Origin of the sequence: Bacillus sp. FSL R10-2780 (genome assembly GCF_038006125.1) — a bacterium.
GTDB lineage: Bacteria > Bacillota > Bacilli > Bacillales > Bacillaceae_G > Bacillus_A > Bacillus_A cereus_U.
The window spans coordinates 2940284-2997954 of the sequence record NZ_JBBOUQ010000001.1; the positions used below are offsets into that span (position 1 = coordinate 2940284).

The following is a 57671-nucleotide window of genomic DNA, read 5'->3' on the forward strand; positions in this document are numbered from 1 at the left end:
TCTTCAATTAAATCTTCACCATCTTCAATACCGACTGAAATACGAATTAATGTATCTGTAATTCCTAACTCTTTGCGGCGATCTGCTGGGATTGATGCATGTGTCATTTGAGATGGGATAGAGATTAAACTTTCTACTGCTCCTAAGCTTTCAGCAAGTGTAAAGTATTGTAACTTCTCAAGTGCTCTATTTAATGTTTCCTCACTATCTACATCGAATGAGATGATTGCACCAAATCCATTCGCCTGTTCTGTTGCTAATTCGTGATTTTGATGTGATTCAAGACCTGGATAATATACTTTATTTACTTTTGGATGGTTATTTAAAAACTCAGCAATGGCGCGTGAATTCGTTTCATGTTCTTCCATACGAATTCCTAATGTTTTTAAACCGCGAAGTAGTAAGAAGCTATCTTGTGGGCCAAGAATACCTCCTGTTGAGTTTTGTACAAAGTGAAGGTCTTCTGCTAATTGCGGGCTATTTACAACTACTAGGCCTGCAACTACGTCACTATGTCCTCCTAAATATTTCGTTGCACTATGAAGTACAATGTCTGCTCCTAAAGAGATTGGCGACTGCCAATATGGCGTCATGAATGTGTTATCAATAATTGTTAATACATCTTTCTCTTTAGCAAGAGTAGATATTTTCTTAATATCAGTAATTTTTAGTAATGGGTTCGTTGGTGTTTCCACATAAATCGCTTTCGTATTTGGACGAATCGCTTCTACAACTTCCTCTAGGTTTGTTGTATCTACAAATGTATGCTCAATACCGAAGCGGTTTAATACTTTCGTAATAACACGGTACGTTCCGCCATAAACATCATCTGTTAAAATGACATGATCACCTTTTGAGAACAACATAATTGTCGCTGTAATAGCAGCCATTCCTGAACCAAATGCAAATCCAGCATGACCATTTTCTAATACGGCAATCATTTCTTCTAAAGCTGCACGTGTTGGGTTACCTGTACGTGAATATTCATATCCTTGATGCTTACCAACTGCTTCTTGTTTGTACGTACTCGTTTGATAGATCGGTACGTTTACAGATCCAGTTGAAGGTTCTCCTATGCGAATACCATGAATTAACTTTGTCTTTGCTCTCATTTTTTATTCCCATCCTTTGTATATGTCTTTACTTAAATAGCGCTCACTACTATCAGGAAAAATCGTTACAATATTTGTACCTGGTGCTGCTTTCTCTGCCTCAAGTAAGCTTGCATGAAATGCTGCTCCTGAAGAGCTTCCAACGAGAAGGCCTTCCTTTTGTGCCAATTCTTTTACACGTAAAAATGCATTTCGATCAGAAATCGTATGAATTTCATCAAAATAAGATGTTTTTAAAAATGGTGGAATGAATTCAAGACCAATACCTTCTGTTTCATGTGAACCAGCTTTGCCGCCATTTAAAATAGATCCTTCTGGTTCTACAATAACCGTTTTAATATCAATATTTTTTTCTTTTAAATAAGACGCAGTTCCCATAAACGTACCGCCAGTTCCTGCACCCGCAACAAATATGTTAATCTCTCCATTCAGTGCGTCCCAAAGTTCAGGACCTAGTGTTTTGAAATAAGCACGAGGGTTTGCTTCATTAGCAAACTGACTTGGAGAGTATGAATTTGGTATTTCCTTTACTAATTCTTTTGCCTTTGCAATTGCGCCGGTCATTCCTTGCTCAGTCGGTGTATGCACGACCTTTGCACCTAGCGCTTTCATTAATTCTTGTTTTTCAATACTAAATTTCTCTGGTACACAAACAATGACGCGTAAATCATGTTCTAACGCTGCAAGTGCCAGTCCAATGCCGGTATTTCCAGCCGTCGGTTCAATAATTGTCCCGCCCTCTGCAACAAGCCCTTTTTCTAACGCATCTTCGATTAATTCTCTTCCTAAACGATCCTTAACGCTTCCGCCTGGGTTGTAAAATTCAAGCTTTGCAAATAAACGGACTCCTTTCGGAAGTGAAAAACGAGTAATTTCTACGATTGGTGTATGGCCAATCAACTCATGAACTCCACGATATACATTCATCGTGTTCTCCCCCTTATTTGCCAATAAAGAAAAGGCAACTGTATGTATTTTCTTTATATGAGACAGTTGCCTTTTTGTTACATTACTTTAACTCTTCTAGTACTTTTACGATAAAGTTTGTAGAATGAAGAGCTGCTTGATCTAAAAATTGATCAAATGAAACATTTGATTCTTTACCAGCAATATCAGAAAGTGCACGAATAATAACAAATGGAACTTCGTATTGGTGGCATACTTGCGCAACAGCTGCTGCTTCCATTTCTACTGCATAAAGATCTTCAAATTTATCACGAATTGCTGCAACACGGTTCGGATCACTCATAAATGAATCACCTGTTGCAATCATACCTTTTACAACTTGAATATTTTCTTCTGCCTGCATACATTTCTCAGCTAATGCAACTAATGCCTCATCAGCTTTAAATCCAGGTGGCATTCCTGGCACTTGACCATATTCGTAGTTAAATGCTGTTACATCTACGTCATGGTGACGAACTTCTGTTGAAATAACTACATCACCAACATTTAGAGAGTGATGGAATCCACCAGCTGAACCAGTATTAATTACTTTTTCAGGCTTATATTTTTCTAATAAAATTGTCGTTGACATCGCTGCATTTACTTTACCAATACCAGACTTTAGCAAGATTACTTCATGTCCTGCCAATAGCCCTTTCGTAAATTCAGAACCTGCAACAGTTTCTGTTTCTGCTTGTTCTAGTTTGTCACGTAAAATACGTACTTCTTCTTCCATTGCTCCAATTACAGCAATTCTCAATCTAATCCCTCTTTCTATTGCTTAGTTGCCTCCATTACCCAAACGAAATGATTTAATCTCGTAAACGTTACATGGAAACCATTGTTTTCAAAAATAGATTGCATGATCGGAATACGTGTATAGTATTCTGTTTGCAAATCGTTTGCTAACTGATGAAAACCTCTTTGTTTTGCTACTTCGACAGTTTTATCATATGCCTCCTGATCTGCAAATATCGTATCAGCAAACACTATTTTACCACCTTTGTTTAGCAATTGACTATACTTCGCAATTGCTACGTCTTTTTCTTCATCTGTTAAATGATGAAATGCGTAAGTGCTCACGATAGTATCGATTGAATTCGGGACTTCAAATGATAGAAAATCACCTTCTGTAATTGAACATTCTTTTGGTAATTTCTCTTTTGCAATTGTACGCATTTCGCGTGACGGTTCTATACCGTAAACTGTGCGACCAGCAAGTAATAATTTATTTGTTAAGTTGCCAGTACCAACACCAAATTCTAATACGTTGCCAAATGACTTGTTAACTACATCCTCTAAAATGTCCTCATAATGGGCGAAAACTTCTTTATATTGTATATCTTCGCCTTGTACAAATGAGTCGTACGTATGAGCCCATTCATCAAATAAACCATTAAATTCTGTTCCCATAAAAATTCCCCTTTTTCTTATCGGTTTTATCAGTATAATATGCCCTCTTTCTAAAAATGTCAATTGAAATGTACGTAGTATTTCCTTCTTTTCTTTGTTACACTATAGGTGATTACATAGGAGAGGAGTGGTCTTCGTGTCATTTACCTTTGAAATGTTAGAAGATAAAGTGGAGTTTTTTGAGGCTGCAAATTTAGTTTCTTTAGAGAAGAAAATTAGCGAACAAATTGATAATAATAAAGCACTTATGCTCGAAGTTCATCATATTTCTCACCAAATGGTTATGGACCCTGAAAGTAAAAGACCTTATTATAGCGCGGTTGTGCATTTTAAGTTAAAGAAATTACGTTAACTAAAAAAGAGAAGCTCCTAAGAGCTCCTCTTTTTTAGTTTAGAGTTTGAACGAGTACCGGTTTCCAGCCCTCATTTTCTACCCAATCAATATTTACATAATATTTTTTACCTGATTGCTTATCTTGGACATTACCGTATGCTTTATTCTTACCGTTATTTCCGATTCTATGAATAACTAATTGCTCTACTGGAACGTCAATTGCAGTGGAAATCGCTTGATTCATTTCATTCCAATCTGCTGTACCTTTTTTAAACGTCATCGCAGGTGTTCCACCTTGTTCTGTACCTACTGGCTTCCAAGAGGATTTCGTATACGCATCTGTTGCCTTTGGCTGTGTTTTTTCAGCTGGTTCTTTCTCGTTAGCTTTCGCTTCTTCTTCAGCTTTTTTCTTTTCTTCTTCAGCCTTTAGCTTCTCTTCTTCCTTCTTCTTAGCCTCTGCTTTCTCTTGCTCGTTCTTCTTCGTCTCTTCTTTACCTTTAGCTTTCTCAACTTTATTCTCTTTTGTTGTTTGCTGAGTTACTTTTTTATCACTAGAAGACGCTTGCTCTTTTGTACCAGGAACAAACAATTGATATGCTACAATAGCTACTGCTACTAATACAATAGCAATCGCAATATTTAAAACACCGTTTTGACGACGTTTTTGTTGTTTCTGTTGAAATCTAGATCCTCCTGCCATTCTTCAAACCTCCATGCAGTTTTTCATACTTGCTATTGTAACATTAAATCTAGAAAGGTTGAACATTTACAATAATATTTTCACGAAATGAAAACATTTCATAAATAATTGCAAGATTACTTTTCAATTTCTAATTGATGAATTGCTTCTACCATTTCTGCAAAAGCTGGTGTAACTACATTTACGTTATCTGTTTCTATATCAACTACAACTAAAGCATATCTTGGGTTTTCATATGGAAAATAACCTGCAAACCAGCGATTCACCTTCTCTCCTTTTCCTGTTTGTGCCGTCCCAGATTTTCCAGCGACAGTTAGTTGCAACGAACGGAATGCGGTTCCCGTTCCTTTCTCCATCGTTACAACGCCTCTTAACAACTGTTGTAATTTTTTCATCGTTTCATAAGAAAGCTGTTTCCCATTTAATTTATGATTTTCAAATATAAAAAAGTCGGTTCCATTTTTATACACTATTTTTTTCACAGCTTTCACTTCCATCTTCTCTCCACCTCTAGCAATTGTCGCCATCATATTCGCTATAGCTAGAGGTGACACACGTACATCTTTTTGTCCGACCATCGTTTGAGCAATCGCTTTTCTACTATCTTTATTTTCTTCGCTCCCCCAAATAACAGCACTCTTTTCTTCTGGCAATTGCTCAAATTCTGGTGTATGAAATACCGAACCTTTCCACCCTACCTTCTTACTTGCTCCTAAGGCCTCTAAATACGTTTCTAACACATCCCTATCCTTTTGCATTAGTTCATCACCTAATACGGCAAACGTTCGATTACAGCTTCTAGCAAAGCTTTCCTTAAAGTTTAATGACCCCATCATAACTTGTGGAAGATTTTCACCGTATAAATCCGTATTACAGTTAAATGTACGATTAAACCGCACCAAATTCTCATCAATTACTGCTGCTGCAACTACTGTTTTAAAAACAGACCCCGGAAAATGAGGAGTTAACATTTGATTTTCAAGTGTAGCTTTATATATCCTCCTATCATTCATCTGTAAAGAAGGCCTACTTACCATTGCTAAAACTTCACTATTCTTTATGTCTAGTAATACTAACCCACCTTTTTTTATTCCATTTTCATCTATAATCCTCTCTGCTCGTCGTTGCAACGTTTTATGTATTGTTGTTTGAATAGTAACTGGATAAAATGGATTTCCTGGTGAAGTGTATTTCGCCTGTTTCCCGAAAATCGGTTCTCCTTGTCGATCCACTTGATATAGTACTTTCGCTTCTCCATCAGTCAGTAAAAATTCATCAAATGATTGTTGCAATCCCGAAATACCAATTGGCGTTTGTTTCGAAGTTTTTTTCATTTCTCCATAACGCTTTTGAAATTCCTGTTCATTCTCTCCCACATCACCAATTAAATGATTTGCCTCTCCCGTTTGCTTCAGTCGAACTTCTGCTGCTACAATACCTAAAATATCTAATTGATTTACCTTCTCCATCTGCTCGAGCGTTAATTGAAATGGGATATTCCCCCTTCGTAATATAAATGCTTGATTCTTATTTTTCATTTGCAGTCTTATTTCTTGTCTCGACACACCAATGATATGCGCAATTTTCTCTAACATGTCATTTTTTATTTGTAAAAATGGAAAAACAATTAAGACTGGATATTTCTCTTCACCAATTTCCTTACCATTTCGATCTGTAAAATGCCCTCTTCCATTATCTACTGTAAGTGATTGTGTTCGTTGCGTAACACTTTTTTCAATCAAATTGATATTTCGATCAGTAAAGGATTCCGTATCAATAATCTGTACTTGGATTAAACGACAAAGTAATAAAAAAATCACACCCATAAAACAAATTAAAACAATTATAATTCTCCGTTTCATTTTCATAAAAAACACCTCGTCTATTGTAGTTTAGACGAGGTGTTTCACCTTTTATACAAATAAAAAATCACTCGTTTTCACACGAGTGATTTTTACGTTATTTTACAGAGATAATCTCTACTTGCATTTCTCCACCTGGTGTTTGGATTGCTACCTTCTCACCAATTTGCTTACCTAATAAGCTTTTTGCGATTGGAGAATCGTTAGAAATTCTTCCTTCAAATGGATCAGCTTCTGCGCTACCTACGATTGTGTACGCTTCTTCGTCTCCACCTGGTAACTCTTTAAATGTTACTGTTTTACCTAATGTTACAACTGTAGACTCTTCACCATTGTCTTCAATGATAACCGCATTACGGATCATATTTTCAAGTTGTGTAATGCGTCCTTCTACGAATGCTTGCTCATCTTTCGCTGCATCATACTCAGAGTTCTCAGAAAGATCTCCGAAGCTACGTGCGATCTTAATACGCTCTACAACTTCTTTACGTCTTACTGTTTTTAATTGTTCAACTTCGTTCTCTAGTTTTTGCTTACCCTCTTGCGTCATAGGGTATGTTTTTTCTGTTGCCATGTTTTCCACTCCTTTTATATACCAATCCCCTGAAAAAAAGAGGAGTTCCATATGAAAACTCCTCCGCTTATATATAGCGGAGGTTTCTAGCACACGTGCACTAGTGGAGTTGTCACATACAACCCCTTATTCTCCAATTCTTCCTTATATAAAGAAGGTATGTATGGAAAGTTGATATAAATATGCCCTCACCTATTGGTAGGTGAGGTTTCATGTTTCATTGTATTCGATAAGAAGGGAAAAAATCCCTTCCTAACGTATATCTTTTACTATGCTATTACAAATTTACTTTTTGTTCAAGAATTGTTGCAATTTTTGTAACCATAATATCAATTGCAACATGGTTTTGTCCACCTTCAGGGATAATAATATCCGCAAATTTCTTAGAAGGCTCAATAAATTGATTATGCATTGGTCGTACAACGTTTACGTATTGGTCAATAACTGAATCCATTGTACGACCGCGCTCTTCAATATCGCGCTGCATGCGGCGTAAAATACGAAGGTCCGCATCTGTATCAACGAACACCTTAATATCCATTAACTCACAAAGACGTGGGTCTTCTAAAATAAGAATTCCTTCTAAAATAATTACATCTTTCGGCTCAACTGGAATAATTTTTTCTGAACGCGTATGCAATGTATAGTCATATATAGGCTTTTCCACTTGCTCATATGCAAGCAACTGCTGCAAATGGTCAATTAACAAATCATTATCAAACGCTAACGGATGATCGTAATTTGTTTTTAAACGTTCTTCCATTGGTAAATGGCTTTGATCTTTGTAATAATAATCTTGCTCCAAGATTAAAATGGAATGACCTTTAAAATGGTCAAAAATCGCTTTCGTTACACTTGTTTTTCCTGATCCTGAACCACCAGCGATTCCAATTACAACAGGCTTATTCGTCCCCATTCGACTACCACTCTTTCTTATTGAAGTATGTTTTTGCGCATCATATTATTCACATACACTGGTTGATCCACTTTGAATTTCACGATTTGCAACGGATGTCTCGCTGCATCTAATTCGTTTCCATCCTCATCCCAAATTTTCTCCACCGTCTGCGTAAAGTTTTCTATTTCTGGCCCAAAGAACTCCACTTCATGTCCTGGTTTGAAGTGATTACGTTGCTCAAGCGTTACGATGCCCGTTTCTTCATTATAATCTAACACTAAACCAGCAAAATCATACGTTGTTTTCTTACTATGATTTCCAAACATTTGCTCTTGATGTCCTGGAACCCCTTCAAAGAATGCAGGAGCTGTATCACGATTTGCACATTTATCAAGTTCATCTAACCATTCTTGTTTAAACTCAAAGTTATCCGGATCCGCACAATACGCATCAATTACTTTACGATATACAGTTGCTACAGTCGCTACGTAATGGATAGATTTCATACGTCCTTCAACTTTTAAGCTATCAATTCCAATTTCAATCATTTTCGGAATGGATAAGATTAAATTTAAATCTTTTGGGCTCATCGCAAAGTGAGCATCTTCTTCCTGGAATAGAGGAAGCTCTTTTGCATCTTTATGTTGTGATACCGTTTGAACTAAATCATAATCCCAGCGGCAAGATTGACAACAACCACCACGGTTAGAGTCACGCGCTGTCATATGGTTACTTAATGTACATCTCCCTGAATACGCGATACACATTGCACCATGGACGAATGCTTCAATTTCAATATCAACTTTTTCTTTAATTTCTTTCATTTCTTCATAGCTTGCTTCACGAGCTAATACAAGACGATGTAAACCTTCTTCTTTCCAATACTGTGCTGCTTTCCAGTTGGATAGTGATTGTTGTGTACTTAAATGCACCTCAACAGAAGGCGCTACACGTTTACATGTCTCAATAATAAGCGGATCGGCAACGATAATTCCCGTTACGCCAGCTTTTTCAATCCCTTTTAAATATTCCTCTAGCCCATCCATATTTTCATTATGTGCAAAAATATTTGTTGTTACGTATATTTTTGCTCCATATTTCTTTGCAAATTCAACGCCTTCTGCCATGTCTTCCAGCGTAAAGTTACCTGCATTAGAACGAAGACCAAATTCTTGTCCACCTAAATATACAGCATCTGCCCCATAATGGATAGCTACTTTTAATTTTTCTAAGTTACCCGCAGGGATTAACAGTTCAGGTTTTTTCACAATAACGCGTTTGCCATCGATCACCCGTGAAATTTCTTGTACAGTCATTTCCTACACCCTCCTCGTTTAGTAAACCGTTTCTTTAAAGAAGAATCCTGTATCTAACGGACGATTTACCGGTTGTATTTCTTCTATCTCTTTCAATAAATCATCTTTCACGTCATAATACGCATCACGATCTTCTACACATAAATCAATCGCCTTACGATATTTCTTCGTTACTTCAATAATGTATTCAGAACTTTTTAGGACACCATCAATTTTTAAGCTATCGACTTCAGCATCGATTAGTTCCTCTAACTCATCGATGAAACAAATATCATTTGGACTCATAATGTGAGTACCGTTTTCATCTTCATAAATTGGATATTTGTTATTACGTTCTGGGTCGTATAAGAACATATTCTCTTCATACTTTTTCTTTTCGATGTCGAGATTACGCCCTTGATACTCAAAGTAGTTTCCTACTAGTGAACGCTTCGATTGGAACATGCAAGTCATACCGTGAATTTGTACTTCAAGTTCCACTTCAGCATTTTCTTTTAATTCAGCAATTTCATCTAAGCTAAGCTCACGAGCTAATACAGCGCGTTTCGCGCCTCTTTGCCCCCAATAGTTACAAGTAAACCAGTTTGTCGCTGTCGTTTCTGTATTCCAGTGCAGTTGCATGTTTGGTGCAACTTCACGAACAGCCATTAATACCGCTGGATCTCCGAAAACAATCGCATCTACATTTACCTCATTTAAAAAGGCAACGTAGTCCGTTAATTCTTCCACTTTATCATTATGGAACATCGCATTCATTGCAACGTATACTTTCACACCATTTTCATGTGCAATGTTTACAGCTTGTTTCACATCTTCACGTGAAAACTCTCCTGCCAAACGTAAACCAAACTTTTGTTCACCAACCATTACTGCATCTGCCCCTGCTTTCACAAGAGGTTCAATATCCGCCACCGCTCTAGGCGTTACTAACAATTCAGGTTTCTTCATACTTTTGTCACCCTCTCTTTTTACTTACAGCCACTCCATCGCCAATTGGGAAAATCGTTGTATCATATCCTTCATGGTTCATAAGCCATTCATTGTACGTCTTAATACGACGAATCAAACCACGCGTACGTCTATTTTCAATTTTCTCTTTTGTCGTCACAAGACCATGGTACATAACGTTATCTGAAATAATAACGCCACCAGGATTTAATAACGGTTCGTATAAGTCAAAAAAGCGACGATACTGCCCTTTCGCTGCATCAATAAAAATAACATCAAATGTTCCATGTTCTTTCACTTGTTCGCCCGTTTCTAAAGCATCACCGTAAATAACAGAAATACGGTCTGTTACTGAGGAACATTCTATATATTCAAGTGCCTTTTCATATCGTTCACGATTGCGCTCTACTGTCACAATGCGAGAGTTCGGAATAGCTTGCATCATACGAATACTAGAATAACCGATTGCTGTTCCAAGTTCTAAAATACTTTCCGGTCCAATTAAACGTAAAAATTGCAGCATAAATTCCATTCCAAGTCGATCCATAATCGGCACATGGTTTTCAGTTGCATACTCTTCCATTTCAAGAATTAATTTATCTTTTGGATCAATAAATGATAATAGGTACTCGTTAACTGCGTCCTCCATAATTGGTCCTCCTTATTTACATGGAGAAGTGCCTCTATGACGCGTCAACCTTTGTCTTTTCACACATAGAATGCAATAAAAATACAAGCCAGTTTCACCCTTAGCTTGTACGTCCCGTTTTGATATTAAAAACGATTCTTCTGCCAGTTTTTAACCCGATATATTTTACCACAAAAAAGAGGGATGTGCGACCTTTTTCGCTACCCCTCCCGATTTCATTGTTTTTTCGTAATGTATTTTTGCTTTAATGCATTATGTTCTTCTAATGTTTTCGCATAATACACTTCACCACTTGGTGCAGCTAAGAAATAATAATAATCTGTTTGCGCAGGATCTAACGCTGCTTCCACTGAATGTTTACCAGAGTTTGCAATCGGTCCAACTGGCAACCCTTTCACAACATACGTATTGTACGGTGAGTTTACTTTCAAGTCTTCGTATAATACACGTTGTTTATGCTTTCCAAGCGCGTATAGTACCGTCGGATCCGTTTGAAGCGGCATACCTTTCGCTAAACGATTATAGAAAACACTAGAGATTTTCTGGCGATCTGTAAAGCCAGTGGCCTCTTCTTCAATAAGTGAAGACAACGTGAGCAGTTGATGCACATCCCAGTTCTTCGCTTTCATTTTTGCCTCATTTTGAACAATGATTGCATTCGTTTTCTCAAGCATCGGAATTACGATTTCTTCTAATGTCGTATCTTTCTTATAGAACGAATACGTCGCAGGATATAAATAACCTTCTAATGGATATTTAATATTACTATCAAAAATTTTATCCGTTAATAGCTTCGGATACTTTTGCTGCATTTTTTGAATAAATGCTTTATCGTTTAATTGACGCACAACATCATCTTTATTCCACTTTAATTCTGTCGCAATCACTTCAGCAATTTCAGTTACTTGCGCTCCTTCTTTAATCGTCACTTTATAAAGAGCCGGACGATGTACGTTGCCAGATGACATTTGTTCAATGACATCGTTAGCATTCATCGAAGGATTTAATAAATATGTACCTGCTTGTAAGCTTTTCGACTTAACTTTCGTATAAAAACTAAAAACTGTACCGCTGTTCACAGCACCTTTTTCTTCTAAAATCTCACCGATTTTACTTGTAGATGACCCCTTTGGAATCTCTACTTCAATCTCTTTTTTATTTCCACTATCAACTGGTCCTAATGCAGATGAAATATACGCATAGACTGATCCACAAACTAAAAGCAGTGCGATAATCGAAAATAAAAAAATGCGTCTACGCTTCTTCTTCACTTGATTCTCTACCAAAATTCTTCCTCCTTAATTAATTGTAGACCATATACACTTCCTCTATACAATGCCCTACAAACATAAAGCAAAACCAATCATTTCTAAATAATTGGTGACAGCTACTCATTTAAAGCCTCATTTCATACAACCCGTCTTATTATACTATAAACAATTAAGTAGTTTCGACAAAAAATCTGTCATTTTGCATTTGAATACAAAAAAGGCGAACTGTGTACACAGTCCACCTTTTTATACATTACTACTCTTCGTCTTGCTCATCAGCAAGAGTGTTAAACATTTCTTGTACCATTTCCCACTCTTCTTCAGATTCAATTGAAAGTAATGTTCCGCCCTCTTCTTCACTTTGCTCGTATGCCATTGCATCGAAGATTTGGTCTCCATCTTCGTCTACTTCACCGATTGGCGAGAAGACTACGTAAGATTTTTTGCCGAATTTTTCAGCATCAAAAGTGAAAATAATTTCACATAAATGTTCGTTTCCTTTTTCGTCTACAATTGTAATTTGATTTTCTTCCATTTTGGTCACCTCTTATTTACTATCTAGAAATCCTTGTAAGATTACGACTGCAGCCATCTTATCGATTACTTGCTTTCGCTTCTTACGGCTCACATCAGCTGAAATGAGCAGACGTTCCGCTGCCATCGTCGACAAACGCTCGTCCCACATTACAACTTCTAATTGTAACAGATTTCGCAGGTTTTCTGCAAATTGTTGGCACGCTTCACCACGCGGGCCAATTGTACCATTCATATTTTTAGGTAAACCTACTACTATTTTGTCCACATTGTACTGTTTTACCAACTCAGAAATACGGTCAAAACCAAAGTTGCCTCGTTCTTCGTTAATCCTGATTGTTTCCAGTCCTTGTGCTGTCCAGCCCATTTCATCGCTCATTGCAACACCGACTGTTTTAGTACCAACATCTAAACCTAATATCCGCATAAACTACTCCTCACGATGATGTTTCAAGTAAGACTTCACAAGCTCTTCAATTAACTCATCACGTTCAAGCTTGCGAATAATGCTTCGTGCATCTTTATGGCGAGGTATGTATGCTGGATCTCCACTTAATAAATAACCGACGATTTGGTTAATCGGATTATAACCTTTTTCTTGAAGTGCATTATACACAGTTAAAAGTACATCATTCACATGGACACTCTGCTTTTCATCTTGAATGCTAAACTTCATTGTTTTATCAAAACCGTCCATTTCAAGCACCTCACTTGTAAGTAGTAAGTATAGGGAGAAGAACTTCTCCTCTCCCTACCATTGTACACTACTATCTCTTTATTTTGAAACAGATTTAACGTACTCTTGTACAAATGCTAAAGCTTCCTCAACTTGCGCTGGGTTTTTACCACCTGCTTGAGCCATGTCAGGACGGCCACCACCACCGCCTCCACAACGAGAAGCTACTTCTTTCACAAGTTTACCTGCATGGTAACCTTGACTAATTAAATCTTTCGTTACGCCAGCTAAAATATTTACTTTATCGTCATTTACAGACACTAATACAACAACTGCAGACTCTAATTTATTTTTAAGATCATCCATCATTGTACGTAAATTGTTCATATCTGCAACATTTACTTTCGCCGCTAATACGTTCACACCATCAACTGTCATTACTGAATCAGTTAAGTTTCCAGCTTCGATATTGCTTAATTTCGCAGCAAGAGATTCGTTTTCTTTTTGAAGTTGTTTTACTTCAGCAAATAAACCATCAACTCTTGTTAAAATATCTTTCGGATTTGTTTTCATTTTTCCTGCTGCTTCTTTTAATAAACCTACTTGATCGTTCATTAATTCGTATGCAGATTTCCCAGTTACCGCCTCAATACGACGTGTTCCTGCACCGATACCAGATTCAGCAACGATTTTGAAAATACCGATAGAAGCTGTGTTATCAACGTGACAACCACCGCAAAGCTCTAAGCTGTAATCGCCTACTTGTACAACGCGTACAACATCACCGTATTTTTCACCGAATAATGCCATTGCGCCCATTTCTTTCGCTTCTTCGATTGCTTTTTGAGAAATCGCAACATCAATACTTTGCCAAATTTTTTCGTTTACGATACGCTCAATTTTTTCTAATTCGTCAGCTTGCACTTGACCGAAGTGAGAGAAGTCAAAACGTAAACGTTCAGATGTTACAAGAGAACCCGCTTGGTTAACATGCGTTCCAAGTACATCTTTTAATGCTTGGTGCAGTAAGTGAGTTGCTGTATGGTTTTTCACAACGCTACTACGGTTTTTCGTATCGATAAGAGCTTTTACAGCCGCTTCTTTCGTTAATATACCTTCTTCAACAACAACTTTGTGTAAGTTTTGACCATTTGGTGCTTTTTGTACGTCTTTTACAAGAACTTTCACGCCGTCAGCAAGAAGATAACCACGGTCTGCAATTTGCCCACCGCTCTCAGCGTAGAATGGCGTTACATCAAGCATTAATTGTCCTTCTTCACCTGCTTGTAGGCTATCTGTGTACTCACCATTTTTTACAAGTGCAACAACGTTACTTTCTGTTGCAACTGTACCGTAACCAACGAATTCGCTCGCTACTTTAACTTCACCAAGTACACCGCCTTGAACTTGCATAGAATCAACGTCTTGACGAGCAGCACGTGCACGCTCACGTTGTTTCTCCATTTCATTCTCAAAGCCTGTTTGATCAACTGTCATACCAGCTTCTTCTGCATATTCTTCTGTTAATTCAATCGGGAAACCGTACGTGTCGTATAGACGGAAAGCATCTACGCCAGAAATAACAGTTATTTTTTCTTCTTTCGCTTTTGCAATTACGTCAGCTAAAATTGATTCACCATCATGAAGTGTTTCATGGAAACGCTCTTCTTCATTCTTCACAACTTTTGCGATGAAATCTTTCTTTTCAAGTACTTCTGGATAGAAGTCTTTCATTACTTCTCCAACAACCGGTACTAATTCAAACATGAATGGACGGTTGATATTTAATTTTTTCGAGTAACGAACAGCGCGGCGTAATAAACGACGTAATACATAACCACGGCCTTCGTTAGAAGGAAGTGCTCCATCACCAACCGCAAATGTTACTGTACGAATATGGTCAGCAATTACTTTAAATGCCATATCTTTTTCTAAGTCACCATTACGATACTTCTCGCCAGAAATTGATTCTGTCGCCCCAATCATCGGCATGAATAGGTCTGTATCAAAATTCGTAGGTACATCTTGAACGATAGATGTCATACGCTCTAGACCCATCCCTGTATCGATGTTTTTCTTAGGAAGCGGCGTATATGAACCGTCTGGATTATGGTTAAATTGAGAGAATACAAGGTTCCATACTTCTAAGTAACGCTCGTTTTCTCCGCCTGGATATAATTCTGGGTCACTAAAGTCATTACCGTAAGCTTCACCGCGGTCATAGAAAATCTCTGTATTCGGTCCACTTGGTCCTTCACCGATATCCCAGAAGTTTTCTTCTAAACGGATGATGCGTTCTTTTGGAACACCCATTTTCTCATTCCAAATTGTGAATGCTTCTTCATCTTCCGGATGAATTGTAACAGATAGTAATTCTTTATCGAATCCGATCCACTTGTCGCTCGTTAGAAATTCCCAAGCCCAAGTAATTGCTTCTTCTTTGAAGTAATCACCGATTGAGAAGTTCCCTAACATTTCAAAGAATGTATGGTGACGAGCTGTTTTCCCAACGTTTTCAATATCGTTTGTACGAATTGATTTTTGTGCATTTGTAATACGTGGGTTTTGCGGGATTACACGTCCGTCAAAATATTTCTTTAATGTCGCTACACCACTATTAATCCATAGAAGAGATGGATCCTCGTGCGGAACTAGTGATGCACTTGGTTCTACTGCATGTCCTTTTTCTTGGAAAAAGTCTAAAAACATTTGACGAATTTGTGCGCCTGTTAGTTGTTTCATTGTATTTTCCTCCTTAAATATAAAAAACTCCCGCCCCTAATAAAAGGGACGAGAGTTAACTCGCGATACCACCCTAATTATGAATTGATTATTATAACAATCAATTCATCACCTCATGGTGCCGTAACGTGGCAAGACGGCAGTGATTAGCTGCTCTCAGGATTAGCTTTCTGTTACCCTTCATTTAAAGCTTCTTTCAGCCATTGGAAGCTTCTCTCTATAAATGGACTGTAACATACTTGTTCCGTCATTGATTTAATGTATTATATGACTAAATATAATAGAATTCTCTTAAGTTTGTCAATGTAGATAATAATAATTATATTGTACTACACACATTTTCGTTAGCTACATAAGCATCTACTTTTCATTTTAAATATCTTCTCTTTTCCAAAGAGGCCTCACATGAACGACCACTGTCCGAATGACCGCTAAAATAGGAACCGATATTAGTAATCCTACAATCCCCGCAACTTCTCCCCCTACTAGTAACGCAAACATAATAATCACAGGATGCATACGAAGCGACTTACCGACGATGTAAGGCGATAAAATGTTACTTTCCAAAAATTGCAAAATAGCAATCGTAATCCCCGCCTTAATGAGTAAACTCGTTGATACCGTTGCCGCAATCATCAACGTCGGAATCGCCCCTAAAATAGGACCAAAGTACGGGATTATATCCGTTACCCCAATAATAATACCGAGTAATAACGGATATTTCATACCGATAAACCAAAAAGAAAGAACAGATACTCCCCCTAATACTAAGCAAACAAATAACTGTCCTCGAATATAACTTCCGAGTGACTTATCAATTTCTTTCGCAAGCATTTGACCCGTACTACGCCACTTACTCGGAACTAGTTTCCAAAAAATATGATAAAACTCACCGTAATCTTTTAATATGTAAAATACAATGAACGGAATTAAGAAAATAATGAGCAATGAATCCAGTACACCACGTGCTGTGCTCATAACTTTATTTAAAAGCGTTTGTATCTTCATTTCTACACCAACGAAAATTTGCTTTACCTTTTCATGAATAAATGATGGGAAATTCGCTGTTTGTTCTGTAACTCCATCCATCCAAGAATCGTACATTTTTGTAAACTGCGGAAATTGTTCATTAATTTCTTGTAACTGTTTAATAACAACTGGCGTTCCTTTATAAATCCCATAGCCAATTCCGCCAAAGAAAAGAATATAAATGAGCAAAATAGCAAGTGTGCGTGGCATTCCTTCCTTATGGATTTTTTCAATTAAAGGGTGTAATAAATAAGCAATAAAACAAGCAATAAGAAACGGTGTGATCGCCACTTTAAATACAAAAATAATCGGTGCCCATAGTGGCTTAATTTTTAAAAAGACGAGCAAACAAAGAAAAACGAGTAACAATAATCCTAAACGATATATCCAAATGATTTTAAGATTCTTCACACGAAAAACCTCCTCCACCTTTATTTTGAAAATAAATAGGTTAGGTTATGTGCAAAAGTTTTAAAATCTTTTTATACAGACCATACTGTTTTTTAAAGACGTACATATATTTAACATAATAAGGACAACCACCCATGAAAATACAAAATGTCAAAATATAATCAGGAGGGCTCATAATGATCTTATTTATGCTTGCATTATCCGCACTTTTTATGCTTCTTGAATGGATTTGTATCGGGTTTGGTATTTGGAAAGGCTTCTTTATTCGTTCCTCGCGAAAAGAAAGAGCGAAGCACTTATGGCATTATGGAATGCTTGGCGTTGGATGTTACGGTTTATCTTATCTCTTCTCTGAAATCGGACTTTTATATTTGCATACAAGCACATAAAAAAACTCCCTTATCATGAAGGGAGTTTTTACGCCTTATAAATAAGACTTAATCATCTTACGTGCTTTTTTCACATTGCGTTTTGAGAATACATCTTGTTTGCGAGCATATTGATATGCTGCAGCTCCAACACCTAATGCGATTAATGAATTGCGTAGATTCAAAGTAAATCCCCCTTTTCGTTATCCGATCGTTCTTTCATTATCATCAAATAAATCATCAAGAGAGCTTAATGAACCATCTTCCTCTACTTGATGTGTATGGATTTTCCCCTTTGAAACCGATAATTCGATGTAACAATTCCAGCAATAAAATTGGTTGACACCTATTTTTCCGATGTCTTTCCCTTTGCAATTTGGACAACTGAACATATGGCTTTCATCTCCTTACAGTCTCCCAGATTCTATTCGCCATTATGTCCAAACTGCATTCATTTATACATTGCTAAAGCCTTTCAACGTTATACGTTTGAAAGTTTCACTATATAATTTCACCTTGTTACATGAAATCATACGGTGAAATGTTTTCCACATCCATTTCTTCACCATTAACCGTCACCATTTGCACTTCGCCTTGTGATTCTTGCAATCGGCCAGCTAAAGTCGTTTGACGCATTGCATCATCAAGGCGATTCACACCGGATTGAAAAGCTGCTTCCTCCCCGCAAATAATAAGGAATTTCTTACTTCTTGTAATACCCGTGTAAATTAAATTACGACGTAACATACGGTTATAGCTTTTTACAATCGGCATAATAACAATCGGAAATTCACTACCTTGTGATTTATGAATCGAGCAGCAATATGCATGTGTAATTTGATTTAAATCTGGCTTTGTATACGTTACTTCAATCCCATCAAATGAAACGATAATCATATCTTGTTGCTCAACGTTTTCTTTCGCATAAAACACCGAAACGATTTCTCCGATATCACCATTAAATACTTGGCTTTCCGGCTGATTGACGAGTTGCAGTACTTTATCTCCTCTGCGGTATACAACGTCACCGTATGCAATTTCTTTACTTTTTTCCCTTTTCGGATTAAACACTTCTTGGAGAGCTTCATTTAACACATTAATACCTGCTGGTCCGCGGTACATAGGTGCCAACACTTGTACATCTCTTGCGCTAAATCCTTTTGTCTTGGCATTTTCACATACTTTTTTTACAACTTCAACGATTTGAGCGCCTGTACAAGAAATAAAGGAACGATCCTTTTTATTTTGTGCTAAATCTGGCGGAAGCGCACCACCTTTTATCGCATGGGCAAGCTGAATAACAGATGACCCTTCCGCTTGACGATAAATTTCTGTAAGCTTGACCGTTGGAACTGCACCTGCATTCAATAAGTCTTTTAGCACTTGTCCAGGTCCTACAGATGGCAACTGATCTTCATCACCTACAACGATAACTTGAATATTTGTCGGAAGCGACTTAAACAGCTGATTTGCAAGCCAAATGTCTACCATTGAAAACTCATCAATAATGAGTAACTTTCCTTGTACTGGATCGGTTTCATTACGCTGGAAAGATCCTTCTGGCGTCCAACCGAGTAGACGATGAATTGTGCACGCCGGAAGCCCCGTCGATTCACTCATTCGCTTCGCTGCTCTTCCAGTTGGAGCCGTTAATAAAATCGGAAATGGATTATCATCACTATATTCATTCGGATTTAATGATACTCCGTGAAGTGATGCATACATTTCAACAATCCCTTTAATAACTGTTGTTTTCCCTGTTCCTGGTCCACCTGTTAATAGCATCATCGGCTTATGAAGTGCAGTTTGAACTGCTTCTTGCTGAAGCGGCGCATACTGCACCTTTAGCTGTTCTTCAATTTCTCCTAATGTTTTTAACACTTCTGCTTCAGGGAATGCAGGGGTTTCTTCTTGATTCATAAGACGACGGATCGACTTTACAACGCCTTTCTCAGAATAGAATAAAGAAGCTAAATACACTCGCTCTTCTTCTATAATGACTTTCCCTTCGCCTTGCATCATTTCAACGCAGCCTACAATATCTTCCTCAGTCACTCTGCCTTCTTGATTATTTAAAAGTGACATCGTTTCTCTTACAAGCTGACCTTTTTCCATATACACGTGACCGAGTTGTAATGAAATATTCTCTAACGTATAAAAACACCCTGCACGTACACGGTCGTCGTGATTGCCCGTTATTCCGATTGCACGCCCTATATCATCTGCTCTTCCAAATCCAATTCCGTCCACTTCTTCAATAAGTTTATACGGATTATTACGAATCACTTCTAATGTCATCTCTTTATATTGCTGATAAATTTTAATAGAAAGTTTTGTTCCAAAACCGTAACCATTTAAAAAACTCATCACTTTCTCGAGCCCTTGATGCTCAATAATCGTCTCATATATTTCCTGCGCTTTTTGCTTGTTTACAACACCACTTAACGCATCCGGATCATCCATAATTTTAGAAATCGCATGCTCACCAAGATGGTCCACGATTTTTTCGGCTGTACGCTTTCCAATCCCTTTAAATAAATCGCTCGCTAAATATTGCACCATACCTGCTTTTGTTTGTGGCAGTTCTTTTTTAAACGTTTCAACTAAATATTGTTTTCCATACTTTGGGTGGTCTTTAAAATGACCTGTTAATGTAAACACTTCATCTTCATGCATACGGGGAAAATGACCGTTTATCATTACTTTTTTTTCGTCGTATGTTTCATTCGTTTCAATGACTTTCATACTGACAACGGAATAGAGGTTTTCTTCGTTGTGGAAAATGGTATGAAGAACTTGCGCTTTTATAAATTTTTTCTCTTCCTCAAACAAATCCATTGCATGTTGATTTCCCATATTTCCTCTCCTTTCCGAGTTCTTTTCACTTTAATGAGCAGTACATCCCCCACCTCTTTCACAATCTTTAGATGAGGGGTAACTGCGCATTAAACTATAATTTCACTTTATTCAGCTTCTTGCTCTAATAAACGAATACCATTACCAGCTAAAAAGTGGTCTGCTTGAATTTCAGTCGCTTTCTTAAATAAAGTAAGAGCTTTCTCGTTATTTTCTTCGAATACGTACGCAACACCTAAATTATAATACGCATCTGCATGCTCTTCATCCATTTCTAATACCTTTTCAAAATAAGGTTTTGCCTCTTGAATATGTTCTAGTCGCGCGAAGCAAAGTCCGCATTGGAAAACAGCTTCTACATCATTTTCATCTAATTCAGTTGCTCTTTGTAAAAATGGCAGCGCAAGACGATCATTTCCAAGTTGCACATGTGTGATACCTAACATAAATGTTACGTCAGCTGATTGTAATCCCGCTTGCATCGCTTGTTCAAATACAGCCTTCGCCTCTGCAAATTGCTCTTGACCGTAATATACGTTTCCTAAGCCATAATAAGCAGCCGCAGATTTATCATCTAATTCTAATGCACGTTTATAAAATAAAATTGCTCGCTCACTATCACCTAATACATCTAATAAATTCGCAAAGTTAATGTATCCAAGCGCATCTTTCGGATTTTCTTCGATTGCTTCTGTGAAATTTCCAGCTGCTTCTTCCCAGTTTCCTTCTTGCATATATTTAATACCTGTTTCAAGTTTGTTTGACATATCCTTCACCTCTACAACAAATTATAACAAAGAATGTATTTTCCAAGCGAACAAAAATTCGCTTTATGTAAAAGAAACCTCTAACCGCTAATCGGCAGAGGCTTCTCGTGTTATCCTAAATAATCTAATTTCTTACCACTATGATATACTTCATCAATTGTAGCGCCGCCTAAGCACTCATCTCCATCATAGAAAACAACTGCTTGGCCTGGCGTAATCGCACGAATTGGCTCATCACAAAGAATACGAACTGTATTTTCATCAACGATTTGAACCGTTACTTTATTGTCTGCTTGACGATAACGGAATTTCGCTGTACACGTAAATTCTTTTTCCTTCGCTTTATTACTTACCCAGCCTACATTCGTAGCAATAACTTCATCACCATATAGAAGTTCGTTATGGAATCCTTGGTCAACATATAAAATGTTTTCTTTCAAGTTTTTCCCAACAGCAAACCATGGATCACCATTACCACCAATACCAAGGCCATGACGTTGTCCAATTGTATAGTACATTAAACCATCATGTTTCCCTTTCACTTCACCAGATAATGTTTGCATCACACCTGGTTGCGCCGGTAAATAGTTACTTAAGAAATCTTTAAAGTTACGCTCACCGATGAAGCAAATACCAGTACTATCTTTCTTCGCCGCTGTCGCTAAACCAGCTTCTGTCGCCATTTCGCGAATTTGTGGTTTCTTTAATTCACCTAATGGGAACATTGTTTTTGATAGTTGCTCTTGGCTTAATTGATTTAAGAAATATGTTTGATCTTTATTGTCATCAACGCCGCGAAGCATTTTATATTCGCCGTCCATATAAGCAACGCGTGCATAATGACCTGTTGCTACATAATCAGCACCAAGTGCAATTGCATGCTCTAAAAATGCTTTAAATTTAATTTCTTTGTTACACATTACATCTGGGTTTGGTGTACGACCAGCTCGGTACTCATCTAAAAAGTACGTAAATACTTTATCCCAGTATTGTTTTTCAAAGTTTACTGCATAATACGGAATGCCGATTTGGTTACACACTTCAATTACATCATTGTAATCTTCTGTTGCTGTGCAGACACCATTTGCATCTGTATCATCCCAGTTTTTCATAAAAATTCCGATTACATCATAACCTTGCTCTTTTAATAAAAGAGCTGCTACAGATGAATCGACGCCACCGGACATCCCGATGACAACGCGTGTTTCGTGAGGTAGTTTGTTCATCATGTCACCTCCCATGCTAATTTTGTGTTAATCGCTTCACGATTTTCACTGTTTCGTACGCCGCTTTTTCAATTTGCTCTTTCGTATTTCCAAGACCGAAACTAAAGCGTACGGATGAACGTATTTGATCGGAATCTTTTCCGAACATCGCCACTAATACATGTGATGGGTCAATCGAACCAGCTGTACAAGCAGAACCACTTGATACTGCAATGCCAGCTAAGTCTAAGTTTACAAGAAATGGTTCAATATTCATTCCTGTAAAACTTACATTAAACACATGTGGTAAGCGATATTCCAAGTTTCCGTTTACCTCGAAAGTAATGTCTTCATTTTTGAAGACAGATACCATTATATCTTTAAACTCTTCATATTGGGCATTTTTTTGCTCACGAGTTTTTTCAGCTAGCAAAATTGCTTGCTGAAGTCCGGCAATACTAGGTACATTTTCAGTACCAGCACGACGTTTTCTTTCTTGCTCTCCGCCTATTAATAACGGTTCAAACTTCACATTTGCACCAGCATATAGGAACCCGACACCTTTTGGTCCGTTAATTTTGTGAGCTGAAATTGATAATAAATCAATTCCAAATTCTTTCACATCAATCGATAATAAACCGTAGGCTTGTACAGCATCTGTGTGGAAATAAGCTTGATGTTCTTTTAACAGCTTACCTATTTCCGCAATTGGTTGCATTGTCCCTACTTCATTATTCCCGAACATAATAGATACAAGAATCGTCTCTTCCGTTAGTGCCTTTTGTATGTCAGAAACTTGAACACGCCCTGTTTCATCAACAGGTAAATACGTCACTTCAAATCCTTCACGCTCTAACAATTCACACGTATGCAAAATCGCATGATGTTCAATTTGCGTTGTAATAATGTGGTTACCTTTGTGACGATTCGCGCGCGCTACACCTATAAGTGCTAAATTATCAGCTTCTGTACCACCGCTCGTGAATATAATTTCATTTGGACTCGCGTGAATGCTACGTGCACACACACGTCTCGCCTCATCTACCGCATGGCGCGTTTGACGCCCATAAAAGTGAATACTAGACGGGTTTCCAAATGTTTCTGTCATATATGGAATCATCTTTTCGACCACTTCTGGGTGAGTCGGAGATGTCGCAGCATGATCTAAGTAAATGCGTTCCATTAAATCTCCTTCTTTCCAAATCGTTTCACAAGGAATTAAATGTAAAACATATAGCCCCCGTGATTTTCTTCCTCATAACGTACTAAATCTTCTAAAGTTGTACTATCTAATACTTCTTGCACCGCATCACGAACACGCATCCATAATTGGCGTTGTGCTGGTTCTTCTTCTTCTATCATTTCTACAACACTAATTGGACCCTCTAGTACACGGATTACATCTCCAGCTGTAATGTTGACTGGCTGATCAGATAATACATATCCGCCATATGCACCTCGCGTACTCTTTACAAGACGAGCGTTACGAAGTGGTGAAATTAATTGCTCTAAATAATGCTCAGATAGGTCATGTGCCTGCGCAATTGATTTTAATGAAATTGGGCCTTCACCAAATTTTTTTGCAAGGTCGATCATAATTGTTAAGCCGTAGCGGCCTTTCGTTGAAATCTTCATCTATTTGCACCTCATTTCAAATTTTCACTTCTATTGGTTATATCTTATTTATAAAAGAACACAATTTAAAATCCTATGAAATTATAGCATAATATAGTATTATAAGAAATTTCAACTTGTGTATCAAAATGATAACATAAAATCACATTGAAAAACTCGGAAATTATTACAATTGAAAGAAAAATGAAAATATTCTCCTTCATTTTTCCCATAAAACAGCATCCTATTTCAAATTTCATAAAAAAAAATGATACGATAGAATGAGATTATACATTAAGGGAGAGGGTCAAATGAAACAACCACTCGCACATCGAATGCGCCCTACAAATATTCAAGAAATTATCGGACAACAGCATTTAGTTGGTGAAGGCAAGATTTTATGGCGAATGGTCCAAGCAAATCATTTTCAATCAATGATTTTATATGGTCCTCCAGGCACAGGAAAAACATCAATCGCTAGCGCAATTGCAGGAAGCACTGGAACCCCGTTTCGCCTCTTAAACGCTGTTACTCATAATAAAAAAGATATGGAAGTTGTCGTACAAGAAGCGAAGATGCATCGGCACCTCGTTTTAATTCTGGATGAAGTTCATAGGCTAGATAAAGCGAAGCAAGACTTTCTATTACCCCATTTAGAAAGCGGACTTCTTACTTTAATTGGTGCAACGACAAGCAATCCGTTCCATGCTATTAATTCTGCTATTCGAAGTCGTTGTCAAATCTTCGAATTACACGCATTAACAGAAGATGATATTTTAATTGGCTTAAAACGAGCGCTTGAAGATAAAGAAAAAGGGCTTGGGGAATATGATGTAACTGTTACGGATGAAGCATTACATCACTTTGCAAATGCGTCAGGCGGAGATATGCGCTCAGCTTATAATGCACTTGAACTAGCTGTTTTATCTAGCTTTACAACTGACGACAAAGCCGCGGAAATTACACTTGAAATCGCAGAAGAATGCTTACAAAAAAAGAGTTTCGTTCACGACAAAGGTGGCGATGCTCACTATGACGTTTTATCTGCTTTTCAAAAATCAGTACGCGGAAGTGATGTGAACGCCGCACTTCATTATTTAGCACGTCTTATTGAAGCTGGTGACTTACAAAGCATCAGTAGACGTCTGCTTATTATGGCATATGAAGATATCGGACTTGCTAGCCCACAAGCTGGACAACGTACACTTGCAGCGATTGAATCAGCTGAACGGGTCGGCTTCCCAGAGGCACGCATACCACTTGCAAATGCTGTTATTGAACTTTGTCTATCACCGAAATCAAATTCGGCCTATAAAGCACTCGATGCCGCACTACACGATTTACGTAATGGCCAAACAGGCGATATTCCAAGTCATTTAAAAGATAGTCATTATAAAGGAGCCGAATCATTAGGAAGAGGCATCGGATACTTATATCCACACGATCACCCAAACGGTTGGGTACAACAACAATACTTACCTGATAAAATTAAAAACAAGCAATATTATAAACCGAAAACGACAGGGAAATTTGAACAAGCACTTTCTACTGTTTATGAAAGATTACAAAGTTCACATAAAATGAAGAATAAAGGGTAATATAAACGAAAACGTCACCATTACGGAGGCTTCGCTTATGAAAACACGTCAAGATGCATGGACAAAAGAAGACGATCTCCTTTTAGCAGAAACTGTTTTACGACATATTCGCAGCGGAAGTACACAAATAAAAGCATTCGATGAAGTTGGTGATACATTAAACCGAACTTCAGCAGCTTGTGGCTTTAGATGGAATGCTGAAGTAAGACCATATTATGAAGATGCGGTGCAAATTGCAAAAAAACAACGTAAAGAATTAAAGCGTTCGGAAGCTAAAATAGAACAAGAGCAGTTCACACAAACTCGGCAGCTCGTAATCGATGCCGAGTTTTCAGAAGATATTGCCCCAAATAAACAAGATCTTACAATGCAAAATGTCATCTCATTTTTGCAAAACTTGGAGCACAATAACCCTTCACTCGCAAAGTTACAAACTGAAAATGACGTATTACAAGATCAGCTCACTTCCCTGCAAAAAACGAATAATGAAATTGAAGCAAAATTAGCTGTTCTCACAAAAAAACAACAAGCAATCGAAGAAGATTATGCAATGCTTGTTAGAATTATGGATCGTGCTCGAAAACTTGTTTCGGTCGAAGAACAAGAAGAGCAAATTGCTCCGATTTTCAAAACCGATCAAAATGGAAATTTAGATATTATATATTCATCAGAAAATTGAAAATGGGGATGTCACTTTTTCAACTTAGTGACATCCCTGTTTATTACTACGGCAAACATCGCCTCGGTAAGTGAAATTATATTAACGATTTTCCGAATATATCTATCACAACTCGAAATATATCAACCATTCGACATAGAATATCGATTTACCGACAAAAATTAACATTAATAATATTTCTTTAAAACATACAAAAAGCATATACCCTAGGCGGATATATGCTTCCTTTTTATTCTTGCCCTACACGCTTCACTTCTACGTTTTTAATACGTTCACGTACAACGTGACTTGCCATAATTAAGCCTGCCACAGATGGTACGAATGCATTTGAAGAAGGTGGTAATTTCGCTTTACGAATTTTTGCATTTTCGTCTGGTACGATTTCTTTACGTACTTCTTCACGAATTACGATTGGGTTTTCGTCAGAGAAGACAACTTTTACACCTTTTTTAATACCATCTTTACGAAGCTTCGTACGAATTACTTTCGCAATTGGATCTGTATGTGTTTTTGAAATGTCCGCAATACGGAAACGTGTTGGGTCCATTTTATTTGCCGCACCCATACATGAGATAATTTTAATTTTACGACGTAAACATTGTTTTATTAAATGAATTTTGAACGTAATCGTATCAGATGCATCTACTACGAAATCTAAACCGTGTTTAAAGAACTCTTCATATGTTTCATCTGTATAAAACATCTCTAGTCCAATTACTTCACATTCCGGATTAATGTCCGCAATACGCTCTTTCATTAATTCTACTTTTGAACGTCCTACAGTAGATACTAACGCGTGAATTTGACGGTTTACGTTTGTAATATCTACAACGTCTTTATCAACTAATACAAGACGTCCTACGCCAGAACGTGCTAGCGCTTCTGCCGAAAATGACCCTACGCCGCCAATTCCTAAAATACCGACTGTACTATTTTTTAATATTTCAAGGCCTTCTTTTCCAAAGGCTAATTCATTACGTGAAAATTGATGTAACATTCAGCTCTACACTCCTATTACAAAAATGGTCTACCATGTATTCTAGCGTTTTTCCGACTATTTGTATAGAAAAAGTTATAGAATTCCTAAAAATACGTATTTCAAACAAGGAAAACATAATGTAAACCGGACTTTTTTAACTTCCTCTTCAATACACGTTTAAAAAGGAGGATTTAGAGAACCGAGCAGATCGAGGCACTTATGCTAGGAGGAGCACAGTGTAGGGGTACTACTCGAGCACCGGACTAGCATACGTAACGATGAAATGCGACGGTTATCTAAACCGGACTTTTTAAACAACCTCTATAAAAAAAGCCTAGACGGCTATAGTATAACCATCTAGACTCTATTCTTACTTCTCTTCTTTCACTTTCACGCTCAATTTTAAGCTTAGTTCTTCAAGCTGTGCTTCTGCAACTGGGCTTGGAGCTTCTGTTAATAAGCAGCTTGCGCTTGCTGTTTTCGGGAATGCAATTGTATCACGAAGGTTCGTACGACCTGCAAGTAACATAACAAGACGGTCTAAACCTAATGCGATTCCGCCGTGTGGTGGTGTACCGTATTCGAATGCTTCTAATAAGAATCCGAATTGTTCTTGTGCTTCTTCTTGTGAGAAGCCAAGTGCTTTGAACATTTTTTCTTGTACGTCACGCTCGTAAATACGAAGTGATCCACCACCAAGCTCATAACCGTTTAATACAAGGTCATATGCTTGTGCACGTGCTTTTTCTGGTGCTGTTTCTAATAGTTCAACATCTTCACGGAATGGCATTGTGAATGGATGGTGAGCTGCGAAGTAACGATCTGCATCTTCATCGTACTCAAGAAGTGGCCAATCAGTTACCCATAGGAAGTTAAATTTACTTTCGTCAATTAGCTCAAGTTCTTTACCTAGACGTAAACGAAGTGCACCTAAGCTATCTGCAACAACGCTCTTCTTATCTGCTACGAATAGTAATAAGTCACCAGCATCCGCTTCTAATGTACTCATTAACACGTTTGCATCTTCTTCACCGAAGAATTTCGCAATCGGTCCTTTTAAGCCGTCTTCTTCAACTTTAAGCCAAGCTAGACCTTTTGCACCGTATACTTTTGCGAATTCAGTTAATGCATCGATGTCTTTACGAGAGTATTTGCTCGCTGCACCTTTTGCGTTAATCGCTTTTACTTGTCCGCCGTTTTCTACAGCACTTGTAAATACTTTAAATCCACAACCTACTGCAAATTCAGATAGGTCTTTTAGTTCCATTTCAAAGCGTGTATCCGGCTTATCAGAACCAAAGCGAGCCATTGCATCAGCATATTTCATACGAGGGAATGGTGCACTAACTTCTACACCTTTTGCATCCTTCATGACTTTCGTCATCATACGCTCCATCATTTCTAAAATTTCATCTTGTGTTAAGAATGATGCCTCGATATCAATTTGCGTGAATTCCGGTTGACGGTCCGCACGTAAATCTTCGTCACGGAAACAACGTGCTACTTGATAGTAACGCTCAAATCCACCGACCATAAGAAGCTGTTTAAATAGCTGCGGAGATTGAGGTAATGCATAAAATTCACCATCATGCACACGGCTTGGTACTAAATAGTCGCGAGCTCCTTCTGGCGTGCTCTTCGTTAAAATTGGTGTTTCAACTTCTAAGAACTCTTCTGTATCTAAGAAGTTACGAATTGTTTTCGTTACGTCATGACGCATTTTGAATGTGTTGAACATTGCAGGACGACGTAAGTCTAAGTAACGATATTTTAAACGCACATCTTCTGATGCATCTGTATCATCAGCAATAATGATTGGCGTTGTTTTCGCTGCGTTTAATACGTTTACTTTCGATGCTTGTACTTCAATACGACCAGTTGCCATATTATCATTAATTGCGCCTTCACCACGTTCAACAACTGTACCTTCTACGTGTAATACGTATTCGCTACGAATCGTTTCTGCTACTTCTAACGCTTCTTTTGATGTTTCTGGGTTAAATACAACTTGTACGATACCTGTACGGTCACGTAAGTCGATAAAGATTAATCCACCTAAATCACGGCGTTTTTGTACCCAACCTTTTAATTGAACTGTTTGTCCAACCGCTTCTACTGTTACTTTTCCGCATGCATGTGTTCTTTCAGCCACTTTAAGTTCCCCCTATATTAATTTCTCTGCTACATATGAAGCAAATACATCTAACGCTACTTCTTCTTGTCCGCCTGTTGCCATATCTTTTAAGTTAATGATGCCTTTATCTAGCTCATCTTCCCCTAATACAGCTACGTATTTCGCATTTAAACGATCTGCAGATTTAAATTGTGCTTTCATTTTACGATCTAAATAATCTTTTTCAACTGCTAGTCCAGCTTTACGAAGATCAAACGCAATTTTCGCAGCTTGGTCTTTCGCTTTTTCACCAAGTGCTACAACGTAACAATCAATACTATGTTCAATTGGTAACTCAATATTTTCAGCCTTCAGCGCCATAATTAAACGCTCAATACTCATCGCAAAACCGATACCTGGCATTTCCGGTCCACCGATTTCTTGTACAAGTCCGTTATAACGGCCACCGCCACTTAATGTTGTGATAGCACCGAAACCTTCTGCCTCACTCATAATTTCAAAAACAGTGTGTTGGTAGTAGTCTAAACCACGTACTAAATTCGGATCTTTCTCAAATGGAACATCCATCATCGTTAGTAGTTCTTGTACTTTGTCGTAGTATACTGCTGAATCTTCGTTTAAGTATTCTGTAATAGATGGTGCCGTGCTCATTAATTCATGATTACGGTCCTTCTTACAGTCTAAAATACGAAGAGGGTTTTTTTCTAAGCGAGATTGGCAATCAGAACAGAATTCTCCGATGCGCGGCTCAAAGTGAGCAATTAACGCATCACGGTGTGCTTGACGACTCGCTGCATCACCTAAGCTATTTAATACAACTTTAATATTTTTCAAGCCCATACCGCGGTAAAACTCTACAGCAAGTGCAATTACTTCTGCATCAATTGCTGGATCGTTACTACCAATTGCTTCAATACCGAACTGTACGAATTGACGATAGCGACCTGCTTGTGGTCTTTCATAACGGAACATTTGGCCGATATAGTATAATTTTGTTGGTTGTGTTGCATCACCGAACATTTTGTTTTCAACGTAAGAACGTACAACAGGTGCAGTACCTTCTGGACGTAATGTTAAACTACGCTCTCCACGGTCTTGGAATGAATACATTTCTTTTTGTACGATATCTGTCGTATCACCAACACCACGTAAAAATAGCTCTGTGTGCTCAAAAATTGGTGTACGAATTTCTTTATAATTGTAACGACGGCAAATGTCGCGCGCTTGCCCTTCGATATACTGCCATAACTCTACACTACCTGGAAGAATATCTTGCGTTCCGCGTGGGATTTGAATAGACATATTCAGTTCCTCCTCAAATTGTTTTAATCTTAATAAAAATAAAAAAACTCCCGCCTCTACTGTTTGAACAGTAGGGACGAGAGTATTATACCCGTGGTGCCACCCTAATTGAAGCACGTATGCTTCCACTTTTTTAATAACGCTTAAATTTGCGTTCATCTCTACTAAGCGTATAAGCCTTTCAAGTTGAAACCTACAGAGTGTCATTCAATCAGTCATCATGTAGAAATGTTTTCAGCCTAGGACATTTCTTCTCTTTCCATGTGTATCTCATTTACTCTCCTCTATCAACGGCTATATTCATATGTAAATATAAAATTACTATACGTTTGTTGAGTAGGATTGTCAAGTGCTCTAAGAGCGCTCAATTTGCTTCTTTAGGCGCTTTACATCTTGTAGTGAAATTCCAAACTCAGAAGCAAGCTCCATTGAAGTATTGTTTTGTTCTTTTGAAATAAAATCATGTAAATTTACGTTAAACAGTTGATTTGCACCATTTGTAACAGAATGCCCTTTTTCATTCATACGCATACGTATATCCCTCACATTCAATATGGATGTTTTACTTTTTATTGTTCCATATTGATGAGATAGTTATACATAGCCGAAACAACTATTGATTCCAAATAACTAAACAAAACATACCACAATGTATGAAAAAAAGAGAGGATCCTATAATCCTCTCTTCCCCGGCAACACTATTTACTTTCTACAATTAAGGTCACCGGACCATCATTGATTAAAGAAACGTCCATCATTGCTCCGAACTGTCCTGTCTCCACATGTAGTCCTTGTTTACGAACTTCTTCATTAAAGAAATCATATAAATGCTCTGCATAATCAGGTTTCGCAGCATCCATAAAGTTTGGACGTCTTCCCTTGCGGCAATCTCCGTATAATGTGAATTGCGAAATAGATAGAACTTGTCCTTCTACATCAAGTACAGAGTGGTTCATCTTTCCGCTCTCATCTTCAAAAATACGCAAGTTTGCAATTTTTTCAGCGATGTAAGTTGCATCTTTTTCTGTATCTTCATGCGTAATGCCAACTAGTAGTGTTAAACCGAATGGAATTTGTCCTACAATCTCACCATCTACTGTGACAGACGCTTCTTTTGATCGTTGTAAAACAACTCTCATCTTTTATACACTCCCTATTAATGCATCATGCGTCGTACCGCATAAATTTCTGGAACACGTTTAATGCGCTCTACTACTTTCTTCAAGTGCTGTAAGTTTCGAATAGAAATTGACATGTTAATCGTTGCCATCTTATTACGATCACTTCTACCAGAAACAGCTGAAATGTACGTTTTCGTCTCCGTAACAGCTTGCAATACTTCATTTAATAAACCACGGCGATCGTAACCTGAAATCTCAATATCAACATTGTATTCAATTTCTTTTTCAGGGCTACCTTCCCACTCTACTTCTAATAAGCGCTCTACAGCTTCTTCTGTATGGACATTTACACAATCACGACGGTGAATCGATACACCTCGGCCTTTCGTAATATACCCAACAATATCATCGCCCGGAACTGGGTTACAGCATTTTGACAAGCGAATCAATAAATTGTCAGCACCGCTTACCTTTACACCAGAATCCCATTTTCGAATTTTCATCGGTTTACGAACTTCTTTAACTTCAACGATTTCTTCTTCTTCACGTTGCTTACGGAACTTGTCCGTTAGTCGCGTAACAATTTGCGACGCTGTAATTCCGCTATATCCAACTGCTGCAAACATATCTTCTTCATTTGCAAAATTGAACTTCTCAGCAACACGTTTTAAATTGTCAGGAGCTAACACTTCTTTCATCTCATACTCTAGACCACGTACTTCTTTTTCAACAAGTTCACGGCCTTTTTCAATATTTTCGTCTCTACGTTGTTTCTTAAAGAATTGACGTATTTTATTTTTCGCATGAGATGTTTGAGCAAGTTTCACCCAATCTTGACTTGGGCCATACGAATGTTTCGATGTTAAAATTTCAATGATGTCACCCGTTTTTAATTTATAATCAAGGGTCACCATTTTCCCATTTACTTTTGCACCAATTGTTTTATTCCCGATTTCTGAATGGACACGATACGAAAAGTCAATTGGAACAGATCCAAGTGGTAATTCCATTACATCGCCTTTCGGTGTGAAGACGAATACCATGTCAGAGAACAAATCAATTTTTAATGATTCCATAAACTCTTCTGCATTAGAAGCTTCATTTTGCCATTCTAATATTTGACGGAACCAAGTTAGTTTCTTCTCTAATGTACCAGTTGTTTCTGCTGTTTTCCCTTCTTTATACGCCCAGTGTGCCGCGATACCGAATTCTGCAATTTCGTGCATTTCTTTCGTACGAATTTGCACTTCTAGCGGATCACCTTTCGGTCCAATTACAGTTGTATGAAGAGATTGATATAGATTCGCTTTCGGCATTGCAATATAATCTTTAAAACGACCTGGCATTGGCTTCCAGCACGTATGAATAATTCCAAGTACCGCGTAACAATCTTTAATACTATTTACAACGACACGTACAGCTAATAAATCGTAAATTTCATTGAACTGTTTATTTTGCAATGCCATTTTACGATAAATACTGTAAATATGTTTTGGTCTTCCAGAAATCTCAGGTTGAATTGAAACTTCTTTTAATTTCTCACGAATACCAGTCATTACTTCATCTAAATATTCTTCACGCTCTGCACGTTTACGCTTCATTAAATTTACAATACGATAATATTGCTGTGGGTTTAAATAGCGGAGTGACGTATCCTCTAACTCCCATTTAATAGTACTAATTCCGAGTCTATGTGCTAAAGGTGCAAAGATTTCTAACGTTTCATTCGCAATGCGACGCTGCTTCTCTTGAGGCAAATGTTTCAATGTACGCATATTATGAAGACGATCAGCTAGTTTAATTAAAATAACTCGAATATCTTGAGCCATTGCGATAAACATTTTGCGATGGTTTTCTGCTTGTTGTTGCTCATGAGATTTATATTTAATCTTTCCGAGCTTTGTAACGCCATCGACAAGCATAGCGATTTCTTTATTAAATTCCCGTTCAATATCTTCTAATGTAATTTCTGTATCTTCCACTACATCATGCAAGAAACCTGCTGATACTGTAGCCGGATCCATGTGTAAATCAACTAAAATACCTGCAACTTGAATTGGGTGAATAATATATGGTTCACCCGATTTCCTATATTGTTCGCTATGTGCATCGCGCGCATATTCATAGGCACGTGCCACTAGCTCAATATCTTCATCCGCTAAATATTGACTTGCTTTCTCGAGTACCTGTTCAGCTGTTAGTACTTGCTCATTTGCCATCGAATCACCTTTTATTGAAAATTGACTTTATCTTTATTAAGTAGAATAAATTATATTCTATCATTATAACCCAATGATTGTGAATTGTGAAAAGGAAAAGATTTTACTGACATTTCACCTTATTTTTTTGTGCAATTATACAAAAGTACCCGTTCCTCTCCAAGAGATTCACGGGTACTTTTTATCACCGTAGTTTTACCTATATAGCGATTAGTATTTTTCTAATACTAATACATCGTAACCATCTAACATTTTACGACCATCTAAGTAAGTAAGCTCTACTAAGAATGCAATTCCTGCTACAACTCCGCCAAGTTCTTCAACTAGTTTAATTGTCGCTTCGATTGTTCCACCTGTAGCCAATAGGTCATCTGTAATTAATACACGTTGACCTGGCTTAATTGCATCTTTATGGATTGTTAAAACATCTGTTCCATATTCTTTACCGTAGTCAACTGTAATTACTTCACGTGGTAATTTCCCTAATTTACGAACTGGTGCGAACCCTAATTCTAATGCATAAGAAACTGGGCAACCAATAATAAAACCACGCGCTTCTGGCCCTACTACAACATCAATGTCTCTTTTTTTTGCATAAGCAACGATTTCATCTGTTGCTGCTTTGTATGCTTTTCCGTCGTTCATTAAAGGTGTAATGTCTTTAAACACAATACCTTCTTTCGGATAGTCTGGTACAATTGCGATATGTTGCTTGAAATCCATATTTCTGAATCCTCCTCAGATATAAAAGGTTTGTAAATACAAATCCTTTACCCTAACTGTTCTACTTATTTATGATTACGAATCGTTTCAAACCATGTATATAGTTGCTGATATGTGCTATAAACCAATTCTTTCTCTAATTGTAAGTGGTTCATTTTCTCACGATATGTGTTCGATTCAATTAAATCACGCTTTTGTTTTTTGTCTGCCATAAAAATGACACCGTCTTTTATTGTAACAAATTCTAACTCAAAAAACACCTGTGTCATGAAATTTACTGTATCTTTTGACCAACCTTTATGACGACACAGTTGTTCCCCATATTGCTTTAAAGAAAATGGTGTTTTTTGGTTTAAGAAAGAATAGTACCATTTAAAATGTTCCCTCGTTGGGACCGTACTAAATAAATGATTGTTCTCTTGATAAAATAGCGTGTAAATTCGAGATGGAAATCCTACTTTAAATAAATCACGCAATTCATCTGTTCCTTTCGGCAAATCGAGTAACACAATATATTGATCATCTAAATGTGTTACCTCTGATGCATGCACGAGCTGTTCTTTATAGCCTTCTAAAGAAAACTTATTCAATACCTCTTCAGAAAAATACACCATGGTTATTTTTTCTTTCGGAAGTTCTGCTAAATTTGCTTCTACATTACGCATACTACGCCAGTCAAATAATTGCCATGCCTCTACAGCAATATCTTGCACCATTAATTGCGGCTTTTTAAAGTTATTCCATTCATTAATGGACACTTCTCCTACTACAGAAACCTTCGCAACTGGAGAGATTTCTTTCGCATAAGCACCAAATCCAAATCCAATTGTATCCAGTGTTGCTTGTCCCTCACGAAGAGCCATTTTCAAATGAGATCCATCAGATCCAATTGCACGGATACTTTCTAAGTCAGCATCTTTCACCGCAATACGCGGTTTCGGATTTCCTACGCCAAATGGCGCTAACTTTTGCATCTCCTCAATCGCGGCAAGCGTTACATCCTCTACTTTACAAAATGCATCCACTGCTGTAATCGGAATAAAATCTTCTTCTGTTAAAATTACATCTGCTTGCTCATTTAACCTGCGTCTTAATTCATCCACATCATTCATATTAAGCGTCATTCCCGCCGCCATCGGATGACCTCCGAAATGCGGTAACAATTCACGGCAATCTGAAAGGTTTGCAAACAAATCAAATCCTGCAATACTACGAGCCGATCCCTTTGCTGTTTCTTTATGAGGATCAATGCTTAATACAATCGTCGGACGATAAAAACGTTCAACTAACTTAGAAGCGACAATTCCAATTACCCCTGGATTCCAACCTTCTTTTGCAAGGACTAATACTTTATTTTCTTCCGGTGGGAATTTATTTTCGACTTCAGCGATAGCTTCTTCTGTAATTTGCTTTACAATATCTTTTCGAAGTGTGTTCAGCTCATCAATTTCTTCAGCTAGCTCGTTCGCTTCCTCTGGATCTTCTGATAATAAAAGGTGTACAGCAGGTGTTGCATCTTCCAAACGACCAACTGCATTAATACGAGGTGCGAGTGAGAATCCGATGCTTTCTTCTGTAATTTCGCTTTGCGAAACGTTAGCAACTTTAAATAACGCCTTTAAACCGATATTTCGAGTCATTCGCATATGCTTCAGTCCACGCTGTACTAACAATCTATTTTCACCGTGAAGCGATACTAAATCGGCTACCGTACCGATTACTGCAATTTCTAATAAATGCTCTGGTACACGGCCCAAAAGTGCATGTGCAACTTTAAATGCAACACCAACACCCGCTAAATAATGAAACGGATAAACACCGCCTTCTAATTTCGGATGAATAATCGCAAGTGCCTCTGGTAACTCTGGTGGCGGCTCATGATGATCTGTAATAATAAGATCTATCCCAAGTTCCTTCGCTACCTTCGCTTCATGTACCGCTGCGATACCAGTATCGACAGTAATAATTAGTGAGAACCCTGCACTGTGCGCCCAACGAAACGCTTCTTCATTTGGCCCATAGCCTTCAGTAAAACGATTTGGAATATAAAACTCTACTTCTGCACCTAATTCTTTGAGAGCAAGATATAACACAGTCGTACTACTTACTCCGTCCGCATCATAATCGCCAAATATTAATATTTGTTCTCCATTTTCAATGGCCTTTTTCACACGTTCTACAGTCCGATCCATTCCTTCAAGTAAAAATGGATCATGAAATTCTTGATCTGCTGTATTTAAAAAGTCTACAATCTTATCTTCTGTATTTAAGCCTCTACCGAGAAATAATGAAGTCACAAGAGGTGATAGTTGCAATTTATTTGCTAATTCACTCACTAGTTCCTCATTATATTCTTTTTCTTTCCAACGCGTCTTCGGTTGTAACACGAAATCACCCCTTAACCTATCCATTATACAAGACAGATTAAGGGGTGACAATATAATGCAAACTACGATTCGATATCTATATAATTAAATATCCGTTATGTTTAATTTGGAGAATACGGATTAATATGTACAAAAACATTTTGTACGTTATCTTGTTTCATAAGTTTTTCTTTTACATGTTTTCCGATGCGGTGACCTTCTTCTACAGTGATATATGGATCTACAGATACTTTAATATCAACAATAACATAGTGGCCATGTTCTCTTGCATATAAAGAGCCGATTTTTTTCACACCTTCCACTTGAAAAACTGCCTCCCTAAGCGGAACAACATCTTCTTCATGCAAAACATGATCAAGCGTTGCATGAATAGCTTCTGCTCCAATACTCCACGCCATCTTAGCAACGAGAATTGAGACAAATAATCCCGCAATTGGATCGGCATATACAAGCCAATCTATACCTAACTTACCGCCGATAATAGCTGCACAAATGCCGATTAAAGCTGCAATTGAAGAAAACACATCCGAACGATGTTCATATGCATTTGCAATAATTGCATCACTATTTATCCTCTTCCCTAATCGATATTTATACTGAAACATCCCTTCTTTCACTACAATCGAAAGAATAACTGCAAAAATCGTAATTCCTTTTGGTGGTTCTAAATCTTGTGAAAAAGCTTTTATAGACGAAATCGCTATCTCTAGTCCAACAATAAATAATAATACCGCAACAATAATTGCTGAAATCGATTCCGCTTTACCATGACCATACGGATGATCTTCATCAGGCGGTTGCTTTGCTGCTCGTAATCCAAAAAGTACAGCTAACGAGCCAATTACATCTGATCCAGAATGCACCGCATCCGCTAAAAGTGCCTTACTGTTTCCAATATAACCGATTACCGCTTTTACAATCGCTAATATAATATTACCAACGATTCCGACAATAGCACCAAACTCGGCCTGTTTAAAACGTTCATCTTTTTCCATAATTGAAATCCCTTCTTTTCTTAACCTCTCTTTTTATCCCGCTTTAACGAGCAGTAAGACTCCCACTCATTAAAGTTTCACTTTATTGTAACAAAAATAAAGATAACATCACCACTTTCTTCCATTTATCTCCCCTTTAAAAAGGTGCTACTTTATTGTGTCCGCAAACGAAAAAGAGATGCCTCATATAGAGACATCATCTTTTTATATGTTTTATTTTTTATACTTGTGGTTCAGATACTTCTTTCTCAACCTTCTTCTTGTTTTTGCCCCTTTTCAAACGACGGTTTTCAAGCATTAACCAAATTTGAGAAGCCACGAAAATAGAAGAGTACGTACCTACAACTAATCCAATTAATAATGCAAGTGAGAAGTTACGCAGTGATTCACTACCGAAAATAAGTAGTGTGATTACTGGGAATAACACTGTTAACACTGTATTAATTGAACGACCAATTGTTTGACGAATACTTGAGTTTACGATTTCTTCTAGGTCTTTTATGTCGCGAACTCGTTTTTTCTGTTTGTATAACTCACGGTTTCTATCAAACGTAACGATTGAGTCATTGATAGAGTAACCAATAATCGTTAATACCGCAGCGATAAACGTTAAGTCTACCTCTATCTGGAAAAGACTAAACACAACAATCATAACGAACGCATCATGTAACAATGCGATTACCGCAGATAATGCATATGTAAAGCGGAAACGAATACTTACGTATAAGATGATAACCAATGAAGCTATCAGAACTGCGATAAATGCATTTCGTGCAATCTCTTTACCGATTGTCGGCGAAACTGTACTTACGTTTGGATCTGTACCATATTTATCGTGGAAGAATGTTTTTGTTTTCGCAATTTCATCTTTCGATAGAACACCTACTGTACGAACTGCGAAACCTTTATTGTCATCTCCGGTCGGTACAATATCTTCTTCCTTCACATCGATGTTCAATTCTTTCAAATCTTTATGAACATTAGAAACAGTAGTTGCTTGTTTTGATTGCAAGTCGATACGTGTACCACTTGCAAAGTCAATACCAAGATTCATTTTGAAGATCGGTAATATAATTGCCCCAGCAATTACAACTACAATTGAGAATAAGAAGAATTTATGACCGATATTTACGAAATTAATACGATCAAATCTCGTCGGTGGATGTACTACACCTTTTGTTAATGGAATAATATCCTTTTCCTTAACACCAAAGTAAGATAGTTTCTTATCAAAGTAACGGCTCTTTACAAGTAAACCTAGTAAGAAACGAGTACCGAATACGTTCGTAATGAAACCAACTAAAATACTTACGATTAAACTTGTTGCGAATCCTTTTACAGAGCTATTACCGTAAGCGAATAATACACCAGCTGCTGCAATTGTTGTAACGTTCGCATCTAAAATTGTCGCTAATGAACGATGGTTACCAGCACGGAATGCTGACATCATCGACTTACCAATTTTAAGCTCTTCCTTCAATCTCTCGTACGTAATGATATTCGCATCAACTGCGATACCTACCCCGAGCACTAATGCCGCAATACCTGGTAACGTAAGAACTGCATGCATCCAGTTAAAGACAAGCAGTGTAACGAAAATGTATAACCCTAACATAATAACCGCTACAAGTCCTGGTAAACGGTAGAATACAAGCATGAATAAGAAGATAATAGCAATACCGATCGCACTAGCGAAAATCGTTTGCTCTAATGCTTGTTGACCAAATTTTGCTCCAACAGATGTTGAATACATTTCTTTTAAATCAACAGGGAGTGCACCTGCATTTAATAACGATGAAAGTTCTTTCGCACTTTCAACTGTAAAGTTTCCACCTACGATAGATACTTCAGCTTGGTTAAATACTTGGCTTACTGTTGCTGCTGATAAAAACTTCGGATTCGGTTTTGCAGATTCTGCTTTATATGAATCTTTTCCTTCTTCAAAATCAAGCCAAATTACCATTAAATTCGTTGGTGGTGGCATTTTTGAAATCTTTTCAGTTACTTCACGGAATTTTTCAGCGCTTTTTAGTGTAAGACCTACGCTCGCACGGCCTTGCTCATCAAATGTTTGCTTCGCTCCGCCGCCTTTTAAATCCGTTCCGTCCATAAGAAGGTTATCATCCACATCACGGAATGTGAGTTTCGCTTGTGTTGATAACATTTCACGTGCTTTTTGCTGATCTTGTACACCAGCAAGCTGGACACGAATTCGATCTTCCCCTTCGATTTGAATGTTCGGCTCACTTACACCAAGAACATTGACACGATTTTCAAGAGCACCTACTGTACTTACAAGTGCATCCCGATCGATTTTATCACCTTTTTTGGCTGGTTTTACTTCATACAGAATTTCAAAACCACCGCGAAGGTCTAGTCCTAGACTAATTCCTTTTGCTATGTCTTTTCCTGCCGCACCAATTACTCCACCAATTAATAAAACGATGAGGAAAAAGGCGGCAATTCTTGTACCACGCTTTGCCATATGTACCCTCTTTCTGCTACTAACACTTTCAATAAATCTCTTACGATTCATTTTTGCACGTGTGCATACGCCTAGTTAGTAGACTTACTTTCTATAAAATACATGTATTTCCGCTAGTTCATCACTAGCTGTGTCGGTAAGCTTTTCACAATACCTACACTTTCATTATTTATTTTTCCTCTTCACTACCTCCTTTATATATAATCTTAGACATAATTAATTCCTCTTTATCAATACCTATCATTATACTGCAAAAGGAAGAACAAACCAATTACAGTCGGTTATTTATTTTCATATTCATCAAACGACCAAAGTGGCGCTTGATATGCTTCAACAGTTAAATAATTCATATATTCATTAGTACTTACTCTTAATACATCATTTACTAATTCATATAACCTAACATCACTGTCTATCTTTTTCCACTTTTTCGCCTTGAGAAACTTCCAAATATCATTATCTGTCACTCGGTCGTAACCGAACATTTGAAACTCTTCTACTTTACTTTCTAAAACGACTTGTAACTGTCCGCGGTATGATTCTACCAAAGCCTCTTTATCCAACATATATAACATCTCCTTCTTATTTCAGCACGAAAAGTCGCTTTTAATCCCGCTCTAATGGACAGTAATAACTTCTTTCAAGAGTACCATTCATACTTTACTCTCTTAAATGCTTGTCATTCTTGTCTCATACGTGCATATAAATTATTGTAAATCATTCCATTGATTTTGAGAAGGTAGGAGAAGAGTATGACGAGACAAAGCTTTTTAAAAGGTGCATTTATTTTAATGATAGCTGGCTTTATTACAAAAATTCTTGGATTTATTAACCGCATTGTAATGGCACGTATTTTAGGCGAAGAAGGCGTTGGCCTTTATATGATGGCTGTCCCCACCTTCATTTTAGCAATTACATTAACACAAATTGGTCTTCCTGTGGCAATCGCAAAATTTGTAGCAGAAGCGGAAGCAGTGAACGATAAACAAAGAGTTAAAAAAATATTAACTGTCTCGCTAGCCGTTACATCCATTATTAGTATCATTTTAACAATTGGGATTATGCTACTCACACCTATTTTAGCAAAAACATTACTAACAGATGAAAGAACTTACTATCCATTAATGGCTATTTTACCTGTCGTCCCTGTTATTGCAGTTTCTTCCGTTTTACGTGGTTATTTCCAAGGGAAACAAAATATGAAGCCGAGCGCTTATGCTCAAGTCATAGAACAAGTTGTCCGCATTACAATTATCGCTGTATGCATTCGGTTATTTTTACCTTACGGCGTAGAATATGCTGCAGCCGGTGCCATGCTATCAGCTGTTCTTGGCGAAGTTGCATCTTTATTATTTTTACTTACTTTATTCCAACGCGAAAAACATTTATCTATACGCTCTGGATTTTTCACTACTGTAAAGGAGAGCAAAAATACATTTTATTCCCTTATGGACATTGCTTTACCAACTACAGGAAGCCGTTTAATTGGTTCCGTTTCTTATTTCTTTGAACCTATCGTCGTTATGCAAAGCTTAGCGATCGCCGGCGTTGCTGCTTCTGTCGCCACTCAGCAATACGGTATATTAAACGGATATGCGTTCCCGCTTCTATCACTGCCAGCCTTTATTACATATGCTCTTTCTACAGCACTCGTCCCATCAATTAGCGAGGCAATGGCAAAGAGACAACACAAATTAGTGGAACACCGATTACAACAAGCGCTTCGAATTTCCTTAATAACCGGCGGATGGTCAGTCGTTATATTATATGTATTTGCTTCTCCAGTTTTAACTCTCATGTACGGATCAGACAACGCGGCCGCGTTCATCCAGCTTCTTGCACCTTGCTTTTTATTTCATTATTTCCAAAGTCCCCTTACATCTGTGTTGCAAGCTTTAAACTTAGCACGCGCTGCTATGATGAACACCTTTATTGGCGCTATCGTAAAATTAATCGTTATTTTTGCACTCGCTTCACGCCCAGAGTTCCAAATGATGGGGGTTGCCCTCGCCATCGCAGCAAATATAGTAACCGTAACATTCCTTCACTACGCCACTGTTTTAAAGAAAATTGCATTTACCATTTACGCAAAAGACTATATTTTCGGCGGAATTGCTATCGGGATTGCTGGTACCTTCGGTTTTTATCTTCATAAGCATATCGTTTTTTCTCATTCACTTGGCGTACAAACGTTATGGGAAATCACCTTAACAACAATCGTTTATATCATTCTCCTCTTCGTTTTCAAACTCATTCGAAAAGAAGAATTAAGTCGTCTCCCTATCATTCGGAAACTTTCATTTTTGAAGTAAGCGGGCTTGCCATTCAAAATGGTAAGCCTCTAATTTTCTTTCAAATCAACAAAAAATTGTCCATTTTGAAAACTACAATATACAATCTGTTTCACATCTTTATAACCTAAGTTATTCAATTTCTCAACGAGCCACTCATTTGTATGCTCAATCATTTGCAAATGATTGTATTGAATTTCTCCATCAATAATTAGTGGGAGTGTAAAAATTGGTGTATCATTTTTGCTCTTTTTACTTTTTTGTTTTTGAAAGACAGATAACTTTCCAGATGGTTCTAAAATAGCGTATTCTACATCACGCACATCTCCGATTCCTTGCTCACGTAGTTGCATCAATAAATCATCTATGTTATATCGCTGCTTCCGCATCTTTTTTTCATCAATTTTACCTGCATTCACAAGAATCGCAGGCTCTCCTTCTATTAAATGCCGAAAACGCTGGAACTTTAAAGAAATGACCGACAAAATGATTTGTATACACATTAGAAAAATCATTGGAACTAATTGATGCCAAAGTGATTTATCTGTATTTTCAATTGCCACTACAGCCATTTCACCGAGCATAATGAATACAACCAAATCTAATACACTCAATTCTCCAATTTCACGTTTACCCATAAGACGAAAAATAATTAAAATGATTGTATACAAAAGCATTGTTCGTCCGATTATTGATACCCATTCCATTGCTACATCCCCTTTTTTTACTTATAGGCTCCCCTACAAAAAAGAAACTAGTCTAACTTAAACAAAATGAAAATATGCTTGTATTAAAAAGGGGGAATACATAATGGATGGAACGAAAAAATTATCGGGTGCAATCGGCTTCGGTATTATTACCCTATTAATCCTCGCATCTATTACAAGTATGATCATGGCTCTTTTATTAAAATTTACGAATATTAATGAAGGGACATTAGTAATTACTATTTTTATACTAGCCCTTCTATCTATGCTTATGTCTGGATTTATTGCTGGTAAAAAGGCACAAGGAAAAGGTTGGTTAGTAGGTTTCACTACAGGGCTCACATTCACTCTTCTCGTCTTTCTCGTTAACTATTTAGGCTTCTCTCAAACTTTATCGAACTCACAGTTACTCTACCAATTAGCATTAATGGGCGCGAGTACACTCGGAGGTATTTTCGGTGTAAATATGTCAAAACAAAATAAGTAAAAAAAGGCCCTGCACATTTCATGCAGGGCCTTCATCATTAGTTTTTCACAACTTCACGAATCGCATTGCGATCGAAAGTTAAGTGTGAACCACCAGATTTAACAACGATTTTCGTTTCATCTACTGATTCGATTGTAGCGTGTAAACCACCGATTGTTACGATAGCATCACCTTTTTTGATTTCATTTTGCATTTGAGCAACTGCTTTTTGACGCTTTTGTTGCGGGCGAATTAATAAGAAATAGAAAATCGCAAACATCGCAACAATCATAACGATATTCATCATACCTGCATTCATCTTTTGTTCCTCCTTTTAAATTATGTATTAGAAGTTTTTAGCATTCGGTTTATTAAAGCCATACTGTTCAAAGAACTCTTCGCGGAAATCGCCAAGACGGTCTTCACGAATAGCTTGTCTCACCTGCTCCATTAAGTTTAACAGAAAATGAAGGTTGTGATAAGACGTTAAACGAATTCCGAACGTTTCATCGCATTTCATTAAGTGACGAATGTACGCACGAGAATAGTTTTTACATGTGTAGCAATCACAGTTCGGATCAAGCGGTCCGAAGTCTCTAGCGAATTTCGCGTTTTTCACAACTAGACGGCCTTCACTTGTCATACATGTACCATTTCGAGCGATACGAGTTGGAAGTACACAGTCAAACATATCAACACCGCGAATCGCACCATCAATTAACGAGTCAGGAGAACCTACACCCATTAAGTAACGTGGCTTATCATCAGGAAGAAGTGGTGTTGTAAACTCAAGAACACGATTCATAATATCCTTCGGTTCACCAACAGATAGACCGCCTATAGCATAGCCAGGGAAGTCCATTGAAACAAGATCTTTCGCACTTTGGCGACGAAGTTCTTCAAACTCTCCGCCCTGTACTATACCGAATAAACCTTGATCCTGTGGACGTTCATGCGCCTTTAGACAACGCTCTGCCCAGCGGCTCGTACGCTCTACAGACTTCTTCATGTATTCAAAAGTAGCTGGGAACGGTGGGCACTCATCAAATGCCATCATGATATCTGAACCTAATGCATTTTGAATTTCCATCGCTTTTTCTGGTGATAAGAATAATTTATCTCCATTTAAGTGATTACGGAAATGAACACCTTCCTCTTCAATGCGGCGGAAGTCACTTAAGCTAAATACTTGGAATCCACCTGAATCCGTTAAAATTGCACGATCCCAGTTCATAAACTTATGCAAGCCACCTGCTTCACGAATAATTTCGTGGCCTGGACGTAGCCATAAATGATACGTATTGCTTAAAATAATGCCAGAATCCATTGCTTTTAATTCTTCTGGTGACATCGTTTTAACTGTTGCAAGTGTACCAACTGGCATAAATGTTGGTGTATCAAATGAACCGTGTGGCGTATGTACTCGACCTAAACGCGCACCCGTTTGTTTACAAGTTTTAATAAATTCATAACGAATTGCTGTCATAATTTACTCCTTTTATTTGTTTCTCATTTTAGCGTGAGATGCAACGAACATCGCATCACCGAAGCTAAAGAAACGATATTTTTCTTTTACTGCTTCATTATAAGCATGAAGTACATTATCTCTATTTGCAAATGCACTTACAAGCATAATTAATGTTGATTTCGGCAAATGGAAGTTTGTAATTAAACCATCAATTGCTTTAAATTCGTATCCTGGGTACATAAAAATATCTGTCCAGCCAGAAGCGGCGCAAAGCTTACCACTATGATCTGTCGCAATCGTCTCTAACGTACGAGTTGATGTCGTACCTACTGTAATAATACGTCCGCCATTCTCTTTCACGCGGTTTAATAACGCAGCTGTCTCTTCAGACATATGGTAATACTCTGCGTGCATATGATGCTCTTCAATCGTATCTGCAGAAACTGGTCTAAATGTTCCAAGTCCTACATGGAGTGTAATGAACGCTAATTGAACGCCTTTTTGCTTCAATTTCTCGAGTAACTCTTCTGTAAAATGAAGCCCAGCTGTCGGTGCTGCTGCTGAACCTATTTCCTTCGCATATACCGTTTGATAACGATCGCGATCTTCTAGCGTCTCTTTAATATATGGAGGAAGTGGCATTTCTCCAAGCTCGTCTAAAATTTCATAAAAGATGCCGTCATATGAAAACTCAAGTTGACGCCCACCTTGATCTGCTGTTCCAATGCAAGTTGCTTTTAACTTTCCTTCACCAAAAGAGATAACAGTTCCTTCTTTTACACGCTTCGCTGGCTTTATAAGCGTTTCCCACTTATCGCCCTCTTCTTGTTTCAAAAGAAGTACTTCAATGTGTGCACCTGTATCTTCTTTCACACCGTGCAAGCGAGCAGGCATAACTTTCGTTTCATTTAAAACTAAGCAATCCCCCTCATGTAAGTAAGAAAGAATGTCCGTAAAATGTTTGTGCTCAATATCTCCTGTTTCACGGTCTAACATCATCAATCTTGATGTTTCACGCTCTTCAAGCGGAATTTGTGCAATGAGCTCTTCTGGTAAATGAAAATCAAACAAATTAATATCCATAACTGTATCCACCTATTTCTTATTTGAATCGATTTATTATATACATAATAAAAGATAATACAATACTTAACACAATACATGTAATGATAGGAAAATAAAAGGTAACGTTACCTTTTTTCACAAAAATATCGCCTGGAAGCCTTCCTATGAACTTCCAAGCTAATCCAGCAACAATGAGCAAAATACCAGCTGTAATAAGCAGCTTTGGCATCTCCGTCATACTTTTGGCATCTCCATTCCGAAATGCTCATATGCGAGCGGCGTTACGATCCGGCCTCTTGGCGTTCTTTGTAAAAAGCCAATTTGTAATAAATACGGCTCATACACATCTTCAATCGTATGCGATTCTTCCCCTATCGTTGCTGAAACAGTTTCTAATCCAACTGGACCACCGCGGAACTTTTCAATAATACCAAGCAGTAATTTATGATCGATATGATCAAGTCCTAATTTATCTACTTGTAATAGTTCTAACGCCATTTGTGTAATTTCCATCGCAATGGTTCCGTCACTGCGAACTTGTGCGAAGTCACGTACACGTCGTAATAGACGATTTGCAATACGAGGTGTACCACGGGCACGCCTTGCAATTTCTAATGCAGCTAACGAATCTATTTCAACTTCAAACACTTCTGCTGTACGTTCTACAATCGCAGAAAGCTGATCTACTGTATAGTACTCTAATCGTGAAAGTACACCAAAACGGTCACGAAGTGGTGCTGATAATGCACCTGCACGCGTCGTTGCCCCAACTAGCGTAAATGGAGGTAAGTCTAGACGTACAGAACGAGCTGACGGTCCTTTCCCAATAACGATATCAAGGCAAAAGTCTTCCATCGCTGGGTATAACACTTCTTCAATAGATCTATGCAAACGATGAATTTCATCAATAAATAATACATCCCCAGGCTGAAGTGCTGTTAATACAGCCGCTAAATCTCCTGGTCTTTCAATTGCGGGACCTGACGTTGTTCGAATGTTAACACCCATTTCATTGGCAATAATATTCGCAAGCGTCGTTTTACCAAGTCCAGGTGGTCCATATAAAAGTACGTGATCTAACGTTTCTTCACGCATTTTCGCCGCTTCAATAAAAACTTCTAAATTATGTTTCGCTTTATCTTGGCCAATATACTGACGGAGCGTCTGTGGCCGTAATGAATACTCTAAATCCGCATCTTCGTATCCAGATTCCCCTGAAAGGAGACGTTCGTCCATTATACTCACCTCTTACCATTTAGTAAAAGACTAAGTGCCTTTTTAATATATTGATCCGTTGTAAGTGATTCTTTTAATAATTCTGGTACAACGCGAGAAACTTCTCTCTCCGCGTAACCAAGTGCTCTTAGTGCTTCAAGTGCCTCATCAAGCTCAGTTGATGAACCTTTCTTCTGATCAAAACTTTCGGCATCCGAGAACAGGTCAACAAACGCATCTGGCACGACATCTGCTAGTTTTCCTTTTAAATCTAAAATCATTTGGCGCGCTGTTTTCTTTCCGACACCTGGGAATTTCACTAAAAACTTCTCATCTTCATGTTCAATCGCTTGCACGACCTGTCCTGTTTGACCAGAAGCTAAAATTGCAAGAGCACCTTTTGGTCCAATCCCCGATACACCTAACAATTTTGTAAATAATAAACGCTCTTCACGTGTTTTAAATCCGTAAAGTGCCATAATATCTTCTCTCACATAATGATATGTATAGACACGAATTTCTTGCTTACTTCTTTGAAATACATACGGATTTGGTGTGAAAATTTGATAACCAATTCCATTATGATCAATTACGACATATTCCGGTCCTACATACTCCACGTAACCTGTAACATATTCAAACAAAATACGATCTCTCCCTCTCAAATCATGTATTCCATTTTAACATATTTAACAATAGAAAAGCGAGACTGCCCCAACAAATGTTCTCTATTTGAAACTTCTGTTATTTTCCATTGACAGAAAGTATAAAGCACCTTAATATACAGTAGTCAATAATGATTATCAATATTAATTAAAGGGGTTACATCAGGATGAAACAAAGGCTATTTATTTTATTTACTATTATGCTAGTTGTTCTTTCTATTGTTGGCTGTTCTTCTCAAAAAGAAGAATCCAAAGCAAAAGAACAACCGAAAACAAAAGTTGTAAAACACGCTAAAGGGGAAGCTACAATTCCAGTAAATCCAAAGAGAATTGTTGACTTATCTGGATCAACAGAAGAGTTATTACTTCTTGGACACAAACCTGTTGGTACAGCAAACACATATAAAGATAAAATCCAAAACCACTTAACAGACAAGCTAGACGGAGTAAAAGCAGTCGGCTGGTACTGGGCGCCTAAAGTTGACCTAGAGGCTGTTACTGCTTTAAAACCAGACTTAATTATTTTAAACAATCGTCAATTGAAAATTTATGATCAACTAGAAAAAGTTGCACCGACAGTTGTTCTAGAAACAAATCTAGAAGACTGGCGCGGTAAGTTTAAAGAAGTAGGTAAACTATTTGACGAAGAGAAGAAAGCTGACAAATGGATTGCAGACTACGATAAAAAAGCAGAGTCTTTATCTAAAAAAATTAAAGAAAAAACAAAAGATGAGAACTTTATGTTCGTTGCAGTAACACCACAAAACTTCCGTGTATACGGTAGCTTCGGATATGGTGACATACTCTTTAACGATTTAAAGCTTCCAGCAACAAAAGGTACAGATTTAAAACAAACGATGGCACAAGTATCACTAGAAGGTCTTGTTGCATTCCAGCCTGATCAAATGTTTATTGTAAACTTCGGCGGAGAAGCTGATAAAGTGTACGAAGACTATAAAAACAGTGCCGTTTGGAAAGATAATAAAGCAGTAAAAAATAATCACGTATATGAAGTATCAAATGAAGCCTTCAATACGAAAGCCTTCAATCCAATCGGAAAAGATATGCTAATTGATGAAATCGCAAAAGAGATTTTAGCTAAGAATAAATAAGAAAAAGCAGCTCACCCTGAGCTGCTTTTTTTCTTATTTTGCACTGCGTACTGCTTCATTTTTTCGATTGTCTTTACAAAACCTTCTTTTGATTTTATGCGAATACCACGTTTCAATTCCGCACGCTCATAACTTTCAAGCTTTTTCATATCAATTTGAAAGAAGGAATGGATCGCGTTATCACTTTTCGGTACCCCTTTGAAAATTTGCAATATCCCTTCCTCTGAAACACCAAAATAACCGCTCGTTTTCAGTAAAGGAGAAATATCCTCAACTTTCTTTTGTAATACGATTTGCACATCATCACGATCAACAAGTTGCCATTCTTTATATTGCTGCAAAAACTTTTCTAAATCCGCTACTTTTTCTGTCAGTATTTCCTCGCTTACTTCTCCATCAACATACATACGCTCTAATAAAATTGTAACTGCAGGTTCTTTTTCTGTTATTTCTGCCCTCACATCGGATCCATAAGCTAAGCAAAACATCATAACGAAAGCTTGCACTGCAATTAGTATCCATTTCATTTCCGTTCACCTCTTCTAGGCAAAATCATACTTTCATTTGTAGCTTTTCCGGAAATGGGGGTTTTATCCATATAAACAATAGCATTAAATTTCTAAGGAAAATAAAAAATGCAGATAAGGGTTAATCCTCATCTGCATGTATCAGTTACTTTTATATAAAATGAAAGACGCCTGCAAAGCAGGCGTCTTGATGCGTTTACGGCGAGAGACCAGGCGACCACATTCGCGTGTTTAGCACTTAAGCATATCTCTCGACTTACGTAAATTAGCTCATCGCTTTGCTAATATAACATTAATAATGTATAACTGCAACATGTTTATAAAAATATTTCATTTCCTCTTCCATCCAAATAATTTTATGTAAATTATAAATTGATAATTGTAACATATATGTTACAATTAGTATGACAGCGAAATCATAATAAACAGGAGATGGATATTGTGAAAAAAATAAAGGATGAACGTCTCATTCTTCAAACGTTAAAAAACATACGTATTGCTTTTCTTTTTCAATACATTGGTATAATTGGAATTTTAGGCTATATTGGATTCACTGAAGGAGCTAATCAAATTACGAAATCTCCATTATGGTTATTATTTATTCTTACAAGTATGTTATTTAGTTATTTACAGTTAAGTGTTTCAATAGATGTAGAAGAAAGTGAAAAGGAAATAAAGTTAACTCCTTATTACAAACTTGTCTTACGCTCTCTTATTGTTGGAATTATCATAGCTATTATTTATATCATTTTCAGTCCAGAAAGACCTCTGTTTGAAGCCATTCTAACAGGTAGTATTTTCTTCATATGCTTTTTAGTTTCTTACTCCGTTAGTTATTTTATTAAAAAACGTCGTTTACAAGACGAAGATGAATAAAGAGGAAGGGCTATCCCCTTCCTCTTTGATTTGTTATCGTACTGTACCAGTCAGACCGTAACGAATATCTCGGAACATATTTGTTATGTCACGATTAAAATCGTTTGTAACTGTACCGTTACGTAGACGTGTACTCATTGCATCGACACGAGTAAACATGTCATTTCTTACAGAAACATATACGTTTCTATTTCCAACTTCATTTACAACAGCTTGACGAATTTCGTTCGCCATCGCTGTTTCATTTGTCGCTGGATTACGTGGTTTTACCGCAATCGCTACATCGTTTCCATATACAACTGTAGAAACTCGATCTACGTTATTCATACGTTTTACACGATTCGTAATTTTCTCCGCAGTTTTACCATCATTGTTAATGTATGAATTGTTCATTGTAATATTACGGGTTGGATGCGGATTAGCAATTTGCCCATTGTAATTTACATCACGGTAATAATTATTATATCCTGTATCGTTACGACCGTTTCTATATGTTACATAATCTGTAGAACGATCGTTACGCGTTACATTATCACGATATGGCTGTGTATCATTATAAGATGTACGCTCGTAATTATAGTTACGTCCATCCATCGCATTATTATCTTTCGGTGTACCACATGCAGCTAATGCACTGGTAACTAACAAAGAAGCAGCAATAACTTTTACTTTCGTATTCAATACAAAAACCCCCCCTTGTTAGAATGAACTTCTCTTTCGAAAAGCTCCCCCTTATGATGAGTAATAGAGAGGGTTTTTACACTGTTAATATTTCACTAGGAATTTTCTAGCACTTAATGTAAATTCACCATATTCCTGACTATCATGAATACAAAAAAGGTGGGAATAACCCCACCTTTTTTAAACTTCCTCTTCATCCTCTTCTTCTGAAACTGGTTCACCAAATACATTTGGTGGGTCCGGCTGATAATACATCGTTCCTGGCTGCGGTGCATATGCTGGCTGAGTCGGTTGATAATATAAAGGATTGGCGTATTGTGGTCCACCCGGTTGCGGACTATATAACCTACTCTCTCCTCCGCATCCACAATCTTCTTCCCCTTGTACGAGTGGTGGCATATTATTATCCATTGGCATCATATTTGGATTTGGCATAGAAGTATATTGCGGTGCCATTTGTTGATACGGCATTTGATTGTATGGATTTTGTTGCTGATAATGCGGATATTGCGTCATCATTGGCTGTTGATATGGCATTTGATATGGCATCATATTTGGCGGTTGATTGTTATCCATTATCGGCATCATGTTTGGCATTTGATTGTTATCCATTATCGGCATCATGTTTGGCATTTGGTTGTTATCCATTATCGGCATTATATTTGGCATTTGGTTGTTATCCATTATCGGCATCATGTTCGGCATTTGATTGTTATCCATTATCGGCATCATGTTCGGCATTTGGTTGTTATCCATTATCGGCATCATGTTCGGCATTTGGTTATTATCCATTATCGGCATCATGTTCGGCATTTGGTTGTTATCCATTATCGGCATCATGTTCGGCATTTGGTTGTTATCCATTATCGGCATCATGTTCGGCATTTGGTTGTTATCCATTATCGGCATCATGTTCGGCATTTGATTGTTATCCATTATCGGCATCATGTTTGGCATTTGACTGTTATCCATTATCGGCATCATGTTTGGCATTTGATTGTTATCCATTATCGGCATCATGTTTGGCATTTGGTTATTATCCATTATCGGCATCATGTTCGGCATTTGGTTGTTATCCATTATCGGCATTATATTTGGTGGTTGATTGTTATCCATTATTGGCATTATATTTGGTGGTTGATTGTTATCCATTATTGGCATTATATTTGGTGGTTGATTGTTATCCATTATTGGCATTATATTTGGTGGTTGATTGTTATCCATTATTGGCATTATATTTGGTGGTTGATTGTTATCCATTATTGGCATTATATTTGGTGGTTGATTGTTATCCATTATTGGCATTATATTTGGTGGTTGATTGTTATCCATTATTGGCATTATATTTGGTGGTTGATTGTTATCCATTATTGGCATTATGTTCGGCACTTGAATATTAGGCGGTATTACTTGCGGGATAATAACACTTTCTTTTGATACGTTTGGTGAGACTATGTTCCCTACATTCTCTTTCTTCACTTGCGGCGACACTATGCTTCCTACATTTTCTTTTTTCACTTGCGGCGACACTATATTCCCTACATTCTCTTTCTTCACTTGCGGCGACACTATACTTCCTACATTTTCTTTTTTCACTTGCGGTGAGACTATGCTTCCTACATTTTCTTTCTTCACTTGCGGTGAGACTATATTCCCTACATTTTCTTTCTTCACTTGCGGTGACACTATGTTTCCTATATTTTCTTTTTTCACTTGCGGTGAGACATTTCCTATATTTTCTTTTTTCGTTTGCGGAGAAATGACGTTGTTAGGTTTCATTTTATTAATTTGAGGAGCAATTAACTCGCTTCCTTTTTTTATTACATCTGAAATTTTATATTCTTTTTTCGCTTTAATTGGCGGTTGCGGTGGCTGTGGCAATACATTAATGGAAAATTTAGTGTTCTCCTTCGTAGTTGGCTTTTGTTTTTCTATAACAGATGGTTTTTGAATGACTGACGGTTTTTCAACTGGTTTTTCTTTTTGTGGCTGCACCTGTACTTCTTTTTGTGGTTTCACCTGTACTTCTTTTTGTGGTTTCACCTGTATTTCTTTTTGCGGTTTCACCTGTATTTCTTTTTGCGGTTTTACCTGCATTTCTTTTTGCGTTTGTTGCATAGCTGGCTGCTGTGTAATAGGTGCTGATTGATACGTAATCTCATCTTCATCTTCTATTCCGAGCGGGGTTGGTGTTGATGCAAACTCTTTTTGCTGTACCTCTTTTACATATTGTTTCGGGGGCGCTGAACCCGATCCAGTCTGTTGCTTCACATGAACGCTATTCGATGGCACTTTAATTTTCATCCCTGGCATAATTAGGTCTGGATTGCTAAGCTGTGTATTTGTTTTTTTTAGCGTCTCAAAATCCACTCCGTACTTTTTTGCAATTTTCCAAAGGGTCTCCCCTTTTTGCACGATATGAATTTTCAAATTTTCCCCCTCCTGTATAACTTATCTATAAGTAAAAAACACTTTGAAGTAACACTTTCTAAACAACATTAACTTCTTTTACTTTTATCACTTCTTCTATTTTCAATATGATTCGAAGTGGAATAAGCATAGAAAAATCGCAATGATTTCCTCAACACAATGTATGCCTCTTTCGTTCTTGTTATGATTATATGTACGAAAAAAAGCAACGAAAATTCCGCTGCTTTAAACACGCTCTAACATACGATTTAATGCAAGAACTGCCTCTTCTGTTACTTGTTTCTCCACACGAATAACGTTAATCTGTTCTCCTCTTTCTATGTTCTCAAGTGCCCATAATAGGTGAGGTAAGTCAATTCGGTTCATTGTTAAACAAGGACACATAAACGGATTTAGCGAAATAATTTCTTTATCAGGATGTTGCTGAATAATTCGGTTCACTAAATTCATCTCTGTACCAATCGCCCACTTACTTCCCGCTGGAGCAGCTTCAATCATATCAATGATATATTTCGTTGATCCTGCATAATCAGAAGCGGCAACAACTTCATAACAACATTCAGGGTGAACAATAATATTCATATCCGGATGATTTTTTCGCACATTTTCAATATTTTTCACAGTGAAATTTTGATGAACAGAACAATGGCCTTTCCATAAAATCACTTGAATTTCTTCTATATCTCCATCGTACTCTAACGAATCTGTATGCGGGTTCCACACTGCCATTTTTTCTAAAGGAATACCTAAATCATACGCTGTATTTCTTCCTAAATGTTGGTCTGGTAAAAAGACGAGACGCTCTTTTTGTGTAAACGCCCAAGACACCATTTGTTTTGCATTAGAAGAGGTTACTGTTGCCCCTCCATTACGACCGCAAAACGCTTTGATCGCAGCTGTTGAATTTACATACGTTAATGGAATCATCGTATCCCCAAATAATTTCGTGAGCTCTTTCCACGCTCTTTCTGTTTGTTCAATATCTGCCATATCTGCCATAGAACAGCCGGCACGCATATCTGGTAAGATGACAATTTGATCATCTGTCGTTAACATATCTGCCGTTTCTGCCATAAAGTGCACACCACAAAACACAATATATTTTGCCTCTTTATTATTCGCTGCAACTTGCGCGAGTTGAAGTGAGTCCCCTGCTGCATCTGAAAATTGCACCACTTCATCTTTTTGATAATGATGTCCTGGAATAAATAGTAATGCCCCCATTTTTTCTTTAATTTCACGGACACGCTCTTCCATCTCTAATGTAGACATCGTTTGATAACGCTCTGGTAACATGACTTCGATTGGCTGAACTTTCTCTAAAATACCCATTTATGATTCTCCCCCTCTAAACCACTCTCATTAGGCCTCAATATTAAAACTAATATCAAGTGCTTTCACTGAATGTGTTAACGCTCCAAGTGAAATATAATCTACCCCTGTTTTTCCGTATTTTGATAAATCTTCAATTGTAATACCACCTGAAGCCTCCGTAACGATGGCACTTGGTACAATTTTTGAAAACTCACGAATCTCTTCTGGCGTACGATTATCGAACATAATAACATCTGCGCCGGCCTCTACCGCTTCTCTTACTTGCGCCTCTGTCTCTGTTTCGACTTCTACTTTCACCATATGTCCCAATCTTTCTTTCACCGATGTAACAGCTTTTGTAATCGAGCCAGCAAAAGCGATATGATTATCTTTAATCATGACACCATCATATAAACCGAATCTGTGGTTAAATCCGCCCCCGCATACTACCGCATATTTATCAAACATACGTAGTCCTGGCATCGTTTTTCTCGTATCACAAATGCGTGTATGACTGCTATCTAAAGCAAAAACCGCCTTACGTGTCATCGTCGCTATCCCGCTCATACGCTGAATAACGTTTAATATAACGCGCTCTGCCGTTAATAATGATGCGATTGGGCCTTGCACGGTTGCAATTATTTCGCCTTTTTCTACAAGATCCCCATCTTTTTTATGAAGTTCAACTTCAATTCTCTGATCAATTAATTTAAATCCTTCTTCAATTACTAAGCGCCCTGCAAATACCCCTGTATCCTTTACAAGAAACGTTCCTTTCGCAAGTGCATTATCGGGAAAGATAAGCTGAGATGTTACATCTCTTTCTCCTATATCTTCTAGAAAAAATCGATTTAATGCTTCCTTAACTTTTAACGTATTCATAAAACCCCTCTTCCCCTTATTAAACAAGTTGTAGTTTTCTTCTCACTCGGATAATCTCTTTTTTTACGCTATTTCTTTCTGGATAATCAATGCGATAATGACCACCAATACTGTCTTCTCTTTGCAAAGCTGATACTGTTATAAGCTCACAAACTGTTAACATATTAATAAGCGTTATCTCTTCATTTGTAAGTGCATCATATTGTAAGATCATATTTAGCACACCGTACCTACTAAACCATCTCTTAACATAAGATAAATTTTTCTCAGTTCGCACAATCCCAACATGCTTCATCATGTATTCTTGTATTTCTTCTTTCAGCGGTAAATCATTAAGAGCTATAAAACTTTTCCCTCTCTCTTCCGGCACATTTTTTCTTTCCTCTGCTGGTTTAGCTAAAATGTGTTTTCCTATTCGTCTTCCAAACACAAGACCTTCTAATAATGAATTACTCGCCAATCTATTCGCACCATGAACTCCATTACAAGCCACTTCACCGACCGCATATAAGTTTGAAATGGACGTCTCTCCGTCACAATTCGTCTTCACGCCGCCCATATGAAAATGAGCACCCGGTACGACCGGAATAAGGTTCCCTTTTAAATCAACGCCATTCTTTTTACATAATGATGAGACGGTTGGAAAACGTTGTTCAAAGTTTTGAATGGCTTCGATGTTTAAGTACACTGTTTCACCCGCAAGGAGTTGTTCATGAATAGCCCTTGCCACTACATCACGCGGTGCGAGATCTTTCCCGGGATGTATATCCATCATAAAACGCTGTCCTTTTCCATTTATAAGGACAGCTCCTTCACCACGGACTGCTTCAGAAACGAGACCACAACATCGCCCGTCCACGTATAACATCGTCGGATGAAATTGTACAAATTCTAAATCAACAAGTTCTCCCCCAGCTCGATATATCATCGCAAGTCCATCGCCTGTAATTGTCTCATCATTCGATGTAAAGGCGTACAAACCACCTATTCCTCCTGATGCTAACACCGTATTATCAGCATAGTAACGCTTCAGATTCCCTTCACTATTTCGCGTTAAAGCTCCTATGCATTTATTATTTTCTATAATAAAATCGAGCACCATTTCATGCTCAACGACAGTAACGTT

At 37.6% G+C, this 57671-nt stretch carries 56 protein-coding genes, 1 pseudogene and 2 other annotated features (2 of these 59 running past the window's edge); of the genes and pseudogenes, 8 read left to right on the forward strand and 49 right to left on the reverse strand.

All coding sequences use genetic code 11. The features are described from left to right. The 4 genes from NSQ47_RS15375 to NSQ47_RS15390 form a co-directional block, all read right to left on the reverse strand. Positions 1-1112, reverse strand: partial view of a bifunctional cystathionine gamma-lyase/homocysteine desulfhydrase gene (locus tag NSQ47_RS15375; protein ID WP_341037275.1) — the 5' portion only. It extends 22 nt beyond the left edge of the window; the window shows 1112 of its 1134 coding nt (coding positions 1-1112); the start codon lies at positions 1110-1112; its stop codon lies beyond the left edge, outside the window. Positions 1113-1115: 3 nt separating this feature from the next. After that, the gene (locus NSQ47_RS15380) at positions 1116-2039 is read right to left on the reverse strand and encodes an O-acetylserine dependent cystathionine beta-synthase (RefSeq protein WP_070144945.1); all 924 of its coding nucleotides are present in this window, start codon (positions 2037-2039) and stop codon (positions 1116-1118) included. 82 nt (positions 2040-2121) lie between these two features. After that, positions 2122-2817, reverse strand: a complete 696-nt coding sequence (gene mtnN, locus NSQ47_RS15385) for a 5'-methylthioadenosine/S-adenosylhomocysteine nucleosidase (protein WP_016106205.1) — start codon at positions 2815-2817, stop codon at positions 2122-2124. 14 nt (positions 2818-2831) lie between these two features. Beyond that, positions 2832-3470, reverse strand: coding sequence for a class I SAM-dependent DNA methyltransferase (locus NSQ47_RS15390; protein WP_341037278.1), 639 nt, complete (start codon positions 3468-3470; stop codon positions 2832-2834). Between the two features lie 136 nt (positions 3471-3606). Between NSQ47_RS15390 and NSQ47_RS15395 the strand changes: the two genes are divergently transcribed. Continuing rightward, positions 3607-3822, forward strand: a complete 216-nt coding sequence (locus tag NSQ47_RS15395; protein ID WP_002160402.1) for a YrzA family protein — start codon at positions 3607-3609, stop codon at positions 3820-3822. Positions 3823-3856: 34 nt separating this feature from the next. On the opposite strand, the gene NSQ47_RS15400 is transcribed toward NSQ47_RS15395, so the two are convergent. The 13 genes from NSQ47_RS15400 to NSQ47_RS15460 all read right to left on the reverse strand — a co-directional run bounded on the left by NSQ47_RS15400 (position 3857) and on the right by NSQ47_RS15460 (position 17414). Beyond that, complete coding sequence (locus NSQ47_RS15400; protein ID WP_078180804.1) at positions 3857-4504, reverse strand: YrrS family protein; 648 nt, start codon at positions 4502-4504, stop codon at positions 3857-3859. 116 nt (positions 4505-4620) lie between these two features. Next, complete coding sequence (locus NSQ47_RS15405; protein WP_341037279.1) at positions 4621-6372, reverse strand: peptidoglycan D,D-transpeptidase FtsI family protein; 1752 nt, start codon at positions 6370-6372, stop codon at positions 4621-4623. A 91-nt stretch (positions 6373-6463) separates the two neighbouring features. Continuing rightward, positions 6464-6940 carry a transcription elongation factor GreA gene (gene greA, locus NSQ47_RS15410; protein WP_002173560.1) on the reverse strand — a complete coding sequence of 159 codons (477 nt, stop codon included), beginning with the start codon at positions 6938-6940 and terminating at the stop codon, positions 6464-6466. 277 nt (positions 6941-7217) lie between these two features. After that, positions 7218-7856, reverse strand: a complete 639-nt coding sequence (gene udk / locus NSQ47_RS15415; protein ID WP_002015274.1) for a uridine kinase — start codon at positions 7854-7856, stop codon at positions 7218-7220. A gap of 17 nt (positions 7857-7873) precedes the next feature. Further along, on the reverse strand, positions 7874-9154 hold the full coding sequence (locus NSQ47_RS15420; RefSeq protein ID WP_002111968.1) for a peptidase U32 family protein: 1281 nt from the start codon (positions 9152-9154) through the stop codon (positions 7874-7876). 18 nt (positions 9155-9172) lie between these two features. Further along, complete coding sequence (locus NSQ47_RS15425) at positions 9173-10102, reverse strand: peptidase U32 family protein (protein ID WP_016106210.1); 930 nt, start codon at positions 10100-10102, stop codon at positions 9173-9175. A gap of 7 nt (positions 10103-10109) precedes the next feature. Further along, the gene (locus NSQ47_RS15430) at positions 10110-10751 is read right to left on the reverse strand and encodes an O-methyltransferase (protein WP_002034114.1); all 642 of its coding nucleotides are present in this window, start codon (positions 10749-10751) and stop codon (positions 10110-10112) included. 215 nt (positions 10752-10966) lie between these two features. Then, positions 10967-12037: an endolytic transglycosylase MltG gene (mltG, locus tag NSQ47_RS15435; RefSeq protein ID WP_199708829.1), complete on the reverse strand. Its 1071-nt coding sequence runs from the start codon at positions 12035-12037 to the stop codon at positions 10967-10969. Between the two features lie 241 nt (positions 12038-12278). Beyond that, positions 12279-12557 carry a DUF1292 domain-containing protein gene (locus NSQ47_RS15440; protein WP_002111975.1) on the reverse strand — a complete coding sequence of 93 codons (279 nt, stop codon included), beginning with the start codon at positions 12555-12557 and terminating at the stop codon, positions 12279-12281. Positions 12558-12569: 12 nt separating this feature from the next. Continuing rightward, positions 12570-12983, reverse strand: coding sequence for a Holliday junction resolvase RuvX (gene ruvX / locus NSQ47_RS15445; protein WP_002160397.1), 414 nt, complete (start codon positions 12981-12983; stop codon positions 12570-12572). 3 nt (positions 12984-12986) lie between these two features. Next, a complete protein-coding gene (locus NSQ47_RS15450) occupies positions 12987-13253 on the reverse strand; it encodes an IreB family regulatory phosphoprotein (protein ID WP_002111976.1) in 267 nt (88 codons plus the stop codon). Between the two features lie 78 nt (positions 13254-13331). Further along, the gene (alaS, locus tag NSQ47_RS15455) at positions 13332-15974 is read right to left on the reverse strand and encodes an alanine--tRNA ligase (protein ID WP_341037282.1); all 2643 of its coding nucleotides are present in this window, start codon (positions 15972-15974) and stop codon (positions 13332-13334) included. A 41-nt stretch (positions 15975-16015) separates the two neighbouring features. After that, positions 16016-16234 (reverse strand) — a binding site (T-box leader). Positions 16235-16346: 112 nt separating this feature from the next. After that, the gene (locus tag NSQ47_RS15460; RefSeq protein WP_002138436.1) at positions 16347-17414 is read right to left on the reverse strand and encodes an AI-2E family transporter; all 1068 of its coding nucleotides are present in this window, start codon (positions 17412-17414) and stop codon (positions 16347-16349) included. A 176-nt stretch (positions 17415-17590) separates the two neighbouring features. Between NSQ47_RS15460 and NSQ47_RS15465 the strand changes: the two genes are divergently transcribed. After that, positions 17591-17803, forward strand: a complete 213-nt coding sequence (locus tag NSQ47_RS15465; RefSeq protein WP_002160395.1) for a hypothetical protein — start codon at positions 17591-17593, stop codon at positions 17801-17803. A gap of 35 nt (positions 17804-17838) precedes the next feature. Here the strand turns inward: NSQ47_RS15465 and NSQ47_RS15470 are convergent, their stop codons facing one another. The 7 genes from NSQ47_RS15470 to cymR form a co-directional block, all read right to left on the reverse strand. Beyond that, positions 17839-17967 (reverse strand): YrzQ family protein, encoded by a 129-nt coding sequence (locus NSQ47_RS15470; RefSeq protein WP_002015286.1) that lies wholly within the window; start codon positions 17965-17967, stop codon positions 17839-17841. A gap of 18 nt (positions 17968-17985) precedes the next feature. Continuing rightward, positions 17986-18174: a hypothetical protein gene (locus tag NSQ47_RS15475; protein ID WP_002015288.1), complete on the reverse strand. Its 189-nt coding sequence runs from the start codon at positions 18172-18174 to the stop codon at positions 17986-17988. Between the two features lie 127 nt (positions 18175-18301). Continuing rightward, complete coding sequence (gene recD2 / locus NSQ47_RS15480) at positions 18302-20638, reverse strand: SF1B family DNA helicase RecD2 (RefSeq protein WP_341037284.1); 2337 nt, start codon at positions 20636-20638, stop codon at positions 18302-18304. 107 nt (positions 20639-20745) lie between these two features. Beyond that, positions 20746-21405, reverse strand: coding sequence for a tetratricopeptide repeat protein (locus NSQ47_RS15485; protein WP_341037285.1), 660 nt, complete (start codon positions 21403-21405; stop codon positions 20746-20748). Between the two features lie 110 nt (positions 21406-21515). Continuing rightward, on the reverse strand, positions 21516-22631 hold the full coding sequence (mnmA, locus tag NSQ47_RS15490) for a tRNA 2-thiouridine(34) synthase MnmA (protein ID WP_002160392.1): 1116 nt from the start codon (positions 22629-22631) through the stop codon (positions 21516-21518). 16 nt (positions 22632-22647) lie between these two features. Then, a complete protein-coding gene (locus NSQ47_RS15495; protein WP_016106216.1) occupies positions 22648-23793 on the reverse strand; it encodes a cysteine desulfurase family protein in 1146 nt (381 codons plus the stop codon). A 35-nt stretch (positions 23794-23828) separates the two neighbouring features. Then, positions 23829-24245: a cysteine metabolism transcriptional regulator CymR gene (gene cymR, locus NSQ47_RS15500; RefSeq protein ID WP_000704117.1), complete on the reverse strand. Its 417-nt coding sequence runs from the start codon at positions 24243-24245 to the stop codon at positions 23829-23831. Between the two features lie 290 nt (positions 24246-24535). Between cymR and NSQ47_RS15505 the strand changes: the two genes are divergently transcribed. Together NSQ47_RS15505 and NSQ47_RS15510 are read left to right on the forward strand one after the other, a co-directional pair. Next, positions 24536-25822: a replication-associated recombination protein A gene (locus NSQ47_RS15505; RefSeq protein WP_341037287.1), complete on the forward strand. Its 1287-nt coding sequence runs from the start codon at positions 24536-24538 to the stop codon at positions 25820-25822. Positions 25823-25859: 37 nt separating this feature from the next. After that, the gene (locus tag NSQ47_RS15510; protein ID WP_341037288.1) at positions 25860-26501 is read left to right on the forward strand and encodes an RsfA family transcriptional regulator; all 642 of its coding nucleotides are present in this window, start codon (positions 25860-25862) and stop codon (positions 26499-26501) included. 229 nt (positions 26502-26730) lie between these two features. On the opposite strand, the gene NSQ47_RS15515 is transcribed toward NSQ47_RS15510, so the two are convergent. From NSQ47_RS15515 to NSQ47_RS15565, 11 genes are all read right to left on the reverse strand, one after another. Continuing rightward, a complete protein-coding gene (locus tag NSQ47_RS15515; RefSeq protein ID WP_000903181.1) occupies positions 26731-27498 on the reverse strand; it encodes a tRNA threonylcarbamoyladenosine dehydratase in 768 nt (255 codons plus the stop codon). A 352-nt stretch (positions 27499-27850) separates the two neighbouring features. Beyond that, positions 27851-29632 carry an aspartate--tRNA ligase gene (gene aspS, locus NSQ47_RS15520; RefSeq protein ID WP_002160387.1) on the reverse strand — a complete coding sequence of 594 codons (1782 nt, stop codon included), beginning with the start codon at positions 29630-29632 and terminating at the stop codon, positions 27851-27853. 12 nt (positions 29633-29644) lie between these two features. Continuing rightward, positions 29645-30916: a histidine--tRNA ligase gene (hisS, locus tag NSQ47_RS15525; protein WP_002145627.1), complete on the reverse strand. Its 1272-nt coding sequence runs from the start codon at positions 30914-30916 to the stop codon at positions 29645-29647. Between the two features lie 69 nt (positions 30917-30985). Then, positions 30986-31216 (reverse strand) — a binding site (T-box leader). Between the two features lie 54 nt (positions 31217-31270). Further along, a complete protein-coding gene (locus NSQ47_RS15530; protein WP_002015300.1) occupies positions 31271-31447 on the reverse strand; it encodes a hypothetical protein in 177 nt (58 codons plus the stop codon). Between the two features lie 167 nt (positions 31448-31614). Then, complete coding sequence (locus NSQ47_RS15535; protein WP_193645229.1) at positions 31615-32055, reverse strand: D-tyrosyl-tRNA(Tyr) deacylase; 441 nt, start codon at positions 32053-32055, stop codon at positions 31615-31617. 17 nt (positions 32056-32072) lie between these two features. Then, positions 32073-34256: a GTP diphosphokinase gene (gene relA / locus NSQ47_RS15540; protein ID WP_002145623.1), complete on the reverse strand. Its 2184-nt coding sequence runs from the start codon at positions 34254-34256 to the stop codon at positions 32073-32075. Positions 34257-34466: 210 nt separating this feature from the next. Next, positions 34467-34979, reverse strand: coding sequence for an adenine phosphoribosyltransferase (locus NSQ47_RS15545; RefSeq protein ID WP_002111996.1), 513 nt, complete (start codon positions 34977-34979; stop codon positions 34467-34469). A gap of 65 nt (positions 34980-35044) precedes the next feature. Continuing rightward, the gene (recJ, locus tag NSQ47_RS15550) at positions 35045-37366 is read right to left on the reverse strand and encodes a single-stranded-DNA-specific exonuclease RecJ (protein ID WP_341037289.1); all 2322 of its coding nucleotides are present in this window, start codon (positions 37364-37366) and stop codon (positions 35045-35047) included. Positions 37367-37467: 101 nt separating this feature from the next. Continuing rightward, the gene (locus NSQ47_RS15555) at positions 37468-38361 is read right to left on the reverse strand and encodes a cation diffusion facilitator family transporter (RefSeq protein ID WP_002111998.1); all 894 of its coding nucleotides are present in this window, start codon (positions 38359-38361) and stop codon (positions 37468-37470) included. 220 nt (positions 38362-38581) lie between these two features. Continuing rightward, complete coding sequence (gene secDF, locus NSQ47_RS15560; RefSeq protein ID WP_002111999.1) at positions 38582-40846, reverse strand: protein translocase subunit SecDF; 2265 nt, start codon at positions 40844-40846, stop codon at positions 38582-38584. 281 nt (positions 40847-41127) lie between these two features. Then, a complete protein-coding gene (locus NSQ47_RS15565; RefSeq protein WP_002112000.1) occupies positions 41128-41412 on the reverse strand; it encodes a post-transcriptional regulator in 285 nt (94 codons plus the stop codon). A 186-nt stretch (positions 41413-41598) separates the two neighbouring features. Between NSQ47_RS15565 and spoVB the strand changes: the two genes are divergently transcribed. Next, positions 41599-43158, forward strand: coding sequence for a stage V sporulation protein B (spoVB, locus tag NSQ47_RS15570; RefSeq protein ID WP_341037292.1), 1560 nt, complete (start codon positions 41599-41601; stop codon positions 43156-43158). A 29-nt stretch (positions 43159-43187) separates the two neighbouring features. On the opposite strand, the gene NSQ47_RS15575 is transcribed toward spoVB, so the two are convergent. Then, the gene (locus NSQ47_RS15575) at positions 43188-43844 is read right to left on the reverse strand and encodes a DUF421 domain-containing protein (RefSeq protein WP_002112002.1); all 657 of its coding nucleotides are present in this window, start codon (positions 43842-43844) and stop codon (positions 43188-43190) included. Positions 43845-43947: 103 nt separating this feature from the next. Between NSQ47_RS15575 and NSQ47_RS15580 the strand changes: the two genes are divergently transcribed. Beyond that, a complete protein-coding gene (locus NSQ47_RS15580) occupies positions 43948-44331 on the forward strand; it encodes a TIGR04086 family membrane protein (protein ID WP_002122721.1) in 384 nt (127 codons plus the stop codon). A gap of 37 nt (positions 44332-44368) precedes the next feature. On the opposite strand, the gene yajC is transcribed toward NSQ47_RS15580, so the two are convergent. From yajC to ruvA, 6 genes are read right to left on the reverse strand one after another with little or no spacing between them, the layout of a single operon-like run. Next, positions 44369-44629 carry a preprotein translocase subunit YajC gene (gene yajC / locus NSQ47_RS15585; protein WP_002034132.1) on the reverse strand — a complete coding sequence of 87 codons (261 nt, stop codon included), beginning with the start codon at positions 44627-44629 and terminating at the stop codon, positions 44369-44371. Positions 44630-44656: 27 nt separating this feature from the next. Continuing rightward, positions 44657-45796, reverse strand: coding sequence for a tRNA guanosine(34) transglycosylase Tgt (gene tgt / locus NSQ47_RS15590; protein ID WP_002015319.1), 1140 nt, complete (start codon positions 45794-45796; stop codon positions 44657-44659). 12 nt (positions 45797-45808) lie between these two features. Continuing rightward, a complete protein-coding gene (gene queA, locus NSQ47_RS15595) occupies positions 45809-46861 on the reverse strand; it encodes a tRNA preQ1(34) S-adenosylmethionine ribosyltransferase-isomerase QueA (protein ID WP_016106222.1) in 1053 nt (350 codons plus the stop codon). A gap of 19 nt (positions 46862-46880) precedes the next feature. After that, positions 46881-47081 carry a DUF2905 domain-containing protein gene (locus NSQ47_RS15600; protein ID WP_002112011.1) on the reverse strand — a complete coding sequence of 67 codons (201 nt, stop codon included), beginning with the start codon at positions 47079-47081 and terminating at the stop codon, positions 46881-46883. Next, positions 47078-48079, reverse strand: coding sequence for a Holliday junction branch migration DNA helicase RuvB (gene ruvB, locus NSQ47_RS15605; protein ID WP_000344470.1), 1002 nt, complete (start codon positions 48077-48079; stop codon positions 47078-47080). Before ruvB ends, NSQ47_RS15600 begins: the two co-directional genes overlap by 4 nt. 5 nt (positions 48080-48084) lie before the next feature. Then, positions 48085-48702 (reverse strand): Holliday junction DNA helicase RuvA, encoded by a 618-nt coding sequence (gene ruvA, locus NSQ47_RS15610; RefSeq protein WP_002112013.1) that lies wholly within the window; start codon positions 48700-48702, stop codon positions 48085-48087. Between the two features lie 188 nt (positions 48703-48890). Here ruvA and NSQ47_RS15615 point away from each other — a divergent pair, with 188 nt between their 5' ends. Beyond that, positions 48891-49835, forward strand: a complete 945-nt coding sequence (locus NSQ47_RS15615) for an iron-hydroxamate ABC transporter substrate-binding protein (protein WP_002112014.1) — start codon at positions 48891-48893, stop codon at positions 49833-49835. Positions 49836-49846: 11 nt separating this feature from the next. Here NSQ47_RS15615 and NSQ47_RS15620 read toward each other — a convergent pair whose 3' ends face one another. Next, positions 49847-50362 (reverse strand): BofC C-terminal domain-containing protein, encoded by a 516-nt coding sequence (locus NSQ47_RS15620; protein WP_002112016.1) that lies wholly within the window; start codon positions 50360-50362, stop codon positions 49847-49849. 432 nt (positions 50363-50794) lie between these two features. Between NSQ47_RS15620 and NSQ47_RS15625 the strand changes: the two genes are divergently transcribed. After that, a complete protein-coding gene (locus tag NSQ47_RS15625; RefSeq protein ID WP_078179603.1) occupies positions 50795-51238 on the forward strand; it encodes a branched-chain amino acid ABC transporter substrate-binding protein in 444 nt (147 codons plus the stop codon). 33 nt (positions 51239-51271) lie between these two features. On the opposite strand, the gene NSQ47_RS15630 is transcribed toward NSQ47_RS15625, so the two are convergent. The 6 genes and pseudogenes from NSQ47_RS15630 to nadB form a co-directional block, all read right to left on the reverse strand. Continuing rightward, the gene (locus tag NSQ47_RS15630; RefSeq protein ID WP_078172769.1) at positions 51272-51919 is read right to left on the reverse strand and encodes a YhcN/YlaJ family sporulation lipoprotein; all 648 of its coding nucleotides are present in this window, start codon (positions 51917-51919) and stop codon (positions 51272-51274) included. A gap of 180 nt (positions 51920-52099) precedes the next feature. Beyond that, positions 52100-54037 carry a spore coat protein gene (locus NSQ47_RS15635; protein WP_445662104.1) on the reverse strand — a complete coding sequence of 646 codons (1938 nt, stop codon included), beginning with the start codon at positions 54035-54037 and terminating at the stop codon, positions 52100-52102. Between the two features lie 155 nt (positions 54038-54192). Continuing rightward, a pseudogene (gene safA / locus NSQ47_RS28240) lies at positions 54193-54349 on the reverse strand (SafA/ExsA family spore coat assembly protein); the annotation flags it as partial. Between the two features lie 225 nt (positions 54350-54574). After that, positions 54575-55681 carry a quinolinate synthase NadA gene (nadA, locus tag NSQ47_RS15640; protein WP_137076283.1) on the reverse strand — a complete coding sequence of 369 codons (1107 nt, stop codon included), beginning with the start codon at positions 55679-55681 and terminating at the stop codon, positions 54575-54577. A 30-nt stretch (positions 55682-55711) separates the two neighbouring features. Then, positions 55712-56545, reverse strand: coding sequence for a carboxylating nicotinate-nucleotide diphosphorylase (nadC, locus tag NSQ47_RS15645; protein WP_002112024.1), 834 nt, complete (start codon positions 56543-56545; stop codon positions 55712-55714). A 19-nt stretch (positions 56546-56564) separates the two neighbouring features. Beyond that, positions 56565-57671, reverse strand: the 3' portion of a protein-coding gene (nadB, locus tag NSQ47_RS15650) for an L-aspartate oxidase (protein WP_078172766.1). Its footprint extends 423 nt past the window's final position; the window shows 1107 of its 1530 coding nt (coding positions 424-1530); its start codon lies off the right edge, out of view; its stop codon occupies positions 56565-56567.

What these genes read in the sequence shown, in the direction of transcription:
- NSQ47_RS15380 (WP_070144945.1), bottom strand. Translation starts at nt 2,039, where the DNA reads ATGAATGTATATCGTGGAGTTCATGAGTTGATTGGCCATACACCAATC.
- NSQ47_RS15390 (WP_341037278.1), bottom strand. Translation starts at nt 3,470, where the DNA reads ATGGGAACAGAATTTAATGGTTTATTTGATGAATGGGCTCATACGTAC.
- NSQ47_RS15400 (WP_078180804.1), bottom strand. Translation starts at nt 4,504, where the DNA reads ATGGCAGGAGGATCTAGATTTCAACAGAAACAACAAAAACGTCGTCAA.
- NSQ47_RS15405 (WP_341037279.1), bottom strand. Translation starts at nt 6,372, where the DNA reads ATGAAAATGAAACGGAGAATTATAATTGTTTTAATTTGTTTTATGGGT.
- greA (WP_002173560.1), bottom strand. Translation starts at nt 6,940, where the DNA reads ATGGCAACAGAAAAAACATACCCTATGACGCAAGAGGGTAAGCAAAAA.
- udk (WP_002015274.1), bottom strand. Translation starts at nt 7,856, where the DNA reads ATGGGGACGAATAAGCCTGTTGTAATTGGAATCGCTGGTGGTTCAGGA.
- NSQ47_RS15420 (WP_002111968.1), bottom strand. Translation starts at nt 9,154, where the DNA reads ATGACTGTACAAGAAATTTCACGGGTGATCGATGGCAAACGCGTTATT.
- NSQ47_RS15425 (WP_016106210.1), bottom strand. Translation starts at nt 10,102, where the DNA reads ATGAAGAAACCTGAATTGTTAGTAACGCCTAGAGCGGTGGCGGATATT.
- NSQ47_RS15430 (WP_002034114.1), bottom strand. Translation starts at nt 10,751, where the DNA reads ATGGAGGACGCAGTTAACGAGTACCTATTATCATTTATTGATCCAAAA.
- NSQ47_RS15440 (WP_002111975.1), bottom strand. Translation starts at nt 12,557, where the DNA reads ATGGAAGAAAATCAAATTACAATTGTAGACGAAAAAGGAAACGAACAT.
- ruvX (WP_002160397.1), bottom strand. Translation starts at nt 12,983, where the DNA reads ATGCGGATATTAGGTTTAGATGTTGGTACTAAAACAGTCGGTGTTGCA.
- NSQ47_RS15450 (WP_002111976.1), bottom strand. Translation starts at nt 13,253, where the DNA reads ATGGACGGTTTTGATAAAACAATGAAGTTTAGCATTCAAGATGAAAAG.
- alaS (WP_341037282.1), bottom strand. Translation starts at nt 15,974, where the DNA reads ATGAAACAACTAACAGGCGCACAAATTCGTCAAATGTTTTTAGACTTT.
- NSQ47_RS15465 (WP_002160395.1), top strand. Translation starts at nt 17,591, where the DNA reads ATGATCTTATTTATGCTTGCATTATCCGCACTTTTTATGCTTCTTGAA.
- NSQ47_RS15475 (WP_002015288.1), bottom strand. Translation starts at nt 18,174, where the DNA reads ATGTTCAGTTGTCCAAATTGCAAAGGGAAAGACATCGGAAAAATAGGT.
- recD2 (WP_341037284.1), bottom strand. Translation starts at nt 20,638, where the DNA reads ATGGGAAATCAACATGCAATGGATTTGTTTGAGGAAGAGAAAAAATTT.
- NSQ47_RS15485 (WP_341037285.1), bottom strand. Translation starts at nt 21,405, where the DNA reads ATGTCAAACAAACTTGAAACAGGTATTAAATATATGCAAGAAGGAAAC.
- mnmA (WP_002160392.1), bottom strand. Translation starts at nt 22,631, where the DNA reads ATGAACAAACTACCTCACGAAACACGCGTTGTCATCGGGATGTCCGGT.
- NSQ47_RS15495 (WP_016106216.1), bottom strand. Translation starts at nt 23,793, where the DNA reads ATGGAACGCATTTACTTAGATCATGCTGCGACATCTCCGACTCACCCA.
- cymR (WP_000704117.1), bottom strand. Translation starts at nt 24,245, where the DNA reads ATGAAGATTTCAACGAAAGGCCGCTACGGCTTAACAATTATGATCGAC.
- NSQ47_RS15505 (WP_341037287.1), top strand. Translation starts at nt 24,536, where the DNA reads ATGAAACAACCACTCGCACATCGAATGCGCCCTACAAATATTCAAGAA.
- NSQ47_RS15510 (WP_341037288.1), top strand. Translation starts at nt 25,860, where the DNA reads ATGAAAACACGTCAAGATGCATGGACAAAAGAAGACGATCTCCTTTTA.
- NSQ47_RS15515 (WP_000903181.1), bottom strand. Translation starts at nt 27,498, where the DNA reads ATGTTACATCAATTTTCACGTAATGAATTAGCCTTTGGAAAAGAAGGC.
- hisS (WP_002145627.1), bottom strand. Translation starts at nt 30,916, where the DNA reads ATGTCTATTCAAATCCCACGCGGAACGCAAGATATTCTTCCAGGTAGT.
- NSQ47_RS15530 (WP_002015300.1), bottom strand. Translation starts at nt 31,447, where the DNA reads ATGCGTATGAATGAAAAAGGGCATTCTGTTACAAATGGTGCAAATCAA.
- NSQ47_RS15535 (WP_193645229.1), bottom strand. Translation starts at nt 32,055, where the DNA reads ATGAGAGTTGTTTTACAACGATCAAAAGAAGCGTCTGTCACAGTAGAT.
- relA (WP_002145623.1), bottom strand. Translation starts at nt 34,256, where the DNA reads ATGGCAAATGAGCAAGTACTAACAGCTGAACAGGTACTCGAGAAAGCA.
- NSQ47_RS15545 (WP_002111996.1), bottom strand. Translation starts at nt 34,979, where the DNA reads ATGGATTTCAAGCAACATATCGCAATTGTACCAGACTATCCGAAAGAA.
- NSQ47_RS15555 (WP_002111998.1), bottom strand. Translation starts at nt 38,361, where the DNA reads ATGGAAAAAGATGAACGTTTTAAACAGGCCGAGTTTGGTGCTATTGTC.
- secDF (WP_002111999.1), bottom strand. Translation starts at nt 40,846, where the DNA reads ATGGCAAAGCGTGGTACAAGAATTGCCGCCTTTTTCCTCATCGTTTTA.
- NSQ47_RS15565 (WP_002112000.1), bottom strand. Translation starts at nt 41,412, where the DNA reads ATGTTGGATAAAGAGGCTTTGGTAGAATCATACCGCGGACAGTTACAA.
- spoVB (WP_341037292.1), top strand. Translation starts at nt 41,599, where the DNA reads ATGACGAGACAAAGCTTTTTAAAAGGTGCATTTATTTTAATGATAGCT.
- NSQ47_RS15575 (WP_002112002.1), bottom strand. Translation starts at nt 43,844, where the DNA reads ATGGAATGGGTATCAATAATCGGACGAACAATGCTTTTGTATACAATC.
- NSQ47_RS15580 (WP_002122721.1), top strand. Translation starts at nt 43,948, where the DNA reads ATGGATGGAACGAAAAAATTATCGGGTGCAATCGGCTTCGGTATTATT.
- yajC (WP_002034132.1), bottom strand. Translation starts at nt 44,629, where the DNA reads ATGAATGCAGGTATGATGAATATCGTTATGATTGTTGCGATGTTTGCG.
- tgt (WP_002015319.1), bottom strand. Translation starts at nt 45,796, where the DNA reads ATGACAGCAATTCGTTATGAATTTATTAAAACTTGTAAACAAACGGGT.
- queA (WP_016106222.1), bottom strand. Translation starts at nt 46,861, where the DNA reads ATGGATATTAATTTGTTTGATTTTCATTTACCAGAAGAGCTCATTGCA.
- NSQ47_RS15600 (WP_002112011.1), bottom strand. Translation starts at nt 47,081, where the DNA reads ATGACGGAGATGCCAAAGCTGCTTATTACAGCTGGTATTTTGCTCATT.
- ruvB (WP_000344470.1), bottom strand. Translation starts at nt 48,079, where the DNA reads ATGGACGAACGTCTCCTTTCAGGGGAATCTGGATACGAAGATGCGGAT.
- NSQ47_RS15615 (WP_002112014.1), top strand. Translation starts at nt 48,891, where the DNA reads ATGAAACAAAGGCTATTTATTTTATTTACTATTATGCTAGTTGTTCTT.
- NSQ47_RS15620 (WP_002112016.1), bottom strand. Translation starts at nt 50,362, where the DNA reads ATGAAATGGATACTAATTGCAGTGCAAGCTTTCGTTATGATGTTTTGC.
- NSQ47_RS15625 (WP_078179603.1), top strand. Translation starts at nt 50,795, where the DNA reads ATGGATATTGTGAAAAAAATAAAGGATGAACGTCTCATTCTTCAAACG.
- NSQ47_RS15635 (WP_445662104.1), bottom strand. Translation starts at nt 54,037, where the DNA reads ATGCAACAAACGCAAAAAGAAATGCAGGTAAAACCGCAAAAAGAAATA.
- nadA (WP_137076283.1), bottom strand. Translation starts at nt 55,681, where the DNA reads ATGGGTATTTTAGAGAAAGTTCAGCCAATCGAAGTCATGTTACCAGAG.
- nadC (WP_002112024.1), bottom strand. Translation starts at nt 56,545, where the DNA reads ATGAATACGTTAAAAGTTAAGGAAGCATTAAATCGATTTTTTCTAGAA.